This is a genomic window from Kitasatospora sp. NPDC059160 (assembly GCF_042755465.1).
In the GTDB taxonomy this organism is placed as follows: domain Bacteria; phylum Actinomycetota; class Actinomycetes; order Streptomycetales; family Streptomycetaceae; genus Kitasatospora.
Window position 1 is genome coordinate 1 of sequence record NZ_JBHZCN010000088.1, and the last position, 40,518, is coordinate 40,518.

Below are 40,518 nucleotides of genomic sequence, written 5' to 3' on the forward strand. Positions count from 1 at the left end.
TGGCGTTGACTTTTGGCACGCTGTTGAGTTCTCAAGGAACGGACGCTTCCTTCGGACCGCCTTCCAGCGGGCCCTCCGGGCGCTTCGTTCTTTCGCGTTTCCAGCTTACCAGATGTTTTCCGCTCCGTTTTCCGGAGTTTCATTCATCCGATTCCCGCTGGCGGGGTTTCCTGCGAACTTCGTTCCGAAGCTTATCAAAGCTTTCGGAGTGTTCCGTCCGTGGGATTTGCTTCATCGGAGGGCGCGCATTTCGTGAAACGCGCTCGCCTCGATTTCGGCGGTGTCGTAGACACTAACGCCCGGGCCCGACCGTTGTCCAGTCGCTCCCAACCGTTCAAACCTACTAGCCCACCCACACCACGTCAATGGTTTGGTCGGGATGCGAGAAGACTAGCAGGTCAACGGCCTGTTGATCACCACGGCTCAGGCCGCGACGGGCTGCAGGTCCGCCCGGTCGGCCGCGTCCACGTCGCCGAACTCCCCGCTCGCCGCGGCCTTCCGGCCCAGGACCAGCGCGTAGGTGAGGAACGCCGCCTCCGCCACGACTCCGATGGAAATGCGGGCCCAGGTCGGCAGGCCGGACGGCGTCACGAAGGCTTCAAGCACGCCGGCCACGGCCAGCACCGTCGCCAGCCCGATTCCCATGCCGATGATCGAGCGGCCCTGTTCCGCCAGTGCCACCGCGCGGGTGCGCGGGCCGGGGTCGATGAGGGTCCAGCCGAGGCGCAGGCCGAGGCCGCCGGACACGAAGACCGTGGTCAGCTCCAGCAGGCCGTGCGGGATGAGCAGGCCGAGGAAGACGTCCAGCCGCCCGGCCGAGGCCATCAGCCCGACGCCGACGCCGAGGTTGACCACGTTGACCCACATCACGACGAGCACCGGGATGCCCAGCGCGATACCGAAGAGCAGGCACTGCACGGCGATCCAGGCGTTGTTCGTCCAGACCTGGGCCGCAAAGGAGCTGGCCGGCCGGTCCGAGTAGTACGCCTCGTACTGTCCGCCGGGGCGGGTCAGCTCGCGCAGGTCGTCCGGCGCGATCAGGCTGTTCCGGACCTCGGGGTGGGTGGCCATCCACCAGGCGATCAGCACGGTGACGACCATCGAGACCGCCGCGACCGGCATCCACCAGCGGCGCGCGCGGTACAGCGCGGCCGGGAAGCTCACCGTGTAGTAGCGGGCGACGTCCTGCCAGCCGTTGGTGCGGGCGCCGGTCACCGCGCTGCGGCCCCGCGAGACCAGGCCGGTCAGCCGGCCGACCAGGGCCGGGTCCGGCGCGGCGGCCTGCACCTTGGCCAGGTGGCCGGTGGCGCGCTGGTAGAGGGTGACCAGCTCGTCGGCCTCGTCCCCGTTGAGCCGGCGCCTACGGGCAAGGGCGTCCAGCCGGGCCCACTCCCCCTGGTGGGTGGCGACGAAGACGTCCAGGTCCATTCGGCGGCTCCATGGTCGGCGATGGCGCGAGGCGCGCGTGCGCGGGTCGGGCAGGTACGTACGGACACGTGCGGGCCCAGCATGCCAGGAACCGCCGCCGCCCCGGCCGCCGGGATCTCACTTCCCGTGCGACCACCGGGCGCCGTATGTTTGCGGCTGCGGATCAGACTGCGGAGAGCGGGCAGTGGGGGCCGATCCACGTGCGCTCCCACCTGCTCGCATGAGCGTGAACGGACAGGTGTCTTGAGCGACCTGGTGACGGGTGAGGCGGTCGTCCTCGACCTGCAGACGGCGAAGCTTCCGAGCAGGGCGTTGGCGATCGTGCTCGACCTGCTCATCGAGTTCGCCGCCCTGTTCGTGTCGACGCTGGTGCTGAGCATCGCCCTGTCCGGCCTGGACAGCGCGGCGCTGGCCGCGACGATGCTCGGGATGACGGTCTTCTTCCTGGTGGCCCTGCCGGTGATGATCGAGACCCTCAGCCGCGGGCGCTCGGTCGGCAAGGCGGCGCTCGGACTGCGGGTGGTGCGCACCGACGGCGGCCCGGTCCGGTTCCGGCACTCGCTGGTGCGCGGGCTGGTGGGCTTCTTCGAGCTGATCGCGATAACCGGCGCCCCGGCCGTGATCACCTCCACGCTGAACGCGGACGGCAAGCGGCTCGGCGACATCTTCGCCGGGACGGTCGTGGTCCGCGAGCGCACTCCGGCCGGAGCCGGTGCGGCCGGCCCGCTGCCCCCGGTGCACCCGCAGCTGCTGCACGACATGGGCCGTGAGCTGGTCGCGATGGACCTGTCCGCGGTGCCCGAGCCGCTCTGGCTGGCGATCCGTCAACTGCTCGTCCGGGTGGGCCAGTTGGAGCCAGGCGTGTCCTTCCGGATGGCCGCCGGGCTGGCCGAGGACCTGGCCGGCCGGATCGGGAACCCGATTCCGCCGGGACTGCACCCGGCGGCCTACCTGGGCGCGGTGCTCACCGAGCGCCAGCGCCGGGAGTGGATGCGCGCCCAGCAGCGGTTCATGGCCGCGGCCCCCGTCCAGACCCCCGCCCCGCACCCGGCCGTCGCCCAGGCCCCCACGGCCGACGGTCGCCCCCACCGCGTCCTCGGCGTGCCCGCGGCGCACGCGCACGCGCCCGTAGCGACGCCCCCGGTAGCGGTCCCGGCACCGGTCCCGACGCCGGCCGCCCCCGCGGCCCCGTCCTTCGTCAAGCCCTCGCAGCCGACCCCGCCCGCTCCCGACGCAGGCTTCGCCCCACCCGCCTGAACCTCACCCGCCTGAACCCCGCCCGCCTGGACCCCACCCGCCTGGACCCCGCCCCTACTCCCCCACCGGCCAGGCGTTCGGCGGCGACTGGAGCTCCTCCAGCTCGATCCCCGCCGCCGCCAGCACCACGTCCCCGGCCAGGTGCACCACCTGCTGCTCCCCCGTCTCCAGGTCCGCCACCTGGTAGCGCTCGACCAGCAGCGGCCCCGAGTCCGTCGCGTGGGTGTCCACGCCCTCCAGCAGCCACCCCTGGTCGAAGGTGCGCGGCGCCAGCACCGGCTCGGTGAACGCCACCAGCCGCACCCGGGCGCTCGCCCCCTCCCGCAGCCGCAGCATCCGGGCGGTGGCGACCAGGAAGCCCGGCGAGCGTCCGGCGAAGCCGTGCGCCCGGTCGTGCCCCTCCGCCGCGTGCTCGCCGCCCGGGTCGGCCGCGTCGGTGCGGACCCACGCCACCCCGTCCACCGCGCCGCCGCGCACCTGCCAGCCGCCGGCCCGCAGTTCCATCCGCAACGGCCGGGCCCGCGAGTCCAGCGTCAGGTCGACGCTGCCGATCACCTGCCCGTCCGGCGCGTAGGTCTTGGAGACGTACCGCCAGCCGGCCGCCCCGGGCGCGCAGCTGAACCGCTCCTCGCCGAGCAGCACGTGGTCATGGGTGTCATGGAGCGAGTACCGACCGTTGGGCATGCCCGAAAGCCTACGCACCGGCGTCCGGTGCAACATTCCGGGCCGGTGCCCGCATCAGAGGGTCGGACGGCGCGGGAGACGCGCCGCCGCCACGACGAGAGGGGGTGCAGATGGCGAAGCAGACACGCGACGCGGAGTTCACGGAGTTCGTGGCTTCACGGAGTGGCTGGCTGCGGAAGGTCGCCTATCTGCTGTGCGGGGACTGGCACCGGGCCGACGACCTGGTGCAGGAGACCATCACCAAGCTGTACGTGCACTGGGCGAAGGCGAGCCGCGCGACGAACGTGGACGGCTACGCCCGCCGGACGCTGGTGAACACGTTCCTCGCCGAGCAGCGCACCTCCTGGTGGCGCCGGACGGTACGGACCGGCACCGATCCGGACATCGCGGCCACGAGCATCGACCTGGACGTCTCGCTCGACCTGCGCAAGGCCCTGGCGGCGCTCCCGCCGCGCCAGCGCGCGGCCGTCGTGCTCCGGTACTACTGCGACCTGTCGATCGACCAGGCAGCCGAGGCGCTGAACTGCTCCTCCGGCAACGTGAAGAGCCAGAGCGCGCGCGCCCTGGAGACCCTCCGCCGCAGTCTCGTTCTCGTCCCGGCCCTTGCAGAGAGGACGTCATGACCGCCACCGATCACCGTGAGCTGAGCATCGCCCTGTCGGCCCTGGCCGACGAGCCGGCCCCGCCCGCGGCCTTCGACATCACCACGTCCATCACCCGTGGACGGGCCCGCCTGCAGCGCCGGTACCGGGCCACGGCCGGCGCGGTGGCCGTCGTGGCGGCCGTCGCACTCACGGCCACGATGCTGATGAGGCCCGGCACCACGGCACCGGCGGTGCAGACCCTCCCGGCGGTCACCGCGACGCCGGCCCCGACCCCGACCCCGACGTCGACCACCGCCCCGGCCGCCGCCTCGGACCCGCTCAGCACCGAGGTCTCGTACGGCTGGCTGCCCGACTGGGTGGACCAACCGGGCCGGATCGACCGCGAGATCCAGGCCAAGGGCCTCTACTCCGCGAACAAGGACACCGGCCGGAGCATCCCGCGCCTGAACCTCCAGCTCTACCCGGCCGGGGTCGAGCCGCCGTTGAACCCCCAGTCGCCCCCGTACGACATCCACCTGGTGCGCGAGGACGCCCCCCCGATCAACGGGCGGACGGCCTACTGGGCGAACCTGCCGAGCGGGACGCAGACGTGGTCACTGCGCTGGCTGACCCCCTCGGGCCGCTGGGCGGAGCTCGCCGCGAGCAACGGCACCCCGGAGCAGACCGGTCGCGACGTGCTGCTCAGGGTGGCCAACGGCGTCCGGTACGGACACCGGGACGTCCCGCTGCCGGTCCAGTTCACCAACCTGCCCGAGGAGTTCGGAACACCCGACATGGTGCAGCTCTCCCGCCCGGACCCGGAAGGCCGGGGAGCCTGGAACCTCTACCTGAACTTCAAGGTCCAGGGAAGGACCGTCACCCTCGAACTGCGACCGGACACGGACGAGCCCGGCACGATGCCGACCGGGCACCCCAGCCCCGCCCCGACCTGCCAGTCCCGGAACGGGGTGTGGATCTGCGCCGCCGTGTACGGGGGCGGCACGCCGCCGGCCCTGGACGAGATCGGCGGACTGTCCGGGCTGCTCTCGCGCACCGAGCCGATCGGTGTGGACGAACGCGACTGGACCACCGACGTGTTCGTCCGCTGAGAACGACCGGACGGCCGTTCTCGGCGGACGACCGGACGACCGGACGACCGGACGACCGACCACGCGCCGAACGCGCCGGTCACCGCGTCAGCGGCGACTCACCGCATCAGTAGCGGTACTGCTCCGCCTTGTACGGGCCCTCGACCGGGACGCCGATGTAGTCGGCCTGCTCCTGGGACAGGGTGGTCAGCTTCACGCCCAGCGCGTCGAGGTGCAGGCGCGCCACCTTCTCGTCCAGGTGCTTCGGCAGCACGTAGACGCCGATCGGGTACTCCTCGGTCTTCGTGAACAGCTCGATCTGGGCGATCGTCTGGTTCGCGAAGGAGTTGGACATCACGAAGGACGGGTGGCCGGTCGCGTTGCCCAGGTTCAGCAGGCGGCCCTCGGAGAGGACGATGATGGTGCGGCCGTCGGCCTTGCGCCACTCGTGGACCTGCGGCTTGACCTCGGTCTTCACGACGCCGTCGAGCTTGGCCAGGCCGGCCATGTCGATCTCGTTGTCGAAGTGGCCGATGTTGCCCACGATGGCCTGGTGCTTCATCCGGGCCATGTGCGAGGCCATGATGATGTCCTTGTTGCCCGTGGTGGTGATGAAGATGTCGGCGGTCTCGACCACGTCCTCCAGGGTGGCGACCTGGTAGCCGTCCATCGCCGCCTGGAGCGCGCAGATCGGGTCGATCTCGGTGACGATGACGCGGGCGCCCTGGCCGCGCAGCGACTCGGCGCAGCCCTTGCCGACGTCGCCGTAACCGCAGACGACGGCGACCTTGCCGCCGATCAGGACGTCGGTGGCGCGGTTGATGCCGTCGATGAGCGAGTGGCGGCAGCCGTACTTGTTGTCGAACTTCGACTTGGTGACCGAGTCGTTGACGTTGATCGCCGGGAACAGCAGCTGGCCGTCACGGTGCATCTCGTACAGGCGGTGGACACCGGTGGTGGTCTCCTCGGTCACGCCCTTGATGGTGGCGGCGACCTCGGTCCACTTGTTCGGGGTCTCCACGAGCGTGCGGTTGAGCAGCTCCAGGATGATCCGGAACTCGTCGTTGTCCGCGGTGGACGGGTCCGGAGCGGCACCGGCCTTCTCGAACTCGACGCCCTTGTGGATCAGCAGGGTGGCGTCACCGCCGTCGTCCAGGATCATGTTCGGGGTCTTGCCGTCGGGCCAGGTCAGCGCCTGCTCGGTGCACCACCAGTACTCCTCCAGGGTCTCGCCCTTCCAGGCGAAGACCGGCACGCCCTGCGGGTTCTCCGGGGTGCCCTCCGGGCCGACCGCGATGGCGGCGGCGGCGTGGTCCTGGGTGGAGAAGATGTTGCAGGAGCACCAGCGGACCTCGGCACCGAGCGCCGTCAGGGTCTCGATCAGCACCGCGGTCTGGACGGTCATGTGCAGCGAGCCGGTGATCCGGGCGCCGGCCAGCGGCTGCGCGGCGGCGTACTCGGCGCGGATGGACATGAGGCCGGGCATCTCGTGCTCGGCCAGCTGGATCTCCTTGCGGCCGAACGGCGCCAGGGAAAGGTCGGCGACCTTGAAGTCACCGGTGATGTCGGTCGACATGCGTCTGCTCCTCGCTGATGGGGTGGGGCACGGGCCGAGGTCCGGATGTGCGGTGCGCATGGCGGGCCGTACGGGTGCACGGCTACGCCGGGGCCGCCGGATCCCGTGGTGGCGGACCGGCTCCCTGCTGCGCAGCACAAACCGTCGGAGGACCTCTCTCCCTCGACCGGCGCACACCCTACGGGTGCGGACCGCCGATCGACCGCCATCAGCAGCGACGTTCTGGCTCTGGTGACGAATCTACACCGATGGCCCCACCGGGCGTCCGCGGATGACTGATTTGGGCGGCCGGATCCGGCCGCCGCCCAGCCGCCCCAGGACCCCTGCCCGTCCCGTGCCCGGCCCCTGCCCGACCGCCGCCGGCCGCCGCCGGACCGGCCCGCCGGACGGTCCGTCAGTGCGCGGCGCCCGGCCCGGGGCCGCCCGGGGTGGCCGCCGGGTCCTCGCCCGCGGCGGCCTTCTCGGCGCTGTAGACGTCCGGCTCCAGGTAGATCGCCCGGGCGATCGGGACGGCGGCGCGGACCCGCTCCTCGGCCGCGTCGATGGCCCGCGCCACCCGGGCGGCGCTGTCCTCCGCGTTGACGGCGATCTTGGCGGCGACCAGCAGTTCCTCCGGGCCGAGGTGCAGGGTGCGCATGTGGATCACCCCGGTGACCGCCTCGCCGTCCACCAGCGCGGCGCGGATCCGCCGCACCGAGTCCTTGTCGGCGGACTCGCCGAGCAGCAGCGACTTGGTCTCCAGCGCGAGCACCACCGCGATCACCACCAGCAGCACGCCGATGCACAGGGTGCCGACGCCGTCCCAGACGCCGTCGCCGGTGATCACGGTGAGCGAGACGCCGAGCAGCGCGAGCACCAGGCCGATCAGCGCGCCGGTGTCCTCCAGCAGCACCACCGGCAGCTCGGGCGCCTTGGCGGTGCGGATGTACTGCACCCAGCCCTGGCCGCCCTTGGCCTTGGCGGACTCGCGCACCGCGGTCAGGAAGGACCAGCCCTCCATCGCGACGGCGAAGACCAGCACGCCCACCGCCCAGCCCCAGGAGTCCAGCGCCTCGGGGTGGTTGACCTTGTGCCAGCCCTCGTAGACCGCGAACAGGCCGCCGACGCTGAACAGCACGATCGCCACCAGGAAGCCGTACACGTAGCGCTCGCGCCCGTACCCGAACGGGTGCTCCTCGTCCGCCGCGCGGCGCGCCCGCTTGCCGCCGATCAGCAGCAGCACCTGGTTGCCGGAGTCGGCCACCGAGTGGACGCCCTCGGCCAGCATCGAGGAGGAGCCGGTGAAGCCGAAGGCGGTGAACTTGGCCACCGCGATCGCCAGGTTGGCGGACAACGCCGCGACCAGTGCCTTCGTCCCGCCCTCTGTGCTCATGGGCAGAGAGTAGCGGCCTCAGGACTGCGCGGCGGCCAGCCCCAGGTAGACGGCGGCGAAGTCGGTCAGCGCGATCAGGTCGGCCAGCGCGTGCAGCGGGTCCGCGAGGGTGCTCGCGTACTCGGTGAGCCGTACGTCGTGGGCGGCGGCCAGCCGGTGGGCGCGGCGCACGCCGAAGCTGCGCGGCCGTTCGTCGTCCTCGGGCACCTCGGCGGGGCCGTCCTGCTCCTGCCCGGGGTCCGGCGTGCCCGCCTCGGGGACGTGCCGCAGCAGCAGCACCTGGAGGTGCAGCGGGTCGGGCTCCTCGACCCGGTCGCGGAAGAAGTCGTCCGGGTCGGCGCCCGCGCCCAACTGGCCGGTGAACATGCCGCGGTGGGCGGTGAGCACCTGCGGCAGCGCGCCGGTCAGCGCCGGGCGGCCGGCCCGCTCGGCGAGCTGGGCGGCGAACCGGGAGGCGGCGGCGCCGGCGACCGGGCCCTCGGCCCACAGCAGCGGGACCGTCCCGGCCAGCCGGGCGGCCAGGCCCTTGGCCGGGTTGGTGTACGCGGCGGCGTCCGGGCGGCAGCGCACGGCGGCGGTGTCCAGCAGGTCGGCGACGGCCGGCAGCGCGTCGTAGGGCAGCTGGGTGAGGCCGAGCTTCTGGGCCAGCGCCAGCAGCGGGGTCAGGTGGGACCACAGCGCGGCCGGGTCCTCGGCCGGCAGGTCCGGCTCGGCGGCCGGTGCGGCGGGCGGGCCCTCGTCGGGCAGCACCGTGCCGACGTACGGCAGCGGCAGCGCGCGCACCTGCAGCGCGGCCTCGGCCAGCGGACTGCCGGGCGGGGCGGTGACGACGACGGAGCAGCCGCGGGCGTAGGCCTGCTCGGCGAGGCCGATCAGGCCCTGCTCGCCGCCGTCGGCGGAGCTGACCACCAGCAGGTCGAGCGGTCCGGCCCAGCCGGGCAGCTGCCAGCCGAGCCCGGCGGTGAAGGCGGGCGGGGCGCCGGCCGCCCGGTCGACGCGCGGGGCGACGGCCTCGGTCGGCGGCAGCGGGACGACCAGGACGGCGGTCCCGGCCAGCGCGGCGAGGATCTCGGCGGCGGTCAGGGCGCTGCCGTGCCCGGCGACCAGGACGGCCCGCGGGCGGCCGTCGGGGCGCAGCCGGTCGAGGCCGGCCGCGTCGGCCTGCCGCAGCGCGGTGCGGACCCGGGCGCCGGCGCCGGCCAGGGCCAGCAGGGCGCGGTCGTGGTCGGCGCGCTGGAGGGCGGCCGGATCGTCGAGCAGGGTGTCGTCGAGCATGCGGCGGGCCTCCGGCTGTCCTGTGTGGGCGGCGGGCGCGGGTCGGGCCGGTCGGCCCCGGGGCTGGTCGGCCCCAACAGGATCAGGCCGGGCGGCGGGCCTCGTCCACCAGGAGGACCGGAATGCCCTCGCGGACCGGGTACGCGAGGCCGCAGTCCGCGCCGGTGCAGAGCAGCTCGGGCTGCTCCTCGGTGCCGCCCTCGGCGAGCGCGGCCCGGCACTGCGGGCAGACCAGGATCTCCAGCAGGAAGGATTCGAGCTTCATGGGGGCTCTCCAAAGTTCGGTGGTGGCACGGAGGTGCCCCGGCCGATAGGCAACCCTACCGGCCGGGGCACGGTGCGCTCCGGTCAGGCGCGGTCCGGTCAGGCGCGCACGACGGCGAGCACGCCGTCGCGCAGTTCGGCCATCCGCGCCGGGTCCTTGGCCTCGACGTTCAGGCGCAGCAGCGGCTCGGTGTTGGAGGCGCGCAGGTTGAACCACCAGTCCGGGCCGGCCACGGTGAGGCCGTCCAGCTCGTCCACCGTGGTGCCCTCCAGGCCGGCGTAGGCGGCGCGGACGGCGGCGGTGCTGGCGGCCTGGTCGGCGACGGTGCTGTTGATCTCGCCGGAGGCGGCGTAGCGGTCGTACTCGGCGGTCAGCTCGGACAGGGTGCCCTGCTGCCCGCCGAGCGCGGCCAGCACGTGCAGCGCGGCCAGCATGCCGGTGTCGGCGCGCCAGAAGTCGCGGAAGTAGTAGTGGGCGGAGTGCTCGCCGCCGAAGACGGCGTCGGTGGCGGCCATCTCCTGCTTGATGAAGGAGTGGCCGACCCGGGTGCGCACCGGGGCGGCGCCGAGCTCGCGGACCACCTCGGGGACGGTCCAGGAGGTGATCAGGTTGTGGATGATCGTCGGCTCGGCCTCGCCGGCGGCCTGGGCGCGGGCGATCTCGCGGGCGGCGACCAGGGCGGTGATCGCGGACGGGGAGACCGGCTCGCCGCGCTCGTCGACCACGAAGCAGCGGTCGGCGTCGCCGTCGAAGGCCAGGCCGATGTCGGCGCCGACCTTGCGGACCTCGGCCTGGAGGTCGACCAGGTTCTTCGGGTCGAGCGGGTTGGCCTCGTGGTTGGGGAAGGTGCCGTCCAGCTCGAAGTACATCGGGACGAGCTCGATCGGCAGGCCGTCGAAGACGGTCGGCACGGTGTGGCCGCCCATGCCGTTGCCGGCGTCCACGGCGACCTTCAGCGGGCGGATCGCGCTGAGATCGACCAGGCCCAGCAGGTGGTCGGCGTAGCCGCGCAGGGTGTCCTGGGCGGAGAGCCCGCCGGGCTTCACGTCCTTGGCCGGGACGGTGACGGTGTCGTCCTCGGCGGTCCAGGACTCGACCAGCTCGCGGATCTCGGACAGGCCGGTGTCCTGGCCGACCGGGGCGGCGCCGGCCCGGCACAGCTTGATGCCGTTGTACTGGGCCGGGTTGTGGCTGGCGGTGAACATCGCGCCGGGCAGGTCGAGCTTGCCGCTGGCGTAGTAGAGCTGGTCGGTCGAGCAGAGGCCGATCTCGACCACGTCGGCGCCGTAGGCCGCGGCGCCCTCGGCGAAGGCCCGGCTCAGCGACGGCGAGGAGGGGCGCATGTCGTGCCCGACCACGATCGCGGTCGCGCCGGTGACCTGCACGAACGCGGCGCCGAAGGCCCGGGACAGGCTCTCGTCCCACTGGTCCGGGACGACACCTCGGACGTCGTACGCCTTCACGAGCTGCTTGAGGTCGCGCACTGCGGCTCCACCCTGGTTCTGTGCTGATCGATACGTCGGGCCACCGACGCGTCCGGTCGACGGATCGCGGTGGTGTCAGACGGGCAGCGTACCCGGGCCGGGCGAACGCACCGTGCGGGGCGAGGCCCAGGAGAGGCCCTAGTTGTCGGGCGAGCGCAGGACCCGGAGGTGGCCGCGGCGGCCGCCCTCGGTGGACTCGCCCTCGGGGACGCGGCCCTGACGGGGGGTCTGCGGGCGGGCGGCCTCGCGGACGGCGTTGGCGAGGGCCTCCAGGTCGTCGCTGCTGCGGCGCAGCGGCCCGGTCTCGAGGGCGAGCCGGACGACCTCCCAGCCGCGCGGGGCGGTGAGCCGCTCGGCGTGCTCGGCGCACAGGTCGTAGCAGTGCGGCTCGGCGTAGGTGGCGAGCGGGCCCAGTACGGCGGTGGAGTCCGCGTAGACGTACGTCAGCGTCGCGACGGCCGGTCGGCCGCACGCGGTCCGCGAACAACGACGTACAGAGCTCACGAGGGTGGACGGTACCGCACTCCCTGCCGGGGAGCGAAGACCGCCTGTCCGGCGGGGGTGCCGTGTCGCGCCCCGGGTGCTCACCGGCGTCCCCCCGCCGGGGCCCCGCCGGGCCGTGGGGGCGCCCCGGGCGCGCCCGCCCGGCTCCTGCCGACCGGCTCGCTCCGGCCGCTCGGACACGCGCCGTCGCACCGGCGATTCCCCCGTCGGAGTGGTCCACTTCCGACCCGCCAAGGACTACTCTCGGCAGTGATATGGACAGCTCCGCACCGCAGTCATCGACAGGCCCTTCGCGCCGCCCCCGGCACCGCGACCGGCACGGCAGGGGGCTGCGCGGCCCGCTGGCCCCGCCCCAGGTGCCGATCTCGCTCACCCGCTCCGAACTGTTCGACGACTACGTGCGCGAGTCGGTGGAGCGGTTGGAGCGGCGGTGGCCGCAGCTGATCGAGGTGGAGTTCGCCGTGCAGGAGGTGCCGCTGCACGAGCCGGACGGCGCCGACACCGAGGACGGCGTGCCGCTGGGCCGGGTGTCGCCCGGTCAGAAGGGCCACAAGAGCCAGATCGTGGTGTACCGGCGGCCGGTGGAGATCCGGGCGAAGACCCGGGAGGACCGGGCGGCGCTGGTGCACGAGATCCTGATCGAGCAGGTGGCCGAGCTGCTGGGGCTGTCGCCGGACGCGATCGACCCGCGCTACGACGAGGAGTGACCTTCCGGGGCCCCGCGGGGCCCCGGAAGGGCCGGTCAGCGCAGCACCACGCCCGGGTCCTGGGTGGCCTGCGGGACCTGCACGGTGCTGTGGTCGTCGCGCAGTGCCTGGACGGTGAACATCGGCACGTCCTTGGCGGGCAGGGCGAGCATCCGGGCGGCGACCACCGGGCCGCCGGACTCGGTCTCCACGGTGACCGCGAAGACGCCGTTCAGCCCGGCGGGCTCGGGCGCCGGGATGGCGACCGTGCCGCCGGCCGGGAGCTGGACCTCCTTGGTCGCCGGGGTGCCGCCGCCGCTGCCGGCCGAGCCGGTGACCTTGACGGTGGCGGCGTCGCCGGTGGAGGTCAGGAAGATCGTGGAGGCCCCGGCCCGGTTGTCGGCGACGGTGGCGCGGGCGCCGACCGGGCCGCTGCCGGTGAGCCAGGCCGCCTCGCTCTTGCCGTTGCCGCCCGTGCGGTCGACCCGCAACCCGGCCACGATCTTGGTGGGGTGCCGGTCGTCGCTGGGCGACAGCCGCAGCCCGGCGACCTCGTCCCGGGTGACCTTGCCCAGGTCGACGGCGGCCACCATGCCCGCCTTGACGTGGATCGACTCGTTGCCGGCCGGGGTGAACCAGCCGTTCTTGCCGGAGAGCTGGATCTTGAGGTCGGCGTCGTCCTCCGGCGGGGCCCAGACCACCAGCCGGGCCGCGGTGGCATCGGCGGGCAGGCCGGGCATCACCTGGGTGGCGGCCGGCTCGGCCGAGGCGGGGACCCAGTCGGCGCCCTTGGCGCCGTCGGCCGCGTGCAGCGCGGCGCCGATCCGCCCGGAGCGCACCACCACGTGCACGGCGAGGTCGGTGACGGCGCCCTTGCTGATCGTCGACAGCAGGACGGACTGCGAGCTGCCGGGGGCGACGGTGATGCCGTTGGCGGCGTCGTTGTCGATCAGGCCCTTGTCGCCGTACAGCTTGATGTCGACCACGGCGGCGGAGGACTCGGGGTTGACCAGGCTGACGTAGTCGACCCGGTCGCCGGCCGTGCTGGCCCCGGCGAACCAGAAGCTGGTGCTCTCCGGGGTGCAGGTCAGGCCGGACAGGCCGGTGCCGCGCTGCTCGGTGACCACGGTGGTCTGGCTGACGGTGAAGCCGGGGGCGAGCGCGCCGGTGGCGACGGCCCCGGTGCCGGGCGCGGCGTCGCCGTTGCTGGCCGGGCCGGTGGCCGGGGTGCCGGGCTTGCCGAGGGTCAGCTTGGCGTCGGCGGGCGCGGCGTTCTTGTCCGGGGCCGGGGTGGCCGGGGCGCCGGAGCCGCTCGCGGCCGCACTCGGCGCGCCGGCCGGCGATCCGCTCGGCGCCGGGGCGGACGGGGCCGCGCTCGGCGGGGTGACCGGGGCGGCCTGCTCGGAGAGCCAGCCGGCGCCGCCGGTGGCCGAGCCGGTGCCGGGCGGGGTGTAGGCGGTCAGCGTGGTCGAGCCGGTCAGGCCCTGGAAGGGCTGCGGGCAGACCGCCGCCGTCCGCTCGACCTGCGCGGTGCTCGGGGCGGCCCCGCCGTCCGCCTTGGCCGGGCCGGCCGGCGGGCGCAGCTCGGCGATCCCGAACACGGCCGCCAGCACCACGGCCGCGGCCAGCAGGGACTGGGTGGTCTTCCCCGCGGACCGGCCGGGGGCCGTCCCCGGCGCGCCGGCGGGCTCCGCGGCCCCGGCCGCAGCGGCGGAGGGCTCTGCGGGCTGCTCGGCCCGGGCGGCGGACTTCTTCCCGAATGCGGGCTTCTTCATGGCGGGTCAGCTCCCCGATCCGTGCTGGTGGGGGCCGTAGTTCCCGGAAGGGTGCCCGGTGCCGCCCGGTTCGTTGGGGTCGTAGTACGGCTCGCCCTGCTGCTGGCCCGGCAGCCAGGTCTGCTGGGGCTGCCCGGGCTGCTGCTGGTAGGCGTCGTAGCCGTACTGCTCCTGCGGGTACTGCTCGTACCCCTGCTGCTCGTAGCCCTGCTGGTCGTACCCCTGCTGCGGGTAGCCCTGCTGGTGGCCGTCGTACCCGTGGCCCTCGTAGCCCTGGCCCGCGTACGGCGCGGCGACCGGCTGCTGGGTCGCGTACTGGTCGTAGCTGTACGGGTCGGCCTGCTGGTACGTCTGGTACGGGTCGGTGTACGGCTCGGCCTCCTGGACGGCGGCGGCCGCCTGGACCGCCCCGGCCACCGGCTCGCCGGCGGGCTGCGCCGGGATCGCGCCCGGCAGGCCGTCGTACACCCCGGGCTCCTCGGCGCCGGGCTCGCCGCCCTCGCCGCGCTCGGCCATCCGGCGGGCCCGGCGGCTGCCGGGGGCGGGGGCCTGCGCCTGGGCGGCGGCGGCCAGCGCGGCGGCGGCGACCACCTCCTCGGGCAGGTCGTCGTCCTTGTGGCTGCGGCGGCCGGGCAGGGCCAGCACCAGGATGGTGAGGCCGACCAGGACCTGCGCCCAGATCCAGCCGGTGTGGACGAGGCTGCCCTCGCGGGTGACGCTCAGCTTGCCGCCGGCGGCCGGGAGCTTGAAGCCCTGCGCCCAGCCGTCGACCGTGGTGGGCTCCAGCGCGGTGCCGTCCATGGTGGCCTTCCACTCGGGGGCGGCGGCCTCGGCCAGCCGCAGCACCCGGCCGTCCGGACCGGCCGGGACGGTGGCGGTGAGGTCGCGCTCGCCGGACGGGACGACCACCGGGGTGGCGCCCGGAGCGGTGATCACGGCGCGCACCGCGGGCGCGCCGTTGACCTGCCAGAGCGCGGCGTCGCCGTCCTGGTTGGCCTTCACCAGGCCGGGGGTGGTGTCCAGGACGTCCTTGAAGGCGTCCACGGCCTGCCGCTCGACCAGCACGTAGGCGATGCCGTAACCGGCCAGGGCGTTCGCCTGGTCGGCGCCGGAGCCGGCCAGCAGGCTGCCGACCATCCGGTCCAGACCGCCCTGGGTACCGGTGGCCGGGTCGACGGTGGACTCCGCCTGGCCGAGGGTCAGGCCGGCGCCGCGCACCACGGTGTAGCGGACGGCGCCCTTCTGGCCGGTGACCACGAGGGTGCGGGACCGGTCACTGGTACCGGCCTCCTCGGCGATGAAGGCCGGCACCTGGCCGGACGCGGCGCGGTGCAGCGGGCCCCCGGCGCCGGTCAGCGCCCACCACAGGCCGGTGCCCAGCGGGGCCAGCACGGCGGCGGCCACCACCAGGGCGGCCACCGGCTGGCGCCAGCCGAAGGCGATCCCGGCGACCCGGGCGTTGGCGCCGTCGGCGCCGATCGCGGCGGCGGCGAGCATGGCGATCCCGGCGAGCAGGGTGGCCGGGCCGGCCCAGGCGGGCACCGGCTGGCCGCCGGAGGCCGGGGTGACGGAGGTGCCCGCCACCGCGACGGCGAAGACCAGCCCGGCACCGGCCGCGCCCCAGGCGGCGAGCACCGCGCGGCGGCGGTCGGCGCGCAGCAGCGCGGCCAGTGCGGCCAGGACGACACCGGTGGAGAGCCAGACCGGCGGCACCCCGGCGCCGCCGGGGTTGACCAGCAGCAGGCCGGCCGCGCTCGCCCCGGCGCCGTGCAGTCCGGGCAGCCCGGCCTCCAGCAGCAGCCACTGCGGGTGCGAGAGCACCTTGAGCGACCAGGGGGCGAGCACCGCGACGGGCACCGCGAGGATCACCAGGACGCGCAGGCCGAGCAGGCGCAGCGCCGTGCCGCCGGAGCCGAAGGCGCCGCCGCGCAGCACCGCGAGGACCAGCACGGCCAGGCAGAGCGGTACCGCGAGGGCCCAGGTCAGCGGGACGAAGGCGGTGGCCAGGGTGAGCAGCAGGACGGTCATCCAGACCGGCCGCCAGCCGGGGCGGGCGCCCTTGGCAGCGCTCTCCTGGCGGATGCCGAGGCCGGCCGCGATCGCGGCGGCGCGGGCCAGCGGCGGCAGCAGCACGGCGAGGACGGCGGTGCCGATCCGGCCCTGGGCGAGCGCGCCGGTGGCGGCGGGCAGCAGCGCGTAGGTGGCGCTGGCCCAGGCGCGGACCAGCTTGGAGTCCAGCAGCGGCCGGGAGACCAGGTAGGCGCTGACCGCGGCGAGCGGGACGGTGAGCACGACCAGCAGGGTGAGCGCGAGGTCGGCGTGGCCGAACAGCAGCCAGGAGAGCACCGAGAGCACGCCGAGGTACGGCGGTGCGGCGGCGGTGGAGCCGGTGCCGACCGGGTGCCAGGCGTCCGCGTACATCGCCCACAGGCCGCCCGCGCCGTCGGAGGCGGGCAGCAGGGCGCCGCCGAACAGCTCGCCGCTGCCGAACAGGCCGCGGCAGGCGACCAGGGCGAACACCAGCAGGCCGGCGAACAGCACCGGCGCGGGGCGCCGGGCCAGCTTCTTGATCAGCGCGAACTGCTCGACGACGAGGTCCTCGCCGTCCTCGTCGCCACCGGCCTCGACCGAGCCGTGCCGGCTGCCGGTGTCGTCGGCGCCCCCTATCCCGAGCGAGCCGATGACGCCCTCGACGGCCAGCCGGGTGGTGGCACCGGGCGCCGGGAAGAGCGTGCGGTCGTCCAGGGCGTCCGCGGCGCGGGTCCGGGCACGGTGTTTGCGCGCGGCCAACAGCCGTGGGAAGCGGACGAGTTCGTGGCCGAGGCCGGCCAGTTCGTCGACCGCCTGGCGCGGGTCCTTGCCGAGCAGGTTGGTGACGGCCCGCACCAGGGTGCCGAGCACCAGGCGCAGCAGCACGTACGGGAAGAGCGCGCCCCTGCAGTTGGCGAGCAGGGTGTAGACGGCGCCGGACTTGTCCACCCGGTGCGGGTGGGCGGGGCCGCAGTCGATCGCGCGGCGCTCGCGGCTGGCCGCCTCGGCGTGCCGCAGCACGGCGTCGGGGGCGACCACCACGCGGTGGCCGGCGGCGTTGACCCGCCAGCAGAAGTCGGTGTCGTCCCGCATCAGCGGGAGGGCCCGGTCGAAGCCGCCGAGCTCCTCGAAGACGTCCCGGCGCACCAGCATGCCGGCGCTGGAGACGGCCAGCACCGGGCGGACCTGGTCGTGCTGGCCCTGGTCCTGCTCGCGGCGGTCGAGGCCGGTCCAGCGGCGGCCGGAGCGGGCGATGGTGACGCCGATCTCCAGCAGCTGGCGGCGGTCGTACCAGCTGCGCAGCTTGGGGCCGACCACGCCGGCGCTGGGGGTGGAGTCGGCGACCTGGAGGAGCCGGCGCAGCGCGTCGGTCTGCGGCTCGCAGTCGTCGTGCAGCAGCCAGAGCCACTCGACCGGCTGGGTCTCGCGCGGGCCGCCGCGGCCGAGGTCGTCCTCCTGGGCGAGCGGGTCGCCGTAGTCGTCCCAGCCGCCGGTGACCGGGTCGTAGCCGGAGGGGTCGAGCCGGTACGGGAGGTCCTCCGGGCGCAGGGGCGCGCTGCTCGCGACGGCCTCGGCGACGGCGGCGCCGAAGCCGGCCCGGCGGCCGAGCACCAGCGGGCCGCTCTCGGGCAGCCAGTCGGCCAGGGTGTCGGCGAGCAGCTGCGGGGAGTTGTCGGTGGATCCGGTGTCGACCGCGAGGATCCGCTGGACCTGGCGGTCCTGGCCGAGCAGTCCGGCCAGGGCCTGCGGCAGCCAGCGGGCGCCGTCGTGCGAGACGATCACCGCGGTCACCAGGTGGCGCGGGTAGGCGGGCGGCCTGGAAGCGGTGAAGCCGCTCTGGTGGCTGTAGACGGTCATCGAGTGCGCGGGCCCCAGTTCTCGGTGGACACAGCCGGTGAACGGCAACCGGATGGCGCACCACACTAACGGCTCCGGATGGCCGCTTCGTGCCCGGTGCCGGTGCGGAGGCGGTGAAGAAGGGGACCCGGGATCGGCATGAACCGGTCCGGGAACACGAAAGCGCCCCACCGTCGCGGTGAGGCGCTCGTACAGCTGTGCGGCCGTCCACCGGTGGCGGAGGGTCAGCGAGATCGGTCGGGGCCGCCCCGGTCAGACGGCGCTCTTCTTGAGCCGACGGCGCTCGCGCTCGGAGAGGCCTCCCCAGATGCCGAACCGCTCGTCATTGGCGAGGGCGTACTCCAGGCACTCCGAACGGACCTCGCAGGCGAGGCAGACCTTCTTGGCCTCGCGGGTCGAGCCACCCTTCTCGGGGAAGAAGGACTCCGGGTCGGTCTGGGCGCACAACGCGCGCTCCTGCCAACCGAATTCCTCCTCTTCCTCCGCGATGCCGTCCCCGATCAACAGCTCAAAGAGCTCGCTCATGTGGCGCGCCTCCTCTGCCCCTACTTGGCGTCCCCGTGGTTGCCGTTGCCTCGTGCGGCTGACGACACGAGTGAAATTACAGTTGCGTCACTCTGGCCCAGTCAAGCCGAGCTCTGGTATTGAGGCCGGGATTCACTCCCTGGCACCAAGCCGTTACGAATAGTGTACATATCCGGACACATCGGACCTTGGGTCCGAAAGCCCCGGCGACGCCGAAACGCCCGCAATCACTCGCGGAATGACGCTCGGTCATCGTGACAGGCCGGTCATCGGCCTCCCTTCCCGGCGATCTTCCCATCGAAACATAGAGAGTGATGAATCACCCCATCCAGGAAAGATCCGGACCTAACCCACTCGAATGCCGCATCCTTCGGTTTGACACCGCCCCTGCGGATGCGGTCTCCTTTCCTCCATGTCAGAGTTCGCCAGCCCCCGGAGCGGTTCCACGCTCCGCCGTGCCGTGAACTCCTGTTGTCGCCTCTGTTCCTGCTGTATCTAGGCGCCCGCGTCCCACCGCGCGCCGCCCAGGAAGCACAGAGGCCGCCCGCGAATCCCGCCCCAGGACATCCCGGATCCGGCTGATCCCCGAACCAGCCGAGCCATCCGAGGACGACTCCCGTGCGCATGATCCGCATCCGCAAGCGGAACCGCGACCGCAACAAGCACGCCCGCCGCGGCCTCGCCGCCGCCCACGCACCCCGCCACGGCGACCGGCACCGCTGGGCCGACGGCCTCAGCGACGTCTCCATCGCCGGCGACCCGCTCGCCTTCCCGCACCTCGCCCGCACCGACCTGCCCGGCCACCCCACCACCGTCGCCGGGTACGCCCGGCTGGTCCGCGAGATCGCCGCCGACCGCACCCGCTGGGAACCGCTGGTCCGCTACGACGCGCTCACCCGCTGGTACGCCCGCCTGGAGACCGGCCCCGGCTACGAGGTCTGGCTGCTCAGCTGGCTGCCCGGCCAGAGCAGCGGCTTCCACGACCACGGCGAGTCCTCCGGCGTGATGACCGTCGTCCAGGGCGAGCTGACCGAACGCTCGCTCACCCACGCCGGCGAAGGGGCCCGCACCCTGCGCCCCGGCGGGCAGCGGGTGTTCTCCTCCGGCTACCTGCACGAGGTGGTCAACGGCGCGCTCGAACCCGCTGTCTCCATCCACCTCTACACCCCGGGCCTGACCGCGATGAACCAGTACGGCACCGCCACCGCCGTCCCCGAGCAGCACGCGCACGCGGCGGAGTCCGAGCGGCGTTGACCGAGGCCTGACGAAGAGTCCGACCGTGGCAGGATGACCCCATGCGCATCGTGGCACTGGCAGGCGGGATCGGCGGGGCGCGCTTCCTGCGCGGACTCCTCGCGGCGGTCGGACCGCAGGACGAGATCACCGTCATCGGCAACACCGGCGACGACATCCACCTCTACGGGCTCAAGGTCTGCCCCGACCTCGACACCGTGATGTACACCCTCGGCGGCGGCATCCACGAGGAACAGGGCTGGGGCCGGGCCGACGAGACCTGGTCGATCAAGGCCGAGATGAAGGAGTACGGCGTCGGCCCCGAGTGGTTCGGGCTCGGCGACCGCGACTTCGCCACCCACCTCGTGCGCAGCCAGATGCTCACCGCCGGGTACAGCCTCAGCCAGGTCACCGAGGCGCTGTGCGTGCGCTGGAAGCCCGGCGTGCGACTCCTGCCGATGAGCGACGACCGGGTCGAGACCCACGTGCGGATCACCGACGAACAGGGCACCCGGGCCGTCCACTTCCAGGAGTACTGGGTCCGGCTGCACGCCGCCGCCGACGCCGAGGCGATCATCCCGGTCGGCGCGGACACCGCCAAGCCCGCGCCCGGCGTGCTGGAGGCCCTCGCCGAGGCCGACGTCATCCTCTTCCCGCCGTCCAACCCGGTCGTCTCGATCGGCACCATCCTCGCCGTCCCCGGCATCCGGGACGCCGTCGCCGCCGCCCCGGCGCCGGTGGTCGGACTCTCCCCGATCATCGGCGGGGCGCCGGTGCGGGGCATGGCCGACAAGGTGCTCGCCGCCGTCGGCGTCGAGGCCACCGCCGAGGCGGTCGCGCTGAACTACGGCGCCGGCCTCATCGACGGCTGGCTGGTGGACACCGCGGACGAGCAGGCCGTCCCGGCCGTCGAAGCCGCCGGGATCGCCTGCCGGGCCGTCCCGCTGCTGATGACCGACGTCGAGGCCACCGCCGAGATGGCCCGCGCGGCGCTGGCCCTGGCCGAGCGGGTCCGCACGTGACCATCGAGATCCTTCCGGTCCAGGGCATCCCCGAGGTCGAGGCCGGGGCCGACCTCGCCGGGCTGATCGCCAAGGCCGGGACGTACCGCGACGGCGACATCCTGCTGGTCACCTCGAAGATCGTCAGCAAGGCCGAGGGCCGGCTGCTGCACGCCACCGACCGGGACGCCGCGGTCGACGCCGAGACCGTCCGGGTCGTCGCCCGGCGCGGACCGGCCCGGATCGTCGAGAACCGCAACGGCTTCGTCATGGCCGCCGCCGGGGTCGACGCCTCCAACACCGCCCCCGGCACCGTGCTGCTGCTGCCCGAGGACCCGGACGCCTCGGCCCGCGCGCTGCGCGCCCGGCTCCAGCAGCTCACCGGCCACCGGATCGCCGTCGTCGTCACCGACACCTTCGGCCGGCCCTGGCGCAACGGGCTCACCGACGTCGCGATCGGCGCCGCCGGACTGTCCGTCCTGGAGGACCACCGGGGGCGCACCGACAGCCACGGCAACGAACTGGTGCTCACCGTCACCGCGACCGCCGACGAACTCGCGGCCGCCGGCGACCTCGTCAAGGGCAAGGCCACCGGCGTCCCGGTCGCCGTCGTGCGCGGGCTCGGCCACCTGGTCACCGCCGAGGACGGCGCCGGCACCCGGCCGCTGGTGCGACCCGCCGCGGACGACATGTTCCGGCTCGGCACCTCCGAGGCGCTGCGCCAGGCCGTCACCCTGCGGCGCACCGTCCGCTCCTTCACCGCCGACCCGGTCGACCCGGCCGCCGTCCGGCGCGCGGTGGCCGCCGCCGTCACCGCGCCCGCCCCGCACCACACCACGCCCTGGCGGTTCGTCCTGCTGGAGTCCGCCGAGACCCGGGTCCGGCTGCTGGACGCGATGCTCGGCGCCTGGCAGCGCGACCTCCGTGAACTCGACGGCTGGGACGAGGCCCGGATCGCCCGCCGCACCGCCCGCGGGAACGTGCTGCGCGACGCGCCGTACCTGGTGGTGCCGTGCCTGGTGATGGACGGGTCGCACGACTACCCGGACCCGCGGCGGGCCGCGGCCGAACGGGAGATGTTCACGGTGGCCCTGGGCGCCGCCGTGCAGAACCTGCTGGTCGCGCTCACCGGCGAGGGGTACGGCACCGCCTGGGTCTCCTCCACGATGTTCTGCCGTGACACCGTCCGGGGTGCGTTGGACCTGCCGGAGGGATGGGACCCGATGGGGGCCGTCGCCGTGGGACGCCCGGCGGAGGCGCCGCGGGTCCGCCCCGAACGGAGCGCCGACGCCTTCGTCGCGGTGCGGTAGGGATCTCTCAGAGGCCCCGGTAGATCTCGCGGCGGTTGCCCACCTTCACGACGACGATCACCAGCACGTCGTCGTGGATCTCGTACGCCACCCGGTACATGCCGACCCGGAGCCGGTAGAGACCCGTGTGTCCGGTCAGCTTCTTCACGTCCGGGCCGTCGGCGTACGGGTCGTCCCCGAGTCTGGTGAGCGCGGCGAGGATCTGCATGGCATCGACCTGGCTGATGTCGCGCAGTTGCCGCCGAGCGCTCGCGGTGAAGCGGAACGCGTACTTCACGCGGCGCTCCCGGCACTGCTCGGCGGCTCTCCGAAAAGGTCTGCCAGAAGTTCGGCCATGCTCACCGTGGGTTCGTTCCGGTGTTTCTCCGCCTCACGGGCGAGGAGCTCGTCCTCCGCGTCCTCTATGGCATCGAGGATCTCGATCGGCACGACCGCGCCGACACGCTCGCCCTTGCGGGTGATGACGGTGATCTCACCGGCCTCGGCCCGGCTCAGCACCTCGGCGAGGTGGGCCCGGGCCTCACGGATGTTCAGTTCATCAGCCATGCTTCCAGCGTACACACCGCGTGTACGCAGAGCGGCGTTCTCCGGTCAGCGGTTGCGGTGGTCGTTGGGGGTGAGTCTGGGGCCGTAGCGGGGGGCGTGGGGGGTGGTGGCGGTGAGGAGGCGGCAGAGGCGGTGGCGGTGGGGGCGGTAGGGCTCCAGTAGGGCGAGCATCTGGGTGTCGTCGCTGCGGGGGCGGCCGGCCAGGGCCCAGCCGACCAGGTTGGGGAGGTGGAAGTCGCCGACCGAGACCGCGTCCGGGTCGCCGTTGCTGCGCTGGAGGGTTTCGGCGGCGGTCCAGGTGCCGATGCCCGGGACGGCCGTCAGGCGGGCGAAGGACTCCTCGTGGGCCATCGCGGAGGCCTCTTCCAGGCGGGGTGCCAGCCGGACCGCGCGCTGGATCGTGGCCGAGCGTCCGGGGTCGACGCCGGCCCGGTGCCACTCCCAGCTCGGGACCATCGCCCAATCGCGGGCCGACGGGGCCACCCGCATGCCCTCGGCCGGGCCCGGGGCCGGGGTGCCGAAGTCGCGGAGCAGGGTGCGCCAGGCGCGGTAGGCCTCGTCGGTGGTGACCTTCTGTTCCAGGATCGCGGGGACGAGGGACTCCAGGACCAGGCCGGTCCGGGTGAGCCGCACCCCGAGGGTGCGGCGCTGGGCGTCCCGGAGCGGGCCGGGGGGCAGCACCAGCGCCTCCGGGTGGTCCTCGGCGCCGAGCAGGGTGGGCAGCCGGTCGAGCAGCCACTGGGCGCCCGGCCCCCAGGCGGTCGCCTCCACCTCGCCCGCACCGGGGCGCGGCAGCACCCGCAGGGTGCCGACGCCGGCCGGGGTGCGGGAGGCGCGCCAGACGGCACCGTCGCCGGTGGTGCGGTACGAGGGGTCGGCGGGGCCCCGGCGCAGCGGCAGCAGGGTGCGGACGGGGTCGAGCGGGAAGCCCGGCCGCCAGTGCCGTACCGCTTCGCCGCCCGTCACTGCCGTCGCCTCCTGGGGTGCCTGAGGCCCTGAACGATACGTGGGGAGGGTGAGGGCTAGGGAGTCCGGAGTCGGGCCGCGGCTGTGCGGAGTTCGGGGAGCCGGGCGTAGAGGGCCTTGCCGGGGCATTCGGTGTTGAAGGCGTCGCGGTGGCCGGAGACGGCGTCGAAGTCGACGACGGTGCCCTTGGGGTAGCGGCTGGCGTCGGACGAGGAGGTGAGTCCGGTGCGGCCGTCGGCGGGCCGGCCGGTGAGGCCGAGCTTCCAGGCGGCGATCGCGGCGAGGCCGTCGAGGAGGGGTTGGGGCGGGGTGGCGTCGACGTAGGTGCCGATCGCGGCGACGCCGGAGGAGTCGGTGTTGAAGCCGAGGGTGTGGGCGCCGTGGACGGGCCGGTCGACGCCGCCGGCCCGGCCCTCGTAGACGGTGCCGCAGCGGTCGACCAGGAAGTTGTAGCCGATGTCCCGCCAGCCGCTGGTCTTGACGTGGTACTGGTAGATGCCCCTGATCACCCGGGGGGCGTCGGAGCAGGCGTAGTCGGTGGCGGTCGCGGTGTGGTGGACGAAGACCTCGCGGACCGGGCCGGTGTACTCGGAGCCCGGGTCGCGCAGGGACTCGTCGGCGCCCCAGCCGGCCCGGGTGACGATCGCCGGGCGGGGCGCCTGGTGGCCGTCCTCGGCGGCGGGTGCCGCGGGCACCGTCCGGGTGGCGGCCGGGGCGGGTGCGCCGGCGCCGGGGTCGACGAGGTCGAGCCGCAGTCCGGGCGGCGGTCCGGCCGGGCCGGGCCGGAACTCGACGGCGACGCCGTCGCTGCGGCCGGTCCACAGCGGGGCGGTGGCGCCGTGCGGGGCGCGGTCGGGGCCGTCGTCGGTGTCGGTCTCCAGGGTGTGCCAGTCGCTCCAGCGGCCGGTGGCCGCGTCCCGGGTGCGGACCCGGAGGCTCCCGCCGTCCAGCGCTCCCGCCGGTCCGTCCCAGCCGATGCCGAGGAGTTCGAAGGGTCCGGTCGTGCTCGGCGGGAGCCCGTGCCCGGCGGGGAGCCGGAGCGAGACGGTCCGGCCGCCGCCGGGGAAGTCACGGTGCTCGCCGCCGGGGGCAAGGGGCACGGCGGTGGCGGCGGGAGCGGGCTGGAGCAGCAGGGCGGCGGTGCAGCCGGCGAGCAGCGCGGCCGGGAAGGGGAGGCGCGCGGCCTTGGTGGAAAGGCGCGCGGCCTGGTGGGAAAGGCGCATAAAGGGGATCGTCGCCGCAAACCGGACGGCCCGCCACGCCGCCCCGCGCCCGCTCGGCCGCCCCTCCCGGCCTGCCACCCGAAGGCCGTAGGCTGGGGCGCACCATGACTGCGCCATTCGCTGCCGATGCCCGCACCCCCGTCGAGCTGCTGCACGCATACCTGCGCGGCGGCACCCCTTCGGTCGATCCCGCGGCCCCGCTGGTCACTTTCTACGACGACGCCACCGGCGAACGGGTGGAGCTGTCCGCCCGGACCTTCGACAACTGGGTCGCCAAGACCGCCAACCTCCTCCAGGACGAGCTGAACGCCGGTCCGGACGACCGCGCCGCGCTGCTGCTGCCCGCCCACTGGCAGAGCGCCGTCTGGCTGCTGGCCTGCTGGTCCGTCGGTGTGACCGCGGTGCCGGCCGGCGACCCGGCCGACGCCGACCTGGTGGTGAGCGGTCCGGACGGCCTGGAGGCCGCCCAGGCCTGCGGGGGCGAGCGGGTCGCGCTCGCCCTGCGCCCGCTCGGCGGCCGCTTCCCGCACCGCCCGGACGGCTTCCTCGACTACGCCGCGGAGGTGCCCGGCCAGGGCGACCGCTTCGCGCCGTACTCCCCCGTCGCCCCGGACGGGCAGGCGCTGGAGACCTCGGTGGACGGGCTGCCGCTGAAACTGACCGGTGAGCAGACCGTCGCGCTGGCCCGGGAGGGCGCCGCTCGGATCGGCCTCAAGCCCGGGGACCGGGTGATGTCCACCCTCTCCTTCGACGACTGGGCGGGCCTGGAGGCCGGCCTGCTGGCCCCGCTGGCGGTCGGCGCCTCGGTGGTGCTGTGCCGCAACTCCGAGGGCCTGGACGCCGGGCAGTGGGAGAAGCGCTCCGAATCCGAACGGGTGACTGTGCGCCTCGGCTGACCCCGGGACGGTCCCGGCGGGTAGGGATCCCTGCCATGGCCGAGGACGACACCGAGCACCCCCCGACCGACCAGACTCCCCCGGAGCACGCTCCCCCGAGCGGACCGGGACGCCCGCGAAGGCGCCGGCGGTGGCTGATGATCACCGCCGGCGCCGTCGCGTTCCTGCTGGTCGCCACCGGCGTGCTGCTCTGGATCGCCTACCGCAAGCTGGACGGCAACATCAGGACGGACTCGGCCACCGACCGGCTGCTCGCCAAGCTGGAGGCCGAGCGCCCGAGCCGGGCCGCGGGGGCCAAGGGCGCCGAGAACATCCTGCTGATCGGCAGTGACGACCGCTCCGGGGCGAACTCCTCCTACGGCGGCGAGGCCGGGACCCAGCGCTCGGACACCACGATCCTGCTGCACCTGGCCGCCGACCGGAAGCACGCGACGGCGGTCTCCGTCCCGCGCGACGTGATGGTCACCGTGCCCTCCTGCGAGAAGCCGGACGGCAGCCGCAGCAAGGCGGGGACGATGCAGTTCAACTGGGCGTTCGAGCTGGGCGGTCCGGCCTGCTCGATCCGCACCGTCGAGCAGTTGAGCGGCATCCGGATCGACCACTACGTGATCCTCGACTTCAGCGGCTTCAAGACGATGGTGGACGCGATCGGCGGGGTCGAGGTGTGCGTGCCGCAGCCGATCCACGACAAGGACGCCAAGCTCGACCTCCCGGCCGGCCGTCAGCTGCTGCACGGCGAGCAGGCGCTCGGCTACGTCCGGGCCCGGGAGAGCCTGGGCGACGGCAGCGACACCCAGCGGATGGGCCGCCAGCAGCAGTTCCTGGCCTCGCTGATCCGCAAGGTGCAGTCGCAGGGGGTGCTGCTGAACCCGGCCAAGCTGTGGCCGGTGCTGGACGCGGCCACCTCCTCGGTGAAGGCGGACGGCGGCCTGTCCTCGCTCGGCGCGCTGTACGACCTCACCCAGGACCTGCGCGACGTCCCCTCCCCGGACGTGGTGTTCCTGACGGCGCCGCGCCGCCCGTACCGCTACGACTCGGACCGGGACGAGTTCGTCCAGCCGCAGACCACCCAGCTGTTCGACGCGCTGCGGGCGGACCGGCCGCTGGCCCTGCGGCCGCCCGGTTCGGCGCCCTCGCCGGACGCGGGGACCGGAGCCGGGGCGGGCACCGGAGCGGGAGCCGGAGCGGGAGCCGGATCCGACGGGGCCACGGCGTCACCCTCGGCGGGCGCCTCGCCCACCTTCGAGGGACGCACCGCCGACGTGGACGCCTGCGCCCAGCACTGAACTCGACGTCCGGCTTTGCTTTTTCATTGCTCAAACATGACTGAGATCACACTCGGAACAATTCCCCCGTTCGGCTCGTCTAGTGTGTCCGGATCGACCCGTCGCCCGACGGGTCGGCCTCCGTGACCGGCCGGACGTAGGGGACCCCCGTGCAGCAGGACGAAACGAACACCGGTCGGTTCAGCGGGGGGAGCCGGCGGGAGGCCAAGCGTCTGGCCGCGGCCGCCAAGCGGCAGCGGCGCCGCCGGGTGCTCAAGTGGACGGCGGGGACGGGCGCCCTGGTGATGGTCGCGGGCTGCGGCGGGGCCTACTACCTGTACCAGCACTTCAACAGCAACCTGACCTCGGTCAAGGTCCAGCTGGGCAACGAGGAGGAGCGGCCCAAGGCCGCCGGGGACGCGCTGAACATCCTGGTGATCGGCACCGACAGCCGCCAGGGCCTCGGCCGCGAGTACGGCGACGCGGGCAGCACCGGGCACGCCGACACCACCCTGCTGTTCCACGTCTCCAAGGACCGCTCCAACGCGACCGTGGTCAGCATCCCGCGCGACCTGATGGTGCCGATACCGGAGTGCCAGGACGACAAGGGCAAGAAGATCCCGGGCGTCGCGCGGGACATGTTCAACAACAGCCTCGGCCAGGACGGGCGCGACGCGGGCTGCACCTGGAAGACCGTGGAGAAGCTGACCGGCATCCGGGTCGACCACTTCGTGCAGGTCAACTTCGAGGCGGTGAAGACCCTCTCCACCGCCGTCGGCGGGGTGGAGGTCTGCGCGGCCAAGGACATCGACGACAAGGACTCGCACCTCAAGATGTCCAAGGGCCGCCACGTCGTCCAGGGCGAGGAGGCGCTGGCCTTCGTCCGCACCCGGCACGCGGTCGGCTTCGGCGGCGACCTCACCCGGATCCCGCTCCAGCAGCAGTTCATCAGCGCGATGATCCGCAAGATCAAGAGCGACGACACCCTGACCAGCCCGGGCAAGCTCTACCAGCTCGCGGACGCCGCCACCAAGGCGCTCACCGTGGACTCCGGCATCGGCAGCGTCGACAAGCTCAAGAACCTGGCCCAGGACATCAGCAAGGTGGACACCAAGAACATCACCTTCACCACCGTCCCGGTGCTGGACGACCCCGGCAACAAGGACCGGCTGGTCCTGCACCAGCCGGACGCCGGACAGGTGTTCTCGATGATCGCGGGCGACCGCTCGCTGACCGAGACGGCCGCTCCGGCCGCGGCCCCGGACGCCTCGGCCCCGGCGGCCCCGGCCGCGCCGAGCAGCGCTGCCCCGGCGGTGGACACCAAGGGCGTCCAGGTGACGGTGCGCAACGGCAGCGGGACCCGCGGACAGTCCGGGCCCACGGTGGAGAAGCTCAAGGGCAAGGGCTTCGCCAAGGCCGCGGTCGGCTCCGACGCTCCCCCGGCCGCGACCAGCACGGTTTCCCACCCGGCCGGCCAGGAGGCCGAGGCCGCGGCGCTGGCCGCCGCCCTCGGGCTGCCCGCCGACGCCGTGAAGCCCAACCCGAAGGCGGGCCCGAAGGACCCGCTGCTGGTGGTCCTCGGCAAGGACGCCCTGGCGGCTCCCGCGCAGCAGGCGACCGAGGCCCCGAAGGACCTCCAGCGGGTGCAGGCGGACGACGAGGACGTCTGCGCCAAGTAGCCGCCCGGGGCCGAGGGTTCGGTCCGTCCCGCGGTACCGCTCGCCGGTCCGGGGGCCGGTCCGGAGCCCCCGGACCGGCCGGGTCGAGCGGGGCCGCACCGTCCTCAACTGTCCCCGTGCGGGCCGACGGTAGCCGGTCCGGGCGTCAACGCGCCCGGGAGAGCACGTCCTTCGAGGACGGGCCGACGCTCCTTATCACCCGGCGGGCCAGCGAGCGGGGTGAGGTGATGAAGCCGAAGCCCCAGCTCAGATGCATGGTCGCGAGCGCCACCGGCAGCAGCGCCCTGGCCCGGAACGACAGGCCGCGGCCCTCGACCGCGGCGCCGCCGAGGATGCCCAGCAGGTAGACGCCGGGCACCGCGAGGAAGGCCGGGTGGACGGCGGCGCCCAGCACCAGGCCGAGCAGCACCGCGAGCAGCGCGCTCGGCGGGGCCAGGTAGCGCAGGTTGACCGAGCCCCGGTGGTAGCGGGTGACCACCCGGCGCCACCGGCCGTAGTCCTTGTACTGCTTGGCCAGCGCCTTGACGGACGGCCGCGGCCGGTACGTCACCTTCAACTGCGGGGTGAACCAGACCAGCCCGCCGTCCTGGCGGATCCGGTAGTTCAGCTCCCAGTCCTGGGCGCGGATGAACTCCTCGTTGTAGCCGCCGAGTCGCTCCAGTACCTCGCGCCGGAACACCCCGAGGTAGACGGTGTCCGCCGGGCCGGCCAGGCCGCCGGTGTGGAAGGCCGCGTTGCCGACACCGATCTTGGAGGTCATCGCGGCCGCGACCGCGTTCTCCCACTCGGTCTCGCCCTCGGCGTGCATGATGCCGCCGACGTTGGCGGCGTCCATCTCGCCGAGCAGCCGGACCGCGGTGGCGATGTAGCCGGGCGTGAGCAGCCCGTGGCCGTCCACCCGTACGACTATCGGGTACTGCGAGCCCCGGATCGCGGCGTTCAGCCCCGCGGGAGTGCGGCCGGTGGGGTTCTCCACCGTACGCACCCGCGGATCCTCGGCCACCAGCTCGGCCGCGATCTCGGCGGTGCGGTCGGTGGAGGGACCGAGGGCGATCACCACTTCCATCGGTCCGGGGTAATCCTGGTCCAGGATGCGCCGGACCGCCGTGCGCAGGTGTCGTTCCTCGTTGAGCACCGGCATGATCACGGAAACAGCCGGCAGCTCCTCAGCAGCCTTGGTGTTCATCGGGGCCAACCGTACCGGTGTCGACGCATATCCGTCTTGTCCCGGTCCGGCGGCTCCCGGGACCCCTGGAGGGCGACACCGGTGCCGTGATCGGGATCACCGTACCGCCCCGGGCGCCCGGGCCCGAATCGGCGGGGGAACCGTGCAGGTTCGGGGTGGGTTCGGCGGCCCCGGTGAACGACGGGCGGACGGCACGGCGCGGGGGCCGGGTGCTCGTGCGCACCCGGCCCCCGCCCCCCGTTCCCCCCGGTTCCCCCCGTTCCCCCGTGGGGTGACCCGACGTCCCCCGTCGCCGGGTCAGTCCGTCGCGATGGCCGCGAGGACGTTCATCCGTCCGGCCCGGAAGGCCGGTACGAGGGCGGCGACCAGACCGATCACCACCGAGGAGACCAGCGTCACCACGACCGTGGTGGTCGGGACGGAGAGCGTCCCGAGGCCCTGGTCCCGCAGCACCCGCTGGGCGGTGACGCCCCAGGCCAGGCCCAGCCCGGTGCCGAGCACGGCGCCGAACAGGGCAATCACCACGGACTCCAGGCGGATCATCCGGCGCAGCTGGCGGCGGGAGAGCCCGATCGCCCGCAGCAGGCCGATCTCGCGGGTCCGCTCCACCACCGAGAGGGCCAGGGTGTTGACCACGCCGAGCACCGCGACGGTGATCGACAGGCCGACCAGGCCGTAGATCAGGTAGAGCAGGGTGTTGACCTGGGACTGCACGAGCTCCTTGTAGCCGGCCTGGTCCTTGACGGTCAGCTGCGGGTACTGCCGCAGCGCGTCCTCCAGGGCGGTGAGCGTCTTGGCGACGTCGGTGCCCGGGGTGGCCTTGGCGAAGAAGGTCCGGACCGGAGGCTGCTCGGCGGCCGGGACCGCCTTGGTCGCGGTGTCCAGGTCGACGAAGGTCCCGTCGCCCAGCAGTCCGCCCTTCTGGAACACCACGCCCACCGGCAGGGTCTGGGTGCGGCCCTTGCCGTAGTCGACGGTCACCTGGTCGCCGACCTTGAGGCCGTGGTCCTTGGCGAAGTTCTCGCCGATCCCGAGCGAGCCGCGGCCGATCGAGTCGACGGTGCCGGAGCTGACGGTGGGGTGGAAGTCCGTGCCGAAGAACGTGGCCGGCACCGCCGTGAGGTCCGTCCTGGCGCTCTGTCCGCCGGACAGCCGGACCTTGGCGCTCTGGAAGTTCTCCTGGGTCGTGACGTGGTCGATGCCCGGGGTCCGCTTCACCGCGTCGATCATCTCCCCGGTGACGCCCGTCGGGCCGCCGCCGATGATGTAGTCGACGCCCACCGACCTGTCGATCTGCTCGCTCGCCGACGTCACCGCCGAGGAGCTGAACACCGAGGAGCCGATCACCAGCGCCAGCCCGATCATCAGCGCGGCGGCGGTGGCACCGGTCCGGCGCGGGTTGCGCATCGCGTTGCGCTGGGCGAGCTTGCCGGAGGGCCCGAACAGGGCCGGGAGCAGGGCGCCGAGCACCTTGATGACGACGGTGGCCAGCAGCGGGCCGAGCACCACGAAGCCGATCAGGGTGAGCAGCAGGCCCAGGCCCAGGAGCTGCCCGCCGGTGCCCGCCTTCTCCGCCGTGCCGGCGAGCACCAGCAGGCCGGCGCCGCCGCCGGTGAGCAGCACGCCGAGGATCGTCCGGACGACGTTGGAGCGGGCCTCGGCCGGGGTGCCGTGGTCGCGCAGGGCGGCCATCGGGGCGATCCGGCTGGCCCGGCGGGCCGGGATCCAGGCGGCGATCACGGTGATCAGGACGCCGACCGCGTAGCCGGCCGCGAAGACGTCGGGCCCGATCACCAGGTCGCTCGCCTTGAGGTCCATGCCGATCGCGTTCATCAGCTTGATCAGGCCGACGGCGACGCCGAGGCCGACCGCCACCCCGAGGGTCGAGCCGAGCACGCCCAGGATCAGTGCCTCGACCAGCACCGAGCCGTTCACCTGGGCGCGGCTGCCGCCGATGGCGCGCAACAGGCCGATCTCGCGGGTGCGCTGGGCGACCAGCATCGAGAAGGTGTTGATGATCAGGAAGCCGCCGACGATCAGCGAGATCCCGGCGAAGCCGAGCATCGCGTACGTCATGAAGTCGAGGCCGCTGCCGATGGACTTGGTGTTCTCGTCCTTCTGCTCGGTCGCGGTCTTGACCTGGTAGCCGCCGCCGACCTCGGCGAGGGCGTCGGCCTTGAGCTGGTCGTCGCTGCGGCTGCCGTCGCCGTAGGCCTCGACGGAGGTGTAGGCCTGCTCGCCGAGCAGCACCTGCTGGGCGGTCGGGGTGTCCAGGAAGGCCAGCGCCGCACCGGGGTTGGTGGTGGTGAAGGTGGCGATGCCGACGATCGTGTACGGGTGCTGCCCGCCCGCGTTGTCGACCCGGATCCGGTCGCCGACGGCCAGCTTGGCCTTCTTGGCGGTGTCCGCGTCCAGCACCAGTTCGCCGGAGTCCTGCGGGACGTGCCCGGAGGTGAGCTTCACCGCGTTGCGCGGGGTGTCGGTCCAGTTGCCGACCAGGGTGGGTGCGCCGCTGGTCGGGCCGACCAGCTTGTCGGTGGCCGGGTTGACCAGGATCGCGTTGCCGACCATCACCTGGCCGACGGCGGTCTTCACGCCGGGCAGCCCGGCGATCCGCTGGGCGAGCGCGGCCGGGACGGTGGCGGGCTTGTCCCCGGCCTGCGGGTCCTCGTCGTCGGCCGGCTTGGGCGGCTGGACCGAGACGTCGGAGGCGGTCGCGGCGAACAGCTTGGAGAAGGTGCTGGTGGCGGTGTCGGAGAACACCAGGGTGCCGGAGACGAAGGCGACCGACAGCACGACGGCGATGAGCGAGAGCGCCATCCGGCCCTTGTGGGCGAAGAAGCTCCGCAGTGAGGTCTTGAGCAGCATGGTTTCGTCGTCCCGCCGTCAGCTGGTGCGCTTGCCGTCGAAACGGCGCATGCGTTCGAGGACGGAGTCGGCGGTCGGCGCGTGCATCTCGTCGACGATCACGCCGTCGGCGAGGAAGAGCACGCGGTCCGCGTAGCCGGCGGCGACCGGGTCGTGGGTGACCATGACCATGGTCTGGCCCAGTTCGTCCACCGAGCGGCGCAGGAAGGTCAGCACCTCGGCGCCGGCCCGGGAGTCCAGGTTCCCGGTGGGCTCGTCGCCGAAGATGATCTCGGGGCGGGCGGCCAGGGCGCGGGCCACCGCGACGCGCTGCTGCTGGCCGCCGGAGAGCTGGGTGGGGCGGTGCTTGAGCCGGCCGGCCAGGCCGACGGTCTCCACCACCTGGTCCAGCCAGGCCTGGTCGGGTCTGCGGCCGGCGATGTCCATCGGCAGCGTGATGTTCTCCAGCGCGTTCAGGGTCGGCAGCAGGTTGAACGCCTGGAAGATGAAGCCGATCTTGTCCCGGCGCAGGCGGGTCAGCTGCTTGTCCTTGAGGCCGGTGATCTCGGTGTCGCCGATCCGGATCTGTCCGCTGGTGACCGTGTCCAGCCCGGCCAGGCAGTGCATGAGGGTCGACTTGCCGGAGCCGGAGGGGCCCATGATCGCGGTGAAGCGGCCGCGCTGGATGTCCACGTCGACCGCGTCGAGCGCGGTGACCCTGGTCTCGCCCGAACCGTAGGCCTTGGTCACCTGGCGGGCCGAGGCGGCGACGGCGGACGGTCCGCCGGGAAGCTGGGGGTCGTACACGGCTGCTGCCGTCGTCACTGGAGTCTCCTAAGAAGTGGCCCACCCGTCGACCCCCACCCTTCCGACGCGGTCGGCCGGCGGACCCGATCGGATCGGGCCGCGCACGGTGGGGCGGGGATGTAGGAACCACGTTAGGAGCCGGTCCCGGTCGGCTCGTCCTCCGTCGGAATGAAGCGCTGCAACCAAGGTTCTACGGGTGCGGCGCCCCCTCCCCCTAGGGGGCGCCGCGGGCCTTCTCGGGGACGCCCCGTACGGGGTCGGGCCCGCCGGCGGCTCAGCCGGTCAGCACCGGCGCGGCCAGCCGTTCCAGGGCGTCGGCGAACCCCTCCACGACGGGGACGAGTTGGGCGTCGGTCTCGCACTCGACGAGGGTCCGGCCGTCCTCCCCGGCGGTGATGTGGCGGTCGAGCACGAACCAGCCCTGGGTGATGTGGCCGGCGCCCATCGAGCTGAGCACCGGGCGCAGCGCGTAGTCCACGGCGAGGACGTGCGCGGGCGAGCCGCCGGTGGCCAGCGGCAGGACGGCCTTGCCGGCCAGCGCGTACTGCGGGAGCACGTCCAGCAGGGCCTTGAGCAGGCCCGAGTAGGCGGCCTTGTAGACGGGGGTGCCGATGACGACGCCGTCGGCGCGGGCGAACAGCTCGGTGACGGCGACGATCCCGGGGTGGTCGAAGTCGCCGGACAGCAGGGCCTGCGCGGGCAGGCTGCGGGCCTCGAAGGGGATGACGTGGTGGCCGCGGTCCACCAGGCGCGCGTCGACGTGGCGCAGCAGCCGGGTGGTGCGGGAGGTCGCGGACGGGGAGCCGGAAACGGACAGGACGGTGGCCATGGGTTCACCTCTGGCTGGAAGCGGGTCGGGGGTCTCGACGGGCGCGCTTCAGCGACGACAGAGCGAACCGGACACACGCTGGAGGTCGACGTGGCGCCGACGCGTGAGTGCCCGACTCTGATCCATGTCGAAATGCAAACACGGTGCGTTCGAACCGGTCAAGGAACGTTTCAGCAAGCGGAACGGGGGTGACGGGCGCATTTCACGCCGGAACGATCCGGTACGTGCATCAAAACTGCTACAAGAGGCCTGGCAGGGACCCCGGGGGGAGTCAGCCGGACCGGGGTCGGGCATCCTCGACGGCATGAACACGTGGCAGGAGGGCCGCCCGGGCGGCGGAGGCAACCCCTACGGAGGCAACGGCGGCGGCCCGGCGTCCGAGCGACCGCTGCCGGCCTCCCTCAACCCGCGCGGGGCCGGCGCGCCCGCCCCCCGGCAGCCGGAACCGCCGCACCGGCTCGGCGGCGTCCCGCCGCAGGGCGCCCCCGGCGGCCCCGGACGGCCGGGCCCCGGCGGCCCCGGCGGACCGGGCCGGCCCGGCGGCCCCGGCGGCCCCGGTGGTCCCGCCGGAGCGCGGCCGGGCGGCGCGCAGTCCCGGCGCTGGCCGCGGCGGCGGATCGTCAAGTGGACGGTCTTCGGCCTGCTGATCGCCGTCATGGTGACCTCCGTGTCCACCTGGTTCTGGGCGGACTCCAAGCTCAACCACGACAACGTGCTGGCCGGCTACCCGGGCCGCCCGGCCGCCGGCAAGGGCACCAACTGGCTGATCGTCGGCTCCGACAGCCGCGAGGGCCTCAGCGAGTCCCAGATGGACACCATGCACACCGGCCACGACGTCGAGGGCAAGCGCAGCGACTCGATGATGATCCTGCACATCGGGGACAACGGGAACACGCTGATGAGCATCCCGCGCGACTCCTGGGTGCCGATCCCCGAGTTCAGGACGAGCGCCGGGAAGACCGTCAAGGCCACCACCTCGAAGATCAACTCGGCCTTCGCCACCGGCAACGGCCGCCTCCTGGTGCAGACCGTCGAACTCAACACCGGCATCCGCATCGACCACTACGCCGAGATCGGCTTCGCCGGGTTCGCGGGCATCGTCGACTCCGTCGGCGGCGTCGAGATGCACATCGACCAGGACATCAAGGACAAGGACTCCGGCCTCGACCTCAAGGCCGGCGACCAGACCCTCAACGGCACCCAGGCCCTGGCCTTCGTCCGCCAGCGCCACCAGATGGCCGACCAGGACCTCGGCCGGATGCGCAACCAGCAGAAGTTCCTCGGCGCCCTCGCCCACCAGGCCGCCTCCCCGGGCACCGTGCTCAACCCGTTCACCTTCTACCCGCTGGTCGACTCGGCGCTCGGCACCCTGATCGTCGACGACGACTGCGGGCTGACCGACCTGGGCTCGCTCTTCCTCGCCATGAAGGACGTCAACGGCGGCGGCGGCAAGACCATGACCGTCCCGATCGGCAACGCCGACTACCACACCAAGACCGGCGAGTCGGCGGTGCAGTGGGACGCCGCCAAGTCCAAGCAGGTCTTCGAGGCGTTCAAGAACGACACCGCGGTACCCGAGTTCAAGTAGCCGCCGCGCGGGGCCCGTCCGACGGACGGGCCCCGCGCGCGTTCAGGCCGGGACGGCTCCCGGCAGCCGGTCGAGCACGATGCCGAAGTGCTCGCGGTACGCGGACAGCGCGGCGGCGTCGGTGAGTTCCTCCTCGGCGCGGGTGCCGTCCGGGGCGGTGCGGACCAGCCGGGTGCCGTTGAGGGTGGTGCGGCCGCCGTCCGCGGCGAGCATCGAGCAGGTGGTCCCCCGGGCGAACGGGGACTTCGGCGAGGTCGCGTGCCACCAGCAGGTCGGGGTGAAGTCGGACAGCGGGTGCGGGTGCCGGCCGACCCGGTACTGCGGCACGCCGTCCAGCAGGACGTCCAGGTCGCCGTCGTCGCCGTACGGCCGCAGCAGCGCCGTACCGTGCGGGTCGCTCTGGTCCCCGCGCCCGTCCAGCCGCACCGGGTGCCGGGTGAACCGGCCGAACCCCACGTCGACCAGCCAGGGTTCGTCCAGGTCGACCCGCAGCGCCAGGTGGTCGAACGGCGGCCCGGGCCGCTCCCCGTCGAACACCCGGGCCGCCAGCAGGCTCACCCGGTACCCCAGCGACGTCAGCAACTCGGCGAAGGCGCCGTTGAGTTCGTAGCAGAAGCCGCCGCGCCGCCGGTCCACGACCTTCGCCACCAGCGCCGCCGGGTCCAGCACGATCGGCTCGCGGAGGTGGAGGCTCAGGTTCTCGAACGGGACGGCCCGCAGATGGGCCTCCTGCAAGCGCGCCAGACCCGCCGCCGACGGCTCCCCGGGATCCGGCACCCCGATCCGCTCCAGATAGGCCGTCCGCGCGGCCGGGACCATCCCCTCGTACGCATCTTCATGATCCACCCGCCCATTCTCCACCCGGGCGGCAGGGGTGCGGCATCGGTCCTTCGGCCTAGGACGCGCCCCGGGAGGCACCACGGAAGACACCACCGCCCCGGAGCGGGGGATCGGCGGATCCGACTCCCCGCTCCGGGGCGGTGGCGTGCGTCAGGGGCCCAGGAGGGCTGCGGTCAGACGGACTCGACCTCGCCGGACTTGGCGATCTTGATGACGGCCGAGGTGCGGCCGCTCTGCGAGCCGAGGCCCTCGATCTTCTTCACCAGGTCCATGCCCTCGACGACCTCGCCGAAGACGACGTGCTTGCCGTCCAGCCAGTCGGTGACGATGGTGGTGATGAAGAACTGCGAGCCGTTGGTGTTGCGGCCGGCGTTGGCCATCGACAGCAGGCCCGGGCGGGTGTGCTTGATCTTGAAGTTCTCGTCCTCGAACTTCTCGCCGTAGATGCTCTTGCCGCCGGTGCCGTTGTGGTTGGTGAAGTCACCGCCCTGCAGCATGAAGGCGGGGATCACGCGGTGGAAGCCGGAGCCCTCGTAGCCGAAGCCGTTCTGGCCGGTGGCCAGCTCACGGAAGTTGCGCGCGGTCTTCGGGACGACGTCGTCGTACAGCTTGAAGACGATGCGGCCCGCCGGCTCGTCGTTGATGGTGATGTCGAAGAAAACGTTGGAACCCATGCAGGGATCATGGCACGAGCGGCCGCGCGTCGCGCGCCACCCCCGTAGGGGGCGAGGTCACGGCGGCGTGTTATCCCGCTCGTCCCGCTCGCCGGCCGGCGCCGGGCGGCCGCCGGTGGGGCTCAGGCCTTGAGCTTGCGCCAGACCGTCTCCAGGGCGGCGATGTCCGCCGGGTCCAGCCGGTCGGTGAACACCGGGGCCAGGGCGGCCCGCCGGGTGGCGTCCGCCTCGGCGAAGAGCGCGCGGCCCCGCTCGGTCAGCTCGATCCGCACCGAGCGCGCGTCCGAGGCCGAGGGCGTCCGGGCCACCAGCCCGCGCCCGGCCAGGGCGTCGACCACCCGGGAGACCTGGCTGCGGCTCAGCATGGTCTTGGCACCGAGGTCGGAGGCCGCCACCGGCTCCCGCTGCCCGGCCAGCCAGAGCATCACCTCGAACCAGGACAGCGGCAGGGCGTGCACCCGGGCGAGCTCCCGGTCCACCCGGGCGGCCAGCGTGGTGCCGGCCCAGACCAGGCCGTAGAAGGCGTGGTCATGCTCCGACAGGGGGCCCAGGGAGAGATCGGCGCGGTCCATGCCGTTCATCGTACCGAGGTTGCGTGCGTGTGCACACAGTGCCGGGCGTCCACGGGCGCCCCACAGGCCGCGACCGCAACGGCCGGCCAGTAGCATCGGCCTCCAACCAGCCTGAGGGGGGCGGAACATGAACCGGATCGGGGTCTACCTGGCACATCCGCGGCCGGGCAGCTTCAACCACGCGCTGTACCAGGCCGTGGTGGACGAACTGCGCGGACGCGGCTGCGAGGTGCGGGCGCACGACCTGTACGCCGACGGGTTCGCACCGCTGCTCACCGCCGGGGAGACCGGCACGGTCGACGACGCCGGGACCGCCACCGACCCGCAACTCGCCGCGCACCGCGCCGAGGTGGCCACCCTGGACGCCCTGGTGCTGATCCACCCCAACTGGTGGGGCATGCCGCCCGCGGTCCTGGCGGGCTGGGTGCAGCGGGTCCTGGCCCCCGGCGTCGCCTACAAGCTCGGCACCGCCGACGGCGAACCCGCCGGACTGCTGCGCGCCGGGCGGGCCCTGGTGCTGAACACCTCGGACACCCCCGAGGCCCGGGAGCGCGAGGAGTTCGGCGACCCGCTGGAGCGGATCTGGGCGGCCTGCGTACTGCCGTACGTCGGCGTCACCGACGTCCGGCGGACGGTGTTCCGCACCGTCACCGGCGCCCCCGCCGCCGAGCGCGCCGAGTGGCTGCGACAGGCCCGGGAGCAGGCGGCCGCGCTGCTCGACTGAGCCGGCCCGCACGGTGCGGGGCGGGACGGGGCGGCTACAGCTCCACCTCCGCCACGTCCTGGTCGCCGCTCAGCTCGCCGGTGGGCCGGAAGCCCAGCCGGGCGTAGAACCCGGCCGGGCCGTCCGGGCCCGGGTGGTAGGTGACCGTCGCCCGGGTGCCGCCGCGGCGGCGGATCTCCGCGCAGACCTGCTCGACCGCGAACCGGCCGTAGCCGCCGCCCTGCCGCCCGGCGTCGACCAGCAGGCGCCACAGGCCGGAACGGGGGCGGTCGTCCGGCCGCCCGGGGTGGAAGCGGATGTCGAAGAAGGCCATCACGAAGCCGACCGGCCGGCCGCCGTCCAGGATCAGCCGGGGCCAGGCCGTGTCCCCGTACACGTACGCCTCGGCCAGCGACTTCGCACCGGGGCGACCAGGCCCTCCTGGTCGGGCCGGACCCGCAGGGCGAGGGCGGCGTCGATGTTCTCGGGGGTGAGCCGGGCGAGGCCGAGCGTGTCGGTCGTGGTGCGCATGGCGGGCAGCCTAGGCAGCCGGGCTGCCCGCCGTCGCCCTGATTCCCCCCGCGAGCGGGGTCAGCTGCCGGCCGGGAAGTCCGTGCCGCGGCCGACCGCCGCCCAGGCCTCGGCCTCCTTGCGGGCACCGTCCAGGTTGCCGAGGACGGCGTCCACCGCGTCGGTGCCGAGCGCCAGCCGCAGCGGGGTCCGCTCGGCGGCCAGCGCGGCCAGGATCGCCGCGGCGGCCTTCGCCGGGTCCCCCGGCTGCTTGCCGTCGGAGTCCGGCAGGCCGGTGCGGACCGGGCCGACCAGCGGCTCGTAGGCCTCGATCGGGGCGGAGTGGGCCAGCGCGCCGCCGCCCGCGAAGCCGGTCCGGAACGACCCCGGCTCGACGACCAGCACCTTGATCCCGAAGCCGGCCACCTCCTGGGCCAGCGCCTCGGAGAGCCCCTCCAGGGCGAACTTGGTGGCGGAGTAGGCGCCGACGCCGGGGAAGGAGAAGCGGCCGCCCATGCTGCTCATCTGCACCACGGCGCCGGTGCCCCGGGCCCGCATGTGCGGCAGTACGGCCCGGGTGAGCGCGGCCGGGCCGAAGAAGTGCAGCTCCATGAGGTCGCGCAGCTCGGCGTCGGTGGTCTCCTCGACGGCGCCGATCACGCCGCGCCCGGCGTTGTTGACCAGGACGTCGATCCGGCCGTGCCGCTGCACGGTCTCGGCGACCACGGCGAGGATCTGCTCCTGGTCGGTGACGTCCAGCCGCACCGGGACCAGCCGGCCCGGGTGGGCGGCGGCCGGTTCGGCCAGCGCCTCGGGGCGGCGGGCCGCCGCGACCACGGTGTCGCCGGCCGCCAGGGCGGCCTCGGCGATGGCCTGGCCGAAGCCGGAGTTGGCGCCGGTGATCAGCCAGACCTTGCCGTCGGTGCGCTGCTCGGGGGTGCTGCTCATGATCCGTGGACTCCCGCAATGATCGTGCTCGGCAAACGAGTTGACGATCATTTATGACATCCGGCAGCCCGCCCGTCCAGGAAGGTTCGATGCCGGACGAACAGCCGGACGATCGACGGCCCCCGACCGCACGGCGGCGGTCGGGGGCCGTTGCGAAGGTCCTGGCGACTACGGCAGGTTGCGGGCCATCACGATCCGCTGGACCTGGTTGGTGCCCTCGTAGATCTGGGTGATCTTCGCGTCCCGCATCATCCGCTCCACCGGGTAGTCCCGCGTGTACCCGTAACCACCCAGCAACTGCACCGCGTCCGTGGTCACCTCCATCGCCACGTCCGACGCGAAACACTTCGCCGCCGCACCGAAGAACGTCAGATCCGCGTCCCCACGCTGCGACTTCGCCGCCGCCACGTACGTCATCTGCCGCGCGGCCTCCAGCTTCATCGCCATGTCCGCCAGCATGAACTGCACACCCTGGAACTCCGCGATCGCCTTCCCGAACTGCTT

At 73.6% G+C, this 40,518-nt stretch carries 37 protein-coding genes and 1 pseudogene; 12 read left to right on the forward strand and 26 right to left on the reverse strand.

Going from position 1 to position 40,518, the window contains the following annotated elements; genetic code table 11:
* Positions 1-423: 423 nt before the first annotated feature.
* Complete coding sequence (locus ACFXOZ_RS31035) at positions 424-1,428, reverse strand: stage II sporulation protein M (RefSeq protein WP_375895831.1); 1,005 nt, start codon at positions 1,426-1,428, stop codon at positions 424-426.
* A 243-nt stretch (positions 1,429-1,671) separates the two neighbouring features.
* On the opposite strand from ACFXOZ_RS31035, the gene ACFXOZ_RS31040 reads away from it, so the two are divergent.
* Positions 1,672-2,685 carry an RDD family protein gene (locus ACFXOZ_RS31040; protein ID WP_380525662.1) on the forward strand — a complete coding sequence of 338 codons (1,014 nt, stop codon included), beginning with the start codon at positions 1,672-1,674 and terminating at the stop codon, positions 2,683-2,685.
* A gap of 54 nt (positions 2,686-2,739) precedes the next feature.
* On the opposite strand, the gene ACFXOZ_RS31045 is transcribed toward ACFXOZ_RS31040, so the two are convergent.
* Complete coding sequence (locus ACFXOZ_RS31045; protein WP_375895836.1) at positions 2,740-3,369, reverse strand: hypothetical protein; 630 nt, start codon at positions 3,367-3,369, stop codon at positions 2,740-2,742.
* A 110-nt stretch (positions 3,370-3,479) separates the two neighbouring features.
* On the opposite strand from ACFXOZ_RS31045, the gene ACFXOZ_RS31050 reads away from it, so the two are divergent.
* Both ACFXOZ_RS31050 and ACFXOZ_RS31055 read left to right on the forward strand, forming a co-directional pair.
* Positions 3,480-3,992: a SigE family RNA polymerase sigma factor gene (locus ACFXOZ_RS31050; protein WP_380525661.1), complete on the forward strand. Its 513-nt coding sequence runs from the start codon at positions 3,480-3,482 to the stop codon at positions 3,990-3,992.
* Entirely contained in the window at positions 3,989-5,062 is a 1,074-nt protein-coding gene (locus ACFXOZ_RS31055; protein ID WP_380593450.1) for a hypothetical protein, read from the forward strand. Before ACFXOZ_RS31050 ends, ACFXOZ_RS31055 begins: the two co-directional genes overlap by 4 nt.
* 106 nt (positions 5,063-5,168) lie before the next feature.
* Here ACFXOZ_RS31055 and ahcY read toward each other — a convergent pair whose 3' ends face one another.
* From ahcY to ACFXOZ_RS31085, 6 genes are all read right to left on the reverse strand, one after another.
* The gene (gene ahcY, locus ACFXOZ_RS31060) at positions 5,169-6,617 is read right to left on the reverse strand and encodes an adenosylhomocysteinase (protein WP_375895843.1); all 1,449 of its coding nucleotides are present in this window, start codon (positions 6,615-6,617) and stop codon (positions 5,169-5,171) included.
* A 394-nt stretch (positions 6,618-7,011) separates the two neighbouring features.
* Positions 7,012-7,989, reverse strand: a complete 978-nt coding sequence (locus ACFXOZ_RS31065) for a cation diffusion facilitator family transporter (protein WP_375895846.1) — start codon at positions 7,987-7,989, stop codon at positions 7,012-7,014.
* Between the two features lie 18 nt (positions 7,990-8,007).
* Positions 8,008-9,264: an SIS domain-containing protein gene (locus tag ACFXOZ_RS31070; protein WP_380593451.1), complete on the reverse strand. Its 1,257-nt coding sequence runs from the start codon at positions 9,262-9,264 to the stop codon at positions 8,008-8,010.
* A gap of 82 nt (positions 9,265-9,346) precedes the next feature.
* The gene (locus ACFXOZ_RS31075) at positions 9,347-9,529 is read right to left on the reverse strand and encodes a Trm112 family protein (RefSeq protein WP_375895850.1); all 183 of its coding nucleotides are present in this window, start codon (positions 9,527-9,529) and stop codon (positions 9,347-9,349) included.
* Positions 9,530-9,627: 98 nt separating this feature from the next.
* Positions 9,628-11,013 (reverse strand): phosphomannomutase/phosphoglucomutase, encoded by a 1,386-nt coding sequence (locus ACFXOZ_RS31080; RefSeq protein WP_380593452.1) that lies wholly within the window; start codon positions 11,011-11,013, stop codon positions 9,628-9,630.
* A 138-nt stretch (positions 11,014-11,151) separates the two neighbouring features.
* Positions 11,152-11,601, reverse strand: a complete 450-nt coding sequence (locus ACFXOZ_RS31085) for a DUF3499 domain-containing protein (RefSeq protein ID WP_375895855.1) — start codon at positions 11,599-11,601, stop codon at positions 11,152-11,154.
* A 170-nt stretch (positions 11,602-11,771) separates the two neighbouring features.
* Here ACFXOZ_RS31085 and ACFXOZ_RS31090 point away from each other — a divergent pair, with 170 nt between their 5' ends.
* Entirely contained in the window at positions 11,772-12,224 is a 453-nt protein-coding gene (locus ACFXOZ_RS31090) for a metallopeptidase family protein (protein ID WP_350509617.1), read from the forward strand.
* Between the two features lie 35 nt (positions 12,225-12,259).
* On the opposite strand, the gene ACFXOZ_RS31095 is transcribed toward ACFXOZ_RS31090, so the two are convergent.
* The 3 genes from ACFXOZ_RS31095 to ACFXOZ_RS31105 all read right to left on the reverse strand — a co-directional run bounded on the left by ACFXOZ_RS31095 (position 12,260) and on the right by ACFXOZ_RS31105 (position 18,391).
* Positions 12,260-13,978: a DUF5719 family protein gene (locus tag ACFXOZ_RS31095; protein WP_380593453.1), complete on the reverse strand. Its 1,719-nt coding sequence runs from the start codon at positions 13,976-13,978 to the stop codon at positions 12,260-12,262.
* Between the two features lie 6 nt (positions 13,979-13,984).
* Positions 13,985-17,866 (reverse strand): glycosyltransferase, encoded by a 3,882-nt coding sequence (locus ACFXOZ_RS31100; RefSeq protein WP_380593454.1) that lies wholly within the window; start codon positions 17,864-17,866, stop codon positions 13,985-13,987.
* 252 nt (positions 17,867-18,118) lie between these two features.
* A complete protein-coding gene (locus tag ACFXOZ_RS31105) occupies positions 18,119-18,391 on the reverse strand; it encodes a WhiB family transcriptional regulator (RefSeq protein WP_375895861.1) in 273 nt (90 codons plus the stop codon).
* Between the two features lie 618 nt (positions 18,392-19,009).
* Here ACFXOZ_RS31105 and ACFXOZ_RS31110 point away from each other — a divergent pair.
* The 3 genes from ACFXOZ_RS31110 to ACFXOZ_RS31120 are packed head-to-tail and all read left to right on the forward strand — an operon-like array spanning position 19,010 to position 21,935.
* Positions 19,010-19,645 carry a cysteine dioxygenase family protein gene (locus ACFXOZ_RS31110; RefSeq protein WP_375895864.1) on the forward strand — a complete coding sequence of 212 codons (636 nt, stop codon included), beginning with the start codon at positions 19,010-19,012 and terminating at the stop codon, positions 19,643-19,645.
* A 41-nt stretch (positions 19,646-19,686) separates the two neighbouring features.
* Positions 19,687-20,646 carry a 2-phospho-L-lactate transferase gene (gene cofD, locus ACFXOZ_RS31115; protein ID WP_380593455.1) on the forward strand — a complete coding sequence of 320 codons (960 nt, stop codon included), beginning with the start codon at positions 19,687-19,689 and terminating at the stop codon, positions 20,644-20,646.
* A complete protein-coding gene (locus ACFXOZ_RS31120) occupies positions 20,643-21,935 on the forward strand; it encodes a coenzyme F420-0:L-glutamate ligase (RefSeq protein WP_375895869.1) in 1,293 nt (430 codons plus the stop codon). Before cofD ends, ACFXOZ_RS31120 begins: the two co-directional genes overlap by 4 nt.
* A 7-nt stretch (positions 21,936-21,942) precedes the next feature.
* Here the strand turns inward: ACFXOZ_RS31120 and ACFXOZ_RS31125 are convergent, their stop codons facing one another.
* From ACFXOZ_RS31125 to ACFXOZ_RS31140, 4 genes are read right to left on the reverse strand one after another with little or no spacing between them, the layout of a single operon-like run.
* A complete protein-coding gene (locus ACFXOZ_RS31125) occupies positions 21,943-22,212 on the reverse strand; it encodes a type II toxin-antitoxin system RelE/ParE family toxin (protein ID WP_380593456.1) in 270 nt (89 codons plus the stop codon).
* Positions 22,209-22,481: a type II toxin-antitoxin system Phd/YefM family antitoxin gene (locus ACFXOZ_RS31130; RefSeq protein WP_375895874.1), complete on the reverse strand. Its 273-nt coding sequence runs from the start codon at positions 22,479-22,481 to the stop codon at positions 22,209-22,211. The genes ACFXOZ_RS31125 and ACFXOZ_RS31130 overlap by 4 nt, the downstream gene beginning before the upstream one ends.
* Positions 22,482-22,526: 45 nt before the next feature.
* Complete coding sequence (locus ACFXOZ_RS31135) at positions 22,527-23,576, reverse strand: DNA-3-methyladenine glycosylase family protein (protein ID WP_380593457.1); 1,050 nt, start codon at positions 23,574-23,576, stop codon at positions 22,527-22,529.
* On the reverse strand, positions 23,504-24,670 hold the full coding sequence (locus ACFXOZ_RS31140; RefSeq protein WP_380593458.1) for a peptidoglycan recognition protein: 1,167 nt from the start codon (positions 24,668-24,670) through the stop codon (positions 23,504-23,506). The genes ACFXOZ_RS31135 and ACFXOZ_RS31140 overlap by 73 nt, the downstream gene beginning before the upstream one ends.
* 104 nt (positions 24,671-24,774) lie before the next feature.
* Between ACFXOZ_RS31140 and ACFXOZ_RS31145 the strand changes: the two genes are divergently transcribed.
* From ACFXOZ_RS31145 to ACFXOZ_RS31155, 3 genes are all read left to right on the forward strand, one after another.
* Complete coding sequence (locus ACFXOZ_RS31145) at positions 24,775-25,566, forward strand: TIGR03089 family protein (protein ID WP_375895881.1); 792 nt, start codon at positions 24,775-24,777, stop codon at positions 25,564-25,566.
* Between the two features lie 35 nt (positions 25,567-25,601).
* Complete coding sequence (locus tag ACFXOZ_RS31150; protein ID WP_380593459.1) at positions 25,602-26,852, forward strand: LCP family protein; 1,251 nt, start codon at positions 25,602-25,604, stop codon at positions 26,850-26,852.
* Between the two features lie 149 nt (positions 26,853-27,001).
* A complete protein-coding gene (locus ACFXOZ_RS31155) occupies positions 27,002-28,510 on the forward strand; it encodes an LCP family protein (RefSeq protein WP_380593460.1) in 1,509 nt (502 codons plus the stop codon).
* Positions 28,511-28,655: 145 nt separating this feature from the next.
* Here the strand turns inward: ACFXOZ_RS31155 and ACFXOZ_RS31160 are convergent, their stop codons facing one another.
* The 5 genes from ACFXOZ_RS31160 to ACFXOZ_RS31180 form a co-directional block, all read right to left on the reverse strand.
* Complete coding sequence (locus tag ACFXOZ_RS31160; RefSeq protein ID WP_375895889.1) at positions 28,656-29,696, reverse strand: glycosyltransferase family 2 protein; 1,041 nt, start codon at positions 29,694-29,696, stop codon at positions 28,656-28,658.
* Between the two features lie 297 nt (positions 29,697-29,993).
* Positions 29,994-32,564 (reverse strand): ABC transporter permease, encoded by a 2,571-nt coding sequence (locus ACFXOZ_RS31165; protein WP_380593461.1) that lies wholly within the window; start codon positions 32,562-32,564, stop codon positions 29,994-29,996.
* 18 nt (positions 32,565-32,582) lie between these two features.
* The gene (locus tag ACFXOZ_RS31170) at positions 32,583-33,368 is read right to left on the reverse strand and encodes an ABC transporter ATP-binding protein (RefSeq protein ID WP_350509632.1); all 786 of its coding nucleotides are present in this window, start codon (positions 33,366-33,368) and stop codon (positions 32,583-32,585) included.
* 256 nt (positions 33,369-33,624) lie between these two features.
* Complete coding sequence (ssuE, locus tag ACFXOZ_RS31175) at positions 33,625-34,179, reverse strand: NADPH-dependent FMN reductase (protein ID WP_360244294.1); 555 nt, start codon at positions 34,177-34,179, stop codon at positions 33,625-33,627.
* Positions 34,180-34,227: 48 nt separating this feature from the next.
* Positions 34,228-34,485, reverse strand: coding sequence for a putative leader peptide (locus ACFXOZ_RS31180; RefSeq protein ID WP_375895894.1), 258 nt, complete (start codon positions 34,483-34,485; stop codon positions 34,228-34,230).
* On the opposite strand from ACFXOZ_RS31180, the gene ACFXOZ_RS31185 reads away from it, so the two are divergent.
* Positions 34,484-35,767 carry an LCP family protein gene (locus ACFXOZ_RS31185; RefSeq protein ID WP_380593462.1) on the forward strand — a complete coding sequence of 428 codons (1,284 nt, stop codon included), beginning with the start codon at positions 34,484-34,486 and terminating at the stop codon, positions 35,765-35,767. The two genes, ACFXOZ_RS31180 and ACFXOZ_RS31185, sit on opposite strands and share 2 nt — an antisense overlap.
* Positions 35,768-35,809: 42 nt before the next feature.
* On the opposite strand, the gene ACFXOZ_RS31190 is transcribed toward ACFXOZ_RS31185, so the two are convergent.
* From ACFXOZ_RS31190 to ACFXOZ_RS31200, 3 genes are all read right to left on the reverse strand, one after another.
* Positions 35,810-36,613, reverse strand: a complete 804-nt coding sequence (locus ACFXOZ_RS31190; protein ID WP_380593463.1) for an arylamine N-acetyltransferase — start codon at positions 36,611-36,613, stop codon at positions 35,810-35,812.
* Positions 36,614-36,780: 167 nt separating this feature from the next.
* The gene (locus ACFXOZ_RS31195; RefSeq protein WP_375897342.1) at positions 36,781-37,281 is read right to left on the reverse strand and encodes a peptidylprolyl isomerase; all 501 of its coding nucleotides are present in this window, start codon (positions 37,279-37,281) and stop codon (positions 36,781-36,783) included.
* Between the two features lie 122 nt (positions 37,282-37,403).
* Positions 37,404-37,853: a MarR family winged helix-turn-helix transcriptional regulator gene (locus tag ACFXOZ_RS31200; RefSeq protein WP_380593464.1), complete on the reverse strand. Its 450-nt coding sequence runs from the start codon at positions 37,851-37,853 to the stop codon at positions 37,404-37,406.
* 127 nt (positions 37,854-37,980) lie between these two features.
* Here ACFXOZ_RS31200 and ACFXOZ_RS31205 point away from each other — a divergent pair, with 127 nt between their 5' ends.
* Complete coding sequence (locus ACFXOZ_RS31205; protein WP_375897336.1) at positions 37,981-38,577, forward strand: NAD(P)H-dependent oxidoreductase; 597 nt, start codon at positions 37,981-37,983, stop codon at positions 38,575-38,577.
* A gap of 34 nt (positions 38,578-38,611) precedes the next feature.
* On the opposite strand, the pseudogene ACFXOZ_RS31210 reads toward ACFXOZ_RS31205, so the two are convergent.
* The 3 genes and pseudogenes from ACFXOZ_RS31210 to ACFXOZ_RS31220 all read right to left on the reverse strand — a co-directional run.
* A pseudogene (locus ACFXOZ_RS31210) lies at positions 38,612-39,087 on the reverse strand (GNAT family N-acetyltransferase).
* Between the two features lie 60 nt (positions 39,088-39,147).
* Positions 39,148-40,014, reverse strand: coding sequence for an oxidoreductase (locus tag ACFXOZ_RS31215; RefSeq protein ID WP_380593465.1), 867 nt, complete (start codon positions 40,012-40,014; stop codon positions 39,148-39,150).
* A 168-nt stretch (positions 40,015-40,182) separates the two neighbouring features.
* A partial coding sequence (locus tag ACFXOZ_RS31220; RefSeq protein WP_380593466.1) for an acyl-CoA dehydrogenase family protein occupies positions 40,183-40,518 on the reverse strand: 336 nt, incomplete at its 5' end.

Coding starts and splice junctions, on each gene's coding strand:
- ahcY (WP_375895843.1), bottom strand. CDS start 6,617: ATGTCGACCGACATCACCGGTGACTTCAAGGTCGCCGACCTTTCCCTG.
- ACFXOZ_RS31200 (WP_380593464.1), bottom strand. CDS start 37,853: ATGGACCGCGCCGATCTCTCCCTGGGCCCCCTGTCGGAGCATGACCAC.
- ACFXOZ_RS31195 (WP_375897342.1), bottom strand. CDS start 37,281: ATGGGTTCCAACGTTTTCTTCGACATCACCATCAACGACGAGCCGGCG.
- ssuE (WP_360244294.1), bottom strand. CDS start 34,179: ATGGCCACCGTCCTGTCCGTTTCCGGCTCCCCGTCCGCGACCTCCCGC.
- ACFXOZ_RS31045 (WP_375895836.1), bottom strand. CDS start 3,369: ATGCCCAACGGTCGGTACTCGCTCCATGACACCCATGACCACGTGCTG.
- ACFXOZ_RS31075 (WP_375895850.1), bottom strand. CDS start 9,529: ATGAAGCTCGAATCCTTCCTGCTGGAGATCCTGGTCTGCCCGCAGTGC.
- ACFXOZ_RS31100 (WP_380593454.1), bottom strand. CDS start 17,866: ATGACCGTCTACAGCCACCAGAGCGGCTTCACCGCTTCCAGGCCGCCC.
- ACFXOZ_RS31135 (WP_380593457.1), bottom strand. CDS start 23,576: ATGCCCCGGCAAGGCCCTCTACGCCCGGCTCCCCGAACTCCGCACAGC.
- ACFXOZ_RS31070 (WP_380593451.1), bottom strand. CDS start 9,264: ATGCTCGACGACACCCTGCTCGACGATCCGGCCGCCCTCCAGCGCGCC.
- ACFXOZ_RS31055 (WP_380593450.1), top strand. CDS start 3,989: ATGACCGCCACCGATCACCGTGAGCTGAGCATCGCCCTGTCGGCCCTG.
- ACFXOZ_RS31090 (WP_350509617.1), top strand. CDS start 11,772: ATGGACAGCTCCGCACCGCAGTCATCGACAGGCCCTTCGCGCCGCCCC.
- ACFXOZ_RS31165 (WP_380593461.1), bottom strand. CDS start 32,564: ATGCTGCTCAAGACCTCACTGCGGAGCTTCTTCGCCCACAAGGGCCGG.
- ACFXOZ_RS31035 (WP_375895831.1), bottom strand. CDS start 1,428: ATGGACCTGGACGTCTTCGTCGCCACCCACCAGGGGGAGTGGGCCCGG.
- ACFXOZ_RS31145 (WP_375895881.1), top strand. CDS start 24,775: ATGACTGCGCCATTCGCTGCCGATGCCCGCACCCCCGTCGAGCTGCTG.
- ACFXOZ_RS31150 (WP_380593459.1), top strand. CDS start 25,602: ATGGCCGAGGACGACACCGAGCACCCCCCGACCGACCAGACTCCCCCG.
- ACFXOZ_RS31205 (WP_375897336.1), top strand. CDS start 37,981: ATGAACCGGATCGGGGTCTACCTGGCACATCCGCGGCCGGGCAGCTTC.
- cofD (WP_380593455.1), top strand. CDS start 19,687: ATGCGCATCGTGGCACTGGCAGGCGGGATCGGCGGGGCGCGCTTCCTG.
- ACFXOZ_RS31180 (WP_375895894.1), bottom strand. CDS start 34,485: ATGCCGTCGAGGATGCCCGACCCCGGTCCGGCTGACTCCCCCCGGGGT.
- ACFXOZ_RS31140 (WP_380593458.1), bottom strand. CDS start 24,670: ATGCGCCTTTCCCACCAGGCCGCGCGCCTTTCCACCAAGGCCGCGCGC.
- ACFXOZ_RS31065 (WP_375895846.1), bottom strand. CDS start 7,989: ATGAGCACAGAGGGCGGGACGAAGGCACTGGTCGCGGCGTTGTCCGCC.
- ACFXOZ_RS31105 (WP_375895861.1), bottom strand. CDS start 18,391: ATGAGCGAGCTCTTTGAGCTGTTGATCGGGGACGGCATCGCGGAGGAA.
- ACFXOZ_RS31215 (WP_380593465.1), bottom strand. CDS start 40,014: ATGAGCAGCACCCCCGAGCAGCGCACCGACGGCAAGGTCTGGCTGATC.
- ACFXOZ_RS31130 (WP_375895874.1), bottom strand. CDS start 22,481: ATGGCTGATGAACTGAACATCCGTGAGGCCCGGGCCCACCTCGCCGAG.
- ACFXOZ_RS31095 (WP_380593453.1), bottom strand. CDS start 13,978: ATGAAGAAGCCCGCATTCGGGAAGAAGTCCGCCGCCCGGGCCGAGCAG.
- ACFXOZ_RS31050 (WP_380525661.1), top strand. CDS start 3,480: ATGGCGAAGCAGACACGCGACGCGGAGTTCACGGAGTTCGTGGCTTCA.
- ACFXOZ_RS31185 (WP_380593462.1), top strand. CDS start 34,484: ATGAACACGTGGCAGGAGGGCCGCCCGGGCGGCGGAGGCAACCCCTAC.
- ACFXOZ_RS31160 (WP_375895889.1), bottom strand. CDS start 29,696: ATGAACACCAAGGCTGCTGAGGAGCTGCCGGCTGTTTCCGTGATCATG.